Origin of the sequence: Kitasatospora sp. NPDC056800 (genome assembly GCF_042789775.1) — a bacterium.
Lineage (GTDB): Bacteria > Actinomycetota > Actinomycetes > Streptomycetales > Streptomycetaceae > Kitasatospora.
In genome coordinates, this window is the sequence record NZ_JBHUAL010000059.1 from 1 (window position 1) to 41,503 (window position 41,503).

Annotated in this window: 12 protein-coding genes; 9 read left to right on the forward strand and 3 right to left on the reverse strand. The window is 76.4% G+C overall.

Annotated elements, in window-relative coordinates; all coding sequences use genetic code 11:
• Window positions 1–55 precede the first annotated feature (55 nt).
• The 9 genes from ACFRQN_RS15795 (at window position 56) to ACFRQN_RS15835 (ending at window position 37,611) form a co-directional block, all read left to right on the forward strand.
• Window positions 56–9,523: a type I polyketide synthase gene (locus tag ACFRQN_RS15795; RefSeq protein ID WP_380740871.1), complete on the forward strand. Its 9,468-nt coding sequence runs from the start codon at window positions 56–58 to the stop codon at window positions 9,521–9,523.
• A 29-nt stretch (window positions 9,524–9,552) separates the two neighbouring features.
• Entirely contained in the window at window positions 9,553–21,069 is an 11,517-nt protein-coding gene (locus ACFRQN_RS15800; protein WP_380740872.1) for an SDR family NAD(P)-dependent oxidoreductase, read from the forward strand.
• A gap of 228 nt (window positions 21,070–21,297) precedes the next feature.
• Entirely contained in the window at window positions 21,298–26,691 is a 5,394-nt protein-coding gene (locus ACFRQN_RS15805) for a type I polyketide synthase (protein WP_380740873.1), read from the forward strand.
• A 13-nt stretch (window positions 26,692–26,704) separates the two neighbouring features.
• Entirely contained in the window at window positions 26,705–31,999 is a 5,295-nt protein-coding gene (locus ACFRQN_RS15810) for an SDR family NAD(P)-dependent oxidoreductase (protein ID WP_380740874.1), read from the forward strand.
• A 46-nt stretch (window positions 32,000–32,045) separates the two neighbouring features.
• Window positions 32,046–33,251, forward strand: coding sequence for an FAD-dependent oxidoreductase (locus ACFRQN_RS15815; RefSeq protein ID WP_380740875.1), 1,206 nt, complete (start codon window positions 32,046–32,048; stop codon window positions 33,249–33,251).
• 50 nt (window positions 33,252–33,301) lie between these two features.
• The gene (locus ACFRQN_RS15820) at window positions 33,302–34,297 is read left to right on the forward strand and encodes a quinone oxidoreductase family protein (protein WP_380740876.1); all 996 of its coding nucleotides are present in this window, start codon (window positions 33,302–33,304) and stop codon (window positions 34,295–34,297) included.
• Window positions 34,298–34,390: 93 nt separating this feature from the next.
• Window positions 34,391–35,896 (forward strand): class I SAM-dependent methyltransferase, encoded by a 1,506-nt coding sequence (locus ACFRQN_RS15825; protein ID WP_380740877.1) that lies wholly within the window; start codon window positions 34,391–34,393, stop codon window positions 35,894–35,896.
• Window positions 35,897–35,915: 19 nt separating this feature from the next.
• Window positions 35,916–36,572, forward strand: coding sequence for a CatB-related O-acetyltransferase (locus tag ACFRQN_RS15830; protein WP_074004757.1), 657 nt, complete (start codon window positions 35,916–35,918; stop codon window positions 36,570–36,572).
• 79 nt (window positions 36,573–36,651) lie between these two features.
• Entirely contained in the window at window positions 36,652–37,611 is a 960-nt protein-coding gene (locus ACFRQN_RS15835) for a zinc-binding alcohol dehydrogenase family protein (RefSeq protein WP_380740878.1), read from the forward strand.
• A gap of 78 nt (window positions 37,612–37,689) precedes the next feature.
• Here ACFRQN_RS15835 and dpgD read toward each other — a convergent pair whose 3' ends face one another.
• The 3 genes from dpgD to ACFRQN_RS15850 form a co-directional block, all read right to left on the reverse strand.
• Window positions 37,690–38,490, reverse strand: a complete 801-nt coding sequence (dpgD, locus tag ACFRQN_RS15840) for an enoyl-CoA-hydratase DpgD (protein ID WP_380740879.1) — start codon at window positions 38,488–38,490, stop codon at window positions 37,690–37,692.
• Window positions 38,490–39,929, reverse strand: a complete 1,440-nt coding sequence (locus tag ACFRQN_RS15845; protein WP_049652975.1) for a benzaldehyde dehydrogenase — start codon at window positions 39,927–39,929, stop codon at window positions 38,490–38,492. The genes dpgD and ACFRQN_RS15845 overlap by 1 nt, the downstream gene beginning before the upstream one ends.
• Before the next feature lie 77 nt (window positions 39,930–40,006).
• A partial coding sequence (locus tag ACFRQN_RS15850; protein ID WP_380740880.1) for a thiamine pyrophosphate-dependent enzyme occupies window positions 40,007–41,503 on the reverse strand: 1,497 nt, incomplete at its 5' end.

A 41,503-nucleotide genomic window follows, 5' to 3' on the forward strand; every position in this document is an offset into this window, starting at 1 on the left:
GCGCGGATCACCGCCCCCCTAGCCCCGACCTGAGCTTGATGTACGGAGATTTGTGATGAACGCAGCACCCCAGGAAGTCGTCGCGGCACTCCGGGATTCCCTCAAGGAGATCCAGCGGCTGCGCCGGGAGAACCGGCAGCTGGTGGACGCCGGCCGCGAGCCGATCGCGATCGTCGGCATGGCCTGCCGTTACCCGGGCGAGGTGACCTCGCCCGAGGAGCTGTGGCAGCTGGTCGACGGGGGTGTGGACGCGATCTCCGGCTTCCCGGTCAACCGGGGCTGGGACGTCGAGGCGCTGTACGACCCCGACCCGGAGACGCCGGGCACCAGCTACGTCCGCGAGGGCGGCTTCCTGCACCGGGCCGACGAGTTCGACCCGGCGTTCTTCGGGATCAGCCCGCGTGAGGCGCTGGCCATGGACCCGCAGCAGCGGCTGCTGCTGGAGACCTCCTGGGAGGCCTTCGAGCGGGCCGGGATCGCGCCGACCTCGGTGCGCGGCAGCCGGGTCGGGGTGTTCGCCGGTATCGCCACCGCCGACTACGCGGCCCGCTTCCAGTCCGTCCCCGAGGAGGTGGAGGGCTACCTGGGCAACGGCAGCGCCGGCAGCGTGGCCTCCGGCCGGGTGGCGTACGCGCTGGGCCTGGAGGGCCCGGCCGTCACCGTGGACACCGCCTGCTCCTCCTCGCTGGTGGCGCTGCACCTGGCGAGCCAGGCCCTGCGCTCCGGCGAGTGCTCGCTGGCCCTGGCCGGCGGCGTCACGGTGCTCTCGACCCCGGCCGGCTTCGTGGAGTTCAGCCGCCAGCGCGGGCTGGCGCCGGACGGCCGCTGCAAGTCCTTCGCCGCCGCCGCGGACGGCACAGCCTGGGGCGAGGGCGTCGGCATGCTGCTGCTGGAGCGGCTCTCCGACGCCCGGCGCAACGGCCACCCGGTGCTGGCGCTGGTCCGCGGCTCGGGCATCAACCAGGACGGTGCGAGCAGCGGGCTGACCGCGCCGAACGGTCCCGCCCAGCAGCGGGTGATCCGGCAGGCGCTGGAGAGCGCCGGGCTGGCGGCCGGCGAGGTGGACGTGGTGGAGGCGCACGGCACCGGCACCACCCTCGGCGACCCGATCGAGGCCCAGGCGCTGCTCGCCGCCTACGGCCAGGACCGCGAACGGCCGCTGCTGCTGGGCTCGTTGAAGTCCAACATCGGCCACACCCAGGCCGCCGCCGGGGTCGGCGGCATCATCAAGATGGTCGAGGCGATGCGCCGGGGCACCGTCCCGCGCACCCTGCACGTGGACGAGCCGACGCCCGAGGTGGACTGGACGGCCGGGTCGGTCGAGCTGGTCACCGAGGCCCGGGACTGGCCGGAGACCGGCCGCCCGCGCCGGGCCGGGGTCTCCTCCTTCGGCGTCAGCGGCACCAACGCCCACGTCATCGTCGAGCAGGCGCCGGAGGCCCCGGCCGACCCGGAGGCCGAGGCGCCGGCCGGGACGGCGCCCGCACTCGCCCCGCACCTGCTGTCGGCGAAGACCGTCCCCGCGCTGCGGGAGCAGGCCGCCCGGCTGCGCGCCCGGCTGGACGCGGACCCCGGGCTGGACCTCACCGACCTGGCCTACTCGCTGGCCACCGGCCGCGCGCGGTTCGCCCACCGGGCCGCCGTGGTCGCCGCGGACCGCGCCGAACTCACCGCCGGGCTGGCCGCGGTGGCCGAGGGCGACGGGATCACCGCGACGACGACCGGCAAGACCGCGTTCCTGTTCACCGGCCAGGGCGCCCAACGCACCGGCATGGGCAGCGAGTTGTACGCGGCGTTCCCCGTGTTCGCGGCGGCGTTCGACGAGGTCTGCGCCGAGCTGGACCGCCACCTGGAGCGCCCGCTGCGCGAGGTGATCGCCGAGGGCGGCGAACCCCTGGACCGTACGGGCTGGACCCAGCCCGCGCTGTTCGCCGTCGAGGTGGCGCTCTACCGCCTGGTCGAATCCTGGGGCGTCCGGCCGCACTTCCTGGCCGGGCACTCGATCGGAGAGGTCGCGGCCTTCCATGTGGCCGGGGTGCTGTCTCTCCCGGACGCCGCCCGCCTCATCACCGCCCGTGCCCGTCTGATGGAGCACCTCCCCACCGGCGGCGCCATGGTGGCGCTCCGGGCCACCGAGGAGGAGGTCCTGCCCCTGCTCACCGAGCGGGTCTCGATCGCCGCCGTCAACGGCCCCCGCTCCCTGGTCATCGCCGGTGACGCCACCGAAGTCCGGGCCGTCGCCGCACAGTTCGACAAGGCCCGCGAACTGCGCGTCAGCCACGCCTTCCACTCCCCGCTCATGGAACCGATGCTCGACGAGTTCCGCGACGTCCTCACCGAGCTCACCTACCACGCCCCCGCCATCCCGATCGTCTCCACCCTCACCGGCGAACCCGCCACCACCGAGCAACTCACCGACCCCGACTACTGGATCCGCCACGCCCGCCACACCGTCCGCTTCCACGACGCCGTGGAGACGCTCCGGGCGAAGGGCGTCACCACCTTCCTGGAGCTCGGCCCCGACGCCGTGCTCACCGCCATGGGCCGGGACCACGGCGACGACGCCGACGAGGCCTTCGTGCCGGTGCTGCGGCGCGACCGGGCCGAGGTGCGGACCGCCGTGTCCGCCGTGGCGGCGCTGCACGGGCGCGGGGTGCGGGCCGACTGGGCGGCGTTCTTCGCCGGTTCCGGCGCGCGCCGGGTCGACCTGCCCACCTACGCCTTCCAGCGCCGCCGCTTCTGGCTGGACGCCGCGCCCGTCGCGGGCGCCGCCGACCCGGCGGACGCCTCCTTCTGGGCCGCCGTCGAGCAGCAGGACCTGGCCGCCCTCGGTTCGAGCCTCCGGCTGGCCGAGGAGGAGCAGCGCTCGCTGGGCGACCTGCTGCCCGCGCTCTCCTCCTGGCGGCGCGAGCGCCAGGACCGTTCGCTGCTGGACTCCTGGCGCTACCGCGTCGAGTGGCAGCGGCTCGCCGACCCGGCCGCCCCGCCCGGGCTCTCCGGCGACTGGCTGGCCGTCCTGCCGGCCGGCTGGACGGAGGAGGGCACCGGCGGCGCGCTGTCCGCGCTGCGGGCCCGCGGCGCGCGGGCGCTGACCGTCGCGGCGGCCGAGGGCGAGGACCGTGCCGGGCTGGCCGCCCGGCTGCGGGCCGCCGCCAAGGAGCGGCAGCCGGACGGCGTGCTCTCCCTGCTGGCCCTGGACGAGCGGGAGGCGCGGCCCGGGGTGCCGGCCGCGCTGCCCGACACCGTGCTGCTGCTGAACGCCCTGGACGAGGCCGGGCTGGACGCGCCGCTGTGGTGCGCGACCCGGGGCGCGGTGGCGGCCGGGACGGGCGACCGGGTCAGCCCCGCGCAGGCGCAGCTGTGGGGCCTGGGCCGGGTGGCGGCGCTGGAGTGCCCGGTGCGCTGGGGCGGCCTGGTCGATCTGCCGGAGGCGGTGGACGGGAAGGCGGCCGACCGGCTGGCCGCGGTGCTGGCGGGCGGGTCCGGCGAGGACCAGGCCGCCGTCCGGGCGGACGGGCTGTACGCGCGCCGCCTGGTCCGGGCGGCCGGTGGCGCGGCGGGCCGCGAGTGGCGGCCGCGCGGCACCGTGCTGGTGACCGGCGGTACCGGCGCGCTGGGGGCCCGGATCGGGCGCTGGCTGGCCGCGAACGGCGCGGAGCACGTGGTGCTGACCGGCCGTCGGGGCGGTGCGGCCGCCGGGGCCGCCGCGCTGGAGGCCGAGCTGTCCGCGCTGGGCGCCCGGGTCACGGTGGCGGCCTGCGACGTCGCGGACCGCGCGGCGCTGGCCGGGCTGCTGGACGGGCTCGGCCCGCTGAGCGCCGTGGTGCACGCGGCCGGCTCGGGGGCGATGGGGCCGCTGCGCGAGCTCGACGCGGACGCGCTGGCCGCGTCCGGCGCCGCCAAGGTGACCGGAGCGGCGCACCTGGACGAGCTGCTGGACGGGCAGGAACTGGACGCCTTCGTGCTGATGTCCTCCGTCGCCGGGGTCTGGGGCGGCGGCGGCCAGGCCGCGTACGGCGCGGCGAACGCGTTCCTGGACGCGCTGGCCGAGCAGCGCCGGGCGCGCGGCCTGACGGCCACCTCGGTGGCCTGGGGCCCGTGGGCCGGGGAGGGCATGTCGGCCGGTCAGGAGGGGCCGCTGCGGCGGATGGGCCTCGGCGCGCTGGCGCCGGACCTCGCGGTCGCGGCCCTGCGGCAGGCGCTGGACCTGGACGACACGGCCGTGACCGTGACCGAGGTCGACTGGTCGCGCTTCCACCCCGGTTTCACCGCCGTCCGGCCGAGCCCGCTGCTGGGCGCGCTGGCCGAGGTGCGGGAGTTGGAGCGCGCCGAGGAGCGGCCCGCGCCCGCCGACGACGCCGCCTCGGCGCTGCGCTCCGCCCTCGCGGGCCTGCCGGTCGCCGAGCGCTCCCGTTCCCTGGTGGAGCTGGTGAGCGGTCTGGCGGCGGAGGTCCTGGGCCACCCCACGGCCGACGGGATCGAGGTGGTCCGCCCGTTCCAGGAGCAGGGCTTCGACTCGCTGACGGCGGTGGAGCTGCGCGACCGGCTCGCCCGGTCGACCGGGGTGCGGCTGCCGAGCACCCTGCTGTTCGACCACCCGACCCCGGAGGCGGTGGCCGCCCGGCTGCTCGGCGAACTGCTCGGCGAGGACGGCTCGGCGGCCGCCCCCACCGCCGGCCCGGTGGACGCCGGGGAGCCGATCGCGATCATCGGGATGAGCTGCCGCTACCCCGGCGGGGTCGGCTCGCCCGAGGAACTGTGGCAGCTGGTCGCCCAGGGCCGGGACGCCGTCGGCGGCTTCCCCCAGGACCGCGGCTGGGACACCGCCGCGCTGTTCAGCGACGACCTCGAGCAGCCCGGCACCTGCTACGCCTCCGAGGGCGGGTTCCTGTACGACGCGGCCGGGTTCGACGCGGCGTTCTTCGGGATCAACCCGCGCGAGGCGCTGGCGACGGACCCGCAGCAGCGTCTGCTGCTGGAGACCTCCTGGGAGGCCTTCGAGCACGCGGGCGTGGACCCGGTGTCGGCGCGGGGCAGCCGGACGGGCGTCTTCACCGGCATCTCGTACCACGACTACGCGGCCCGCTTCAGCACCGTCCCGGAGGAGGTGGAGGGCTACCTGGGCAACGGCAGTTCGGCCAGCGTCGCCTCCGGCCGGATCGCCTACACCCTCGGCCTGGAGGGCCCGGCGGTGTCCGTGGACACGGCCTGCTCCTCCTCGCTGGTCGCCCTGCACCTGGCGGGCCAGGCGCTGCGCTCCGGCGAGTGCTCGCTGGCCCTGGCCGGCGGCGTCGCGGTGATGTCGACGCCGGGTTCGTTCATCGAGTTCAGCCGCCAGCGCGGGCTGGCGCCGGACGGGCGCTGCAAGGCGTTCGCCGAGGCGGCGGACGGCACCGGCTGGGGCGAGGGCGTCGGCATGCTGCTGCTGGAGCGGCTCTCCGACGCCCGGCGCAACGGCCACCCGGTGCTGGCGGTGCTGCGCGGCAGCGCCGTCAACCAGGACGGCGCCTCCAACGGGCTGACGGCCCCCAACGGCCCCTCCCAGGAGCGGGTGATCCGCCAGGCCCTCGACCGGGCCGGGCTGGCCGCCACCGAGGTCGACGTGGTGGAGGCGCACGGCACGGGCACGAAGCTGGGCGACCCGATCGAGGCGCAGGCGCTGCTGGCCACCTACGGCCAGGACCGTGAACGGCCGCTGCTGCTGGGCTCGTTGAAGTCCAATATCGGCCACACCCAGGCCGCGGCCGGGGTCGGCGGCGTGATCAAGATGGTCGAGGCGATGCGCCGGGGCACCGTCCCGCGCACCCTGCACGTGGACGCGCCGTCCTCGCAGGTGGACTGGTCGGCGGGCGCGGTGGAGCTGCTGACCGAGGAGCGGGAGTGGCCGGAGACCGGCCGCCCGCGCCGGGCCGGCGTCTCCTCCTTCGGCGTCAGCGGCACCAACGCCCACGTCATCCTCGAACAGGCCCCCGAGGAGCAGCCCGCCGATGAGGTGCCCGCCGAGGAGGCTCCCGCACCGGGCGCGCTCCCCTTCCTCCTCTCCGCCAAGACCGACCAGGCGCTGCGCGACCAGGCCCGCCGCCTGCGCGACCACCTGGACACCGAGGCCGCCTCGGCCGACCTCGGCCTCTCCCTCGCCGTCTCCCGCACACAGTTCGCCCACCGCGCGGCCCTGGTGGCCGCCGACCCGGACGGCCTGCGGGCCGGACTGGAGGCGCTCGCGGCCGGCGAAGCGGCGCCCGAGCTGGTGCGCGGCACGGCCTCCCCCGGCCGCACGGCCTTCCTCTTCACCGGCCAGGGCGCCCAACGCGTGGGCATGGGCAGCGAGTTGTACGCGGCGTACCCGGTGTTCGCGGCGGCGTTCGACGAGGTCTGCGCCGAGCTGGACCGCCACCTGGAGCGCCCGCTGCGCGAGGTGATCGCCGAGGGCGGCGAACTCCTGGACCGTACGGGCTGGACCCAGCCGGCGCTGTTCGCCGTCGAGGTCGCCCTCTACCGCCTGGTCGAATCCTGGGGCGTCCGGCCGCACTTCCTGGCCGGGCACTCCGTCGGCGAGCTGGCCGCAGCGCACGCGGCCGGGGTGCTGTCGCTGGCCGACGCCGCCACGCTGGTCGCCGCCCGAGGCCGGCTGATGGAGCGACTGCCCGTCGGCGGCGCGATGGTGGCCGTGGCGGCCGCCGAGGCCGAGGTGCTGCCGCTGCTCGGCGACGAGGTGGCCGTGGCCGTGGCCGCCGTCAACGGCCCGCGCGCCACCGTGCTGGCGGGCCCGGAGGAGGCCGTCCTGCGGATCGCCGGGCAGCTCGCCGACGCCGGGCACCGCACCCGGCGGCTGCGGGTCAGCCACGCCTTCCACTCCCCGCTGATGGACCCGATGCTGGCGGAGTTCCGCGAGGTCGCGGCGGCGCTGACGTACCACGAGCCGCGGATCCCGGTGGTCTCCGGCACCGGCCGCCCGGTGGCCGCCGAGGAGCTGTGCACGGCGGAGTACTGGGTCGGCCAGATCCGTGCCGCCGTCCGCTTCGACGACGTGTTCCGGCGGCTGGCCGCCGACGGGGTGAGCCGGTACCTGGAGCTGGGCCCGGACGGCGTGCTGACCGCGATGGGCCAGGACTGCCTGGCCGGGACGGCGCCCGAGGGCGGCTTCGCCCTGCTGCCCGCGCTGCGCCGGGACCGGCCGGAGGCCGCGGCCCTGGTCCGGGCGGTCGGCGCGCTGCACACGCTCGGCGCGGAGGTGGACTGGCCGGCCTTCTTCGCCGCGGCCGGAGCCGCCGCTTCCCGCCGTGTGGAGCTGCCCACCTACGCCTTCCAGCGCGAGCGGTTCTGGCTGGACGGCCCCGCGCCGGCGGCCGACCCGGTGGACACCGCCTTCTGGGCGGCCGTCGAGCAGCAGGACCTGGCCGCGCTCGGCGCGAGCCTCCGGCTGGCCGAGGAGGAGCAGCGCTCGCTGGGCGAGGTGCTGCCCGCGCTGTCCTCCTGGCGCCACCGCAAGCGGGACGGCTCCCGGCTCGACTCCTGGCGCTACCGGGCGGGTTGGCAGCGGCTCCCGGAGCCGGCGGCCGTCCTGCCGCGGGCCGACCGCCCGATGGGCACCTGGCTGGCCGTGCTGCCCGCCGGGGGCGCCCCGGCGGCCGTCGAGGGCGCCCTGGCGGCACTGGAACGGCACGGCGCGGACCTGCTGCGGGTGACCGTCGGCCCGGACGGCCTCGACCGGAGCACCCTGGCGGGCCCGCTCCGGCAGGCCCTGGACGGCACGGCCCCGACCGGGGTGCTCTCGCTGCTGGCCCTCGCGGACGGCGCCGACGAGCACACCGTCACCTCCGGCGCCGTGGCGCTGCTCCAGGCCCTCGGCGACCTCGCCCCGGATGCCCCGCTCTGGTGCGCGACCCGGGCCGGCGTGACGGTCGGCGGGCAGGTCGCGAGCCCGGCGCAGGCCGCGCTGTGGGGCCTGGGACGGGCCGCCGCGCTGGAGCACCCCGACCGCTGGGGCGGCCTGGTGGACCTGCCGGAGGAGTTCGACGGCCCGGCCGGGGACCGGCTGGCCGCGCTGCTGACGGGCGCGTCCGGCGAGGACCAGGTCGCGGTGCGGCCCGACGGCCTGTACGGGCGGCGGCTGCTGCCCGCGCCGTCGGCCCGGCGCGGCGACGCGCCCGGGTGGGACCCGGAGGGCACGGTGCTGATCACCGGCGGCACCGGCGCGCTCGGCGCCCGGCTGGCCCGCCACCTGGTCGCCGAGCAGGGCGTCCGCCACCTGCTGCTCACCAGCCGCAGCGGGCCCGGCGCCCCGGGCGCGGCCGACCTGACCGCCGAACTCCGCGCCCTCGGCGCCACCGTGACCGTCACGGCCTGCGACGCCGCCGACCGCGACCGGCTCGCCGCGCTCCTCGCGGACATCCCGGCCGAGCACCCGCTCACCGCGGTGGTGCACGCCGCCGGGGTGCTCGACGACGGCGTGATCGACGCGCTGACCCCGGAGCGGCTGGCGACCGTCCTGCGGGCCAAGGCCGCCTCGGCCCGCCACCTGCACGAGCTGACCCTGGACCTGGAGCCGGCGGCCTTCGTGCTGTTCTCCTCCTTCAGCGGCACGCTCGGCGCCCCCGGGCAGGCCAACTACGCCGCCGCCAACGCCTACCTGGACGCCCTGGCCGAGCGGCGCGCGGCCCTCGGCCTGCCCGCCACCGCGGTGGCCTGGGGGCCGTGGGACGAGGGCGGCATGGCCGCCGGGGGCGAGGTGCTGGAGCGCGCCCGGCGCACCGGGGTGACCCCGCTGGCGCCGGAGTCGGGGCTGGCCGCCCTGGACGCCGCGCTGGCCCAGGGCGACACCGCGGTCGCCGTGGTGGACGTGGACTGGTCCCGGTTCGCGCCGGGGTTCGTCGCGGCCAGGCCCAGCCGGCTGCTCGCCGAGCTCCCGGCCGTCCGGGCACTGGCCCCGGAGCGGGACGGCCCGGCCGCCGCGGCCGAGGACGGGAACGCGCTGGCGGCCAGGCTGGCCGGCGTCTCCGGGGCGGAGCGCGAACGCGTCCTGCTGGAGCTGGTCCGCCGGCTCACCGCGGAGGTGCTCGGGCACCGCGGGCCGGAGGCGGTGGAGCCCCGGAAGGGGTTCCTGGAGCTGGGGTTCGACTCGCTGACGGCGGTCGAGCTGCGCAACCGCCTGGGCGGCGCCACCGGCCTCCCGCTGCCCGCCACGCTGCTCTTCGACCACCCGGACCCGGTGGCGCTGGCCGCCCTGCTGGCGGGCCGGCTGGCCCCGGTGGAGGACACCGCCGGGGAACCGGACGTGTTCGCCGGGCTGGACGCGCTGGAGGCGGCGCTCACGGACGCCGGGCTGGACGACGAGGACGGCCGCCGGGTCACCGTCAGGCTGGAGACCCTGCTGGCCAAGTGGCGCGAGTTCAGGGGTGCAGGGGTGGCGGTCAGGGGTGTCCCGGCCCCGGGTGCGGCTGCCACTGTCGAGGCGGACCTCGAACTGCAAGCCGCATCGGTGGATGAGGTGCTCTCCCTGATAGATGCGGAATTCGGCCTCTGAGCGGACAACCGCTGCCTGGAAGGTGTGCAATGCCGACGGATGACAAGGTCGTCGATTACCTCAAGAAGGTGACCGCAGACCTGCGGCGGACGCGTCAGCGGGTCCGCGAGCTGGAGGCCGCGGAGCACGAGCCGATCGCGATCGTCGCGATGAGCTGCCGCTTCCCCGGCGACGTCGGGACACCCGAGGAGCTGTGGCGGCTGCTCGCCGACGGCCGTGACGCGGTCGGCGGGTTCCCCGCCGACCGCGGCTGGGACACCGACCGGCTGCTCGGCGGCAACGCCGACGGCACCGGCGCCTCGTACGTCCGCGAGGGCGCGTTCCTGTACGGGGCCTCGCGGTTCGACGCGGGGTTCTTCGGGATCAGCCCGCGCGAGGCGCTGGTCATGGACCCGCAGCAGCGGCTGCTGCTGGAGACCTCCTGGGAGGCCTTCGAGCGGGCCGGCATCGACCCGCGGTCGCTGCGCGGCAGCCGGACCGGCGTCTTCGCCGGCACCAACGGGCAGGACTACGCGGCGCTGGTGACCAGGGCGCCGGAGGCGGCCGAGGGGTACCTGGCGACCGGCATCGGCGCCAGCGTGGTCTCCGGCCGCATCTCCTACACCTTCGGCCTCGAGGGCCCGGCGGTCACCGTGGACACCGCCTGCTCCGCCTCGCTGGTCTCCCTCCACCTCGCCGTCCAGGCGCTCCGCCAGGGCGAGTGCTCGCTCGCCCTGGCGGGCGGGGTCACGGTGATGTCGACCCCGCTGTCCTTCGTGGAGTTCTCCAAGCAGCGCGGGCTCGCCTCGGACGGGCGCTGCAAGGCGTTCGCCGAGGCCGCGGACGGCACCGGCTGGGGCGAGGGCGCCGGCATGCTGCTGCTGGAGCGGCTCTCCGACGCCCGCCGCAACGGGCACCCGGTGCTCGCGGTGGTCCGCGGCAGCGCCGTCAACCAGGACGGCGCGTCCAGCGGTCTGACCGCCCCCAACGGCCCCTCCCAGCAGCGGGTCGTCCGCCAGGCCCTGGAGAACGCCCGGCTCTCCACCACCGACGTGGACGCCGTCGAGGCGCACGGCACCGGCACCCGGCTCGGCGACCCGATCGAGGCCCAGGCGCTGCTGGCCACCTACGGGCAGGACCGCGAACGGCCGCTGCTGCTCGGCTCGGTGAAGTCCAACATCGGCCACACCCAGGCCGCCGCCGGCGTGGCCGGCGTGATGAAGATGGTGCTGGCCATGCGGCACGGTCTGCTGCCGCGGACCCTGCACGTGGACGCGCCGTCCTCGCAGGTGGACTGGACGGCCGGGTCGGTGGAGCTGCTCACCGAGGCCCGGGAGTGGCCGGAGACCGGCCGCCCGCGCCGGGCCGGCGTCTCCTCCTTCGGCGTCAGCGGCACCAACGCCCACGTCATCCTCGAACAGGCCCCCGAGGAGCAGCCCGCGCCGGCCGCACCGACCGGGCACGGCGCCCTGCCCTTCCTCCTCTCCGCCAAGACCGACCAGGCGCTGCGCGACCAGGCCCGCCGCCTGCGCGACCACCTGGACACCGAGGCAGCCTCGGCCGACCTCGGCCTCTCCCTCGCCGTCTCCCGCACACAGTTCGCCCACCGCGCGGCCGTGGTCGCCGCGGACGGCGCCGAACTCGCCGCCGCCCTGGAGGCGTTCGCGGCCGGCGAGGAGCCCGCCCGACTGGTCTCCGGCACGGCCGACGTGACCGGCAAGACCGTCTTCGTCTTCCCCGGCCAGGGCTCGCAGTGGGTCGGGATGGCCGTCGAACTCCTCGACAGCGAGCCGGTGTTCGCCGCCCGGATCACCGAATGCGCCGACGCCCTCGCCGAGTTCACCGACTGGAAGCTCCTCGACGTCCTGCGCGGCGCCGAGGGCGCCCCCGGCTACGACCGGGTGGACGTCGTCCAGCCCGCCCTCTGGGCCGTCATGGTCTCCCTCGCCACCCTCTGGCAGGCGTACGGCGTCCAGCCCGACGCCGTCATCGGCCACTCCCAGGGCGAGATCGCCGCCGCCACCGTCGCCGGCGCCCTCACCCTCCAGGACGGCGCACGCGTCGTCGCCCTGCGCTCCCAGGCCATCACCGCCATCGCCGGAAACGGCGGCATGGTCTCCGTCGCCCAGCCCGCCGGGGAGCTCGACCTCACCCCCTGGCAGGACCGGATCTCCGTCGCCGCCGTCAACGGCCCCTCGTCCACGGTCGTGGCCGGGGACGCCGACGCCCTGGACGAGCTCCAGGCCGCCCTCGACGCCCGGGGCGTCCACGCCCGCCGCGTCCCCGTCGACTACGCCTCCCACTCCGCCCACGTCGAGCGGATCCAGGACGAGCTGCTCACCCTGCTCGCCCCGGTCGCCCCCCGGACCTCCGAGGTGCCGTTCTACTCGACCGTGGACGACGCCTGGCTGGGCACCGTCCGGCTGGACGCCGCGTACTGGTACCGCAACCTGCGCCGGACCGTCCGGCTGGAGGAGGCCGTCCGCGCCCTCGCCGCCGACGGCCACGCCTTCTTCGTCGAGGTCAGCCCGCACCCGGTGCTCGCCTCCGCCGTGCAGGACACCCTGGACGCCGCCGAGGCCACCGCCGTCGCGGCCGGCACCCTGCGCCGCGACCACGGCGGCCCCGCCCGGTTCCGTTCGGCGCTCGCCGCCCTGCACGTCCGGGGGCGCACGGTCGACTGGCCGGCCGTCTTCCCCGGCGCGCGGCGGACCGACCTGCCCACCTACCCCTTCCAGCACGAGCGGTACTGGCTGGAGGCCACCGCCTCCAACGGGGACGCCGTCGACCTCGGCCTCGGCTCCGCCGACCACCCGCTGCTCGGCGCCTCGCTCACCCTCGCCGACGACGACGGCCTGCTGCTCACCGGCCGGCTCTCGCTGCGCACCCACCCCTGGCTGGCCGACCACGCCGTGCTCGGCTCGGTCCTGCTGCCGGGCACCGCCTTCCTCGACCTGCTCGTCCACGCGGGCGACCAGGCCGGCTGCGACCGGGTCGACGAACTCGCCCTGGAGAGCCCGCTGGTGCTCCCGGAGACCGGCGGGATCGCCCTCCAGGTGCGGGTCGGCCCGGCCGACGAGAGCGGCCGGCGCGAGGTCACCGTCCACTCCCTCCGGGAGGACGCGCCGCTGGACGCGCCCTGGGTCCGGCACGCCAGCGGCTGGCTCGCCCAGGCCGCCGCACCGGCCGCCGCCGAGGACCTGACGGCCTGGCCCCCGGCCGGCGCCACCGCCGTCGACCTGGACGGCTACTACGAGCGGCTGGCCGCGGGCGGTCTCGGCTACGGCCCGGCCTTCCGCGGTCTGCGGGCCGCCTGGCTGGACGGCGACGACATCTACGCCGAGGTCCGGCTGCCCGAGGAGCAGCGCTCCCGGGCCGAGCGCTTCGGGCTGCACCCGGCGCTGCTGGACGCCGCCCTGCACGCGCTGGGCTGCGCCGTGGACGGCGGCGAGGGCCTGAACCTGCTGCCGTTCGCCTGGAGCGGGGTGACCCTGCACGCCTCCGGCGCGGCCGAGCTGCGCGTGCGGCTCAGCCGCACCGGCCGGGACAGCGTCTCGCTGCTGGTCGCCGACCGGTCCGGCGCCCCGGTGGCCACCGCCGACTCCTTCGTGCTGCGCCCGATCGGCGCCGTCGGCACGGCCGCCCGGCCCGCCACCCCCGACTCGCTGTTCCGGATCGACTGGACCGCCGTCCCGCTGCCCGAGGACACCGTCGAGCCGTACCGGACCGACGGCCTGGACGCGCTGCCCGCCGAGGTGCCGGCCACCGTCCTGGTGCCGGTCGACGCACCGGCCGACGGCGGCACCGCCGAGCAGGCCCGCGCCGTCACCCACCGGGTGCTGGAGCTGCTCCAGGCCTGGCTGGCCGAGGACCGCTTCGCGGGGTCCCGGCTGGTCCTGGCCACCAGCGGCGCGGTCGCCGCCCACCCCGGCGAGGCCGTCACCGCCCTGGCCTGCGCCCCGCTGTGGGGCCTGGTCCGCTCCGCGCAGTCCGAGAACCCGGACCGGATCGTCCTGGTCGACCTGGACGGCACCGCCGCCTCGGCCGCCGCGCTGCCCGCCGCCCTCGCCACCGGAGAGCCCCAACTCGCCCTGCGCGAGGGCACGGTGCTGGCCGCGCGGCTGGCCCGCGCGGCCACCTCCGGCGCGCTCACCCCGCCCGCCGGCGAGCCCTGGCGGCTGGACACCACCGGGCGCGGCACCCTGGACAACCTCGTCCTGACCGCCTGCCCGGACACCCTGGAGCCGCTCGCCCCCGGCCACGTCCGGGTCGCCCTGCGGGCCGGCGGCCTCAACTTCCGCGACGTGCTCAACGCGCTCGGCATGTACCCCGGCCAGGCCGGCCTGCTCGGCAACGAGGGCGCCGGCGTCGTCCTGGAGGTCGCCGGGGACGTCACCGCACTCGCCCCCGGCGACCGGGTGATGGGCATGTTCGCCGGCTCCTTCGGCACCACCGCCGTCACCGACCACCGGCTGCTGGTCCGGATCCCCCGGGGCTGGGACTTCACCGAGGCCGCGTCCACCCCGATCGTCTTCCTCACCGCCTACTACGCGCTGAAGGACCTGGCCGGGCTGCGCCCCGGCGAGTCCGTCCTGGTGCACGCCGCCGCCGGCGGCGTGGGCATGGCCGCCGTCCAGCTCGCCCGCCACCTGGGCGCCGAGGTGTACGGCACGGCCAGCGCCGGCAAGTGGGACGCGCTGCGGCCGCTCGGCCTGGACGACGCCCACCTGGCCGGCTCCCGCACGCTGGACTTCGGCCGCGAGTTCCTGGCGGCCACCGGCGGCCGCGGCGTGGACGTCGTGCTCAACGCCCTGGCCGGGGAGTTCGTCGACACCTCGCTCGGCCTGCTGCCCCGCGGCGGCCGGTTCGTCGAGATGGGCAAGACCGACATCCGGGACGCCGAGGAGGTCGCCGCCTGGCACCCCGGCGTCGCCTACCGCGCCTTCGAGCTGTTCGAGGCCGGCCCGGAGCGGATCGCCGCGATGCTCGCCGAGCTGGTCGACCTGTTCGAGGCCGGCGTGCTGCGGCCGCTGCCGATCACCACCTGGGACGTCCGCCGCTCGGTCGACGCCTTCCGGTACGTCAGCCAGGCCCGGCACACCGGCAAGGTCGTGCTGACCGTGCCGCCCGCCCCCGACCCGGACGGCACCCTGCTGATCACCGGCGGCACCGGCACCCTCGGCTCCCTGCTCGCCCGCCACCTGGTCACCGAGCACGGCGTCCGCCACCTGCTGCTCACCAGCCGGACCGGCGCCGAGGCCCCCGGCGCCGCCGAGCTCACCGCCGAACTCACCGCCCTCGGCGCCACCGTGACCGTCGCCGCCTGCGACGCCGCCGACCGCGACCGGCTCGCCGCCGTCCTCGCGGACATCCCCGCCGCGCACCCGCTCACCGGCGTGGTGCACACCGCCGGGGTGCTCGACGACGGCGTGATCGGCTCGCTCACCCCGGAGCGGATCGACGCGGTGCTGCGGCCCAAGGTCGACGGCGCGCTCAACCTGCACGAGCTGACGCTCGACCGGGACCTGGCCTGCTTCGTCCTGTTCTCCTCCGCCGCCGGTGTGCTCGGCGGCGCGGGCCAGGGCGGCTACGCCGCCGCCAACACCTTCCTGGACGCCCTCGCCCAGCACCGCCGGGCCTGCGGCCTGGCCGGCTCCGCGCTCGCCTGGGGCCTGTGGGAGCAGCGCAGCAGCATGACCGGGCACCTGGACGCCCGGGACGTCGAGCGGATGAGCGAGGGCGGCATGACCCCGCTCGGCTCGGAGCTCGGCATGGCCCTGTACGACGCGGCCGCCCTGCTGGACGAGCCGCTGCTGCTGCCCGCCGACCTCGACCTGTCCGCCCGGCGCGGCCGGGGCCCCGTCCCGGCGCTGCTGCGCGGCCTGCTCCGGGCCCCGGCCCGGCGCAAGGCCGAGGCGGTGTCCGGGCCGAGCGGCTCGGCGCTGACCCGCAGGCTGGCCGCCCTCCCCGAGGCGGACCGTACGGAGCTGCTGCTGGACCTGGTCCGCGGCCACGCGGCCTCGGTGCTCGGGCACGGCTCGGCGGAGGCCATCGACGCGGACCGCGCGTTCAAGGACCTCGGCTTCGACTCGCTGACGGCGGTGGAGCTGCGCAACCGGCTCGGCACCGCGACCGGACTGCGCCTGCCCGCCACCCTGGTCTTCGACCACCCGAGCCCGACCGCGCTCGGCCGCCACCTGCGCGCCCGGCTGCTCGACGAGCAGGCCCCGGCGACCGCGGGACCGGCCGCGGCCACCGGTGCGACGGCCCGGGACGGCGACCAGGACACCATCGCGATCGTCGCGATGGGCTGCCGCTACCCCGGCGGGGTCGGCTCGCCCGAGGACCTGTGGCGGCTGCTGCGGGCCGGCGGCGACGCCCTGACCGGCTTCCCGGCCGACCGCGGCTGGGAGCCCGGCGGCCAGGGCGGGTTCCTGCACGACGCGGCCGAGTTCGACGCGGCCTTCTTCGGGATCAGCCCGCGCGAGGCGCTCGCCATGGACCCGCAGCAGCGGCTGCTGCTGGAGACCTCCTGGGAGGCCGTCGAGCGGTCCGGCATCGACCCGCTCACCCTGCGCGGCAGCCGGACCGGCGTGTTCACCGGCACCAGCGGCCAGGACTACGCCTCGCGGCTGCGCCGCGTCCCCGGCGAGGTCGAGGGCTACCTGGGCAACGGCAGCGCGGCCAGCGTGATCTCCGGCCGGGTGGCGTACACCTTCGGGCTCGAAGGCCCGGCGATCACCGTGGACACCGCCTGCTCCTCCTCGCTGGTGGCGCTGCACCTGGCGGCGGCCGCGCTGCGCCGCGGCGAGTGCGACCTGGCGCTGGCCGGCGGTGTGGCCGTGATGTCGACGCCCGGCCTGTTCGCCGAGTTCGACCGCCAGGGCGGCATGTCGGCGGACGGCCGCTGCAAGGCCTTCGCCGCCTCCGCCGACGGTACGGGCTTCGCCGAGGGCGTCGGCGTGCTGCTGGTCGAGCGGCTGTCGGACGCCCGCCGCAACGGGCACCCGGTGCTGGCGGTCGTCCGGGCCACCGCGATCAACCAGGACGGCGCCTCCAACGGGCTCACCGCGCCCAACGGCCCGGCCCAGGAGCGGGTGATCCGCGAGGCGCTGGCCGCCGCCGGCCTGGCCACCTCCGACGTGGACGCCGTGGAGGCGCACGGCACCGGCACCCGGCTCGGCGACCCGATCGAGGCCAACGCCCTGCTCGCCACCTACGGCCAGGGCCGCGAACTGCCGCTCCAGCTGGGCTCGTTGAAGTCCAACATCGGGCACTCCCAGGCCGCGGCCGGGGTCGGCGGCATCATCAAGATGGTGCTGGCGATGCACCACGGGGTGCTCCCCCGCACCCTGCACGTGGACGAGCCCACCCCGCACGTCGACTGGACGGCCGGATCGGTCGAGCTGCTCACCGATGAGCGGGAGTGGCCGGAGACCGGCCGCCCGCGCCGGGCCGGCGTCTCCTCCTTCGGGATCAGCGGCACCAACGCCCACGTCATCGTCGAGCAGGCCCCCGAGGAGCAGCCCCCGCCGGCCGCGCCGACCGGGCACGGCGCCCTGCCGTTCCTCCTCTCGGCCCGCTCCGAGCAGGCGCTTTCCGCCCAGGCCGAGCGGCTGGCCGCCTTCCTGGCCGAGCGCCCGGAGGCCGTCCTGCCGGACCTCGCCCACTCGCTGACCGCCGCCCGGGCGGCGCTGCCGCACCGCGGCGCGGTGGTCGCCCGGGACCGCGAGGGCCTGCTGGACGGCCTGGCGGCCCTGGCCGCCGGCCGCGGCCCGCGCGGCACCGCCGCGACCGGGAAGACCGCCTTCCTCTTCACCGGCCAGGGCGCCCAACGCCCAGGCATGGGCCGGGAGTTGTACGACACCTACCCGGAGTTCGCGGACGCCTTCGACGCCGTCTGCGCCGAGCTGGACCGGCACCTGGAGCGGCCGCTGCGCGAGGTGGTGTTCCAGCAGGGCGAGCTGCTCGACCGGACCGGCTGGACCCAGCCCGCCCTGTTCGCCGTCGAGGTCGCCCTCTACCGCCTGGTCGAATCCTTCGGCGCGCGGCCGGACTTCGTCACCGGCCACTCGGTCGGCGAACTGGCCGCGGCCCACGTCGCCGGGGTGCTGTCGCTGGCCGACGCGGCCGCGCTGGTCGCCGCCCGCGGCCGGCTGATGGAGCAACTGCCCTCCGGCGGTGCGATGGTGGCGGTCCGCGCCACCGAGGAGGAGGTCCGGCCGCTGCTCACCGGGCAGGTCTCGCTGGCCGCCGTCAACGGCCCCGAGGCCGTGGTGATCGCCGGGCCGGAGGAGCCGGTGCTGGCCGTCGCCGCCGCGCTCGCCGAGCGCGGGCGCAGCACCCGGCGGCTGCGGGTCAGCCACGCCTTCCACTCCCCGCTGATGGACCCGATGCTGGCGGAGTTCCGCGCCGTCGCCGAGTCGCTGACCTACCACCAGCCGCGGATCCCGCTGCCGGCCGAGGCCACCGACCCCGAGTACTGGGTGCGGCACGTCCGCGAGGCCGTCCGCTTCCACGACACGCTGCTCGCGCTCGCCGAGCGGGGCGTCACCACCTTCCTGGAGCTGGGCCCGGACGCGGTGCTCACCGCGGCCGGCCGGGAGAGCCTGCCCGGCTCCGGGTTCGCGCTGATCGCCGCCCAGCGCCGGGACCGGCCCGAGGAGCAGTCCCTGGTCGAGGCGCTGGCCGCGCTGCGGCTTCGCGGCGCCGCGGTCGACTGGTCGCGGCTGCTGCCCGGCGCCCGCCGGACCGAGCTGCCCACGTACGCCTTCCAGCGCGAGCGGTACTGGCTGGAGGACGACGGGGGCCCGGTCGGCCTGGCCGGGGCCGGACTCGGCTCGCCCGAGCACCCGATGCTCGGCGCGATGGCCGAACTGGCCGACGGCACGGGCTTCCTGTTCACCGGTTCGCTCTCCGAGCGGACCCACCCGTGGATCGCCGAGCACGGGGTGATGGGCCGCACCGTCGTCCCCGGCGTCGCCTATGCCGAGCTGGCCCTGCACGCCGCCGAGCAGGTGGGCTGCGACCGGGTCGAGGAGATCACCCACCTCGCGCCGCTGGTCCTGCCGCGCACCGGCAGCGTGCTGCTCCAGCTGCGGGTCGGCCCGGCCGACGCCGCGGGCCGGCGCCCGCTGGCCGTGCACTCGCGGCCGGAGGACGCCCCCGAGGGCGAGTGGACCCACCACGCCGACGCGGTGCTCGGCAGCGGCGCCGGCGCCCCGGACTTCGACCTCCGGGCCTGGCCGCCGGCCGGCGCGGAGCAGGTCGACCTGACCGGCTTCTACCGGCGGGCCACCGACACCGGCTTCGCCTACGGGCCGCTGTTCGCCGGTCTGACGGCGCTCTGGCGGCGCGGGGACGAGGTCTTCGCCGAGGTCGCGCTGCCCGAGGAGGGCCGTACGGCGGCCGCCCGGTTCGGCATCCACCCCGGCATGTTCGACGCGGTGCTCCAGGCGATGGCCGCCTCCACCCTGCTGGAGCGGATCTCCACCGACGAGGCCCCGCACGGCCGGCTGCCCTTCGCCTGGACGGGCGTCGAGCTGTACGCCTCCGGCGCCGCCGCCGTCCGGGCCCGGCTCACCCCGGCCCGCACCGGCGGGGTGGCCTTCGCCATCGCCGACGCCACCGGCGCGCCGGTGGCGTCGGTGGAGTCCCTGGTGATGCGCCCGGTCTCGCCGGAGGCGATCACCGGGGCCGGTACGGGCAGCCGGGACGCGCTCTACCGGGTCGAGCCGGCCGAGCTGCGGCTCCCGGCGGCCCCGGCCACGGCCGACTGGGCGGTACTCGGCGAGCCGGCCTTCGGCCTGCCGGGCCGGCCGGACCTGGCCGCCTTCGACGCGGCCGCCCCGCACACCGTCCTGGTGCCCTGGACGGCCGGGGGCGAGGGCCCGCTCGCCGAGCGGGTGCACGCCGCCACCGGCCGGGCGCTGACCCTCCTCCAGGAGTGGCTCGCCGACCAGCGGTTCGCCGACTCCCGGCTGGTGTTCGTCACCCGGCACGCGGCCGGGGCCGACCTCCGGGACCTCGCGCACGCCCCGCTCTGGGGCCTGGTCCGCTCGGCCCAGGCCGAGCACCCCGGCCGGTTCGTCCTGGTCGACCTGGACGGGGACGAGGCCTCCGCCGCCGTCCTGCCCGCCGCGCTGGCCACCGACGAGCCCCAGCTGGTCGTCCGCCGGGGCACGGTCTCCGCGCCCCGGCTGGCCCGGGCCACCACCGCCGCCGGCGCCGACGCGACCGGCGACGCCACCGCCCCGGCCCTGCGCCCGGACGGCACGGTCCTGGTCACCGGAGCCACCGGTGCGCTCGGCCGGCTGGTCGCCCGCCACCTGGTCACCGCGCACGACGTCCGCCGCCTGCTGCTCACCAGCCGCGGCGGCCCCCGGGCCGAGGGCGCGGACGACCTCACCGCCGAACTCACCGCGCTCGGCGCCGAGGTCACCCTCGCCGCCTGCGACGCTGCCGACCGGACGGCCCTGGCGGCGCTGCTCTCCGCGCACGACGTCACCGCCGTGGTGCACACCGCCGGGGTGCTCGACGACGGCGTGCTCGACGCGCTCACCCCCGAGCGGGTCGCCGCCGTCCTGCGCCCCAAGGTCGACGGCGCGGTCAACCTGCACGAGCTGACGGCCGGCCGGGACCTGGACGCCTTCGTCCTGTTCTCCTCCGTCGCCGGGGTGCTCGGCGCCGCCGGACAGGCCGGCTACGCCGCCGCCAACACCTTCCTGGACGCGCTCGCCCGCAGCCGCCGCGCCGAGGGCCTGCCGGGCACCGCGATCGCCTGGGGCCCGTGGCTGCTCGACGACCCGGCGCACGCCGGCATGGCGGGCGGGCTCGGCAGGGCCGACCTCGGCCGGCTGGCCCGCGGCGGGATGGCGCCGCTCCAGGCGGAGCAGGGCCTGGAGCTGTTCGACGCCGCCCGGACCGGCGCCGACCCGCTGGCCGTCGCGGTCCGGCTGAACCCGGCCGCCTTCCGGGGCGGCGAGGTGCCGCCGATGCTGCGCGGCCTGGTCCGCGCCACCGGCCGGCGGGCCGCCGAGACCGGCGCCGGCCAGGACCCGGCCCGCCGGATCGCCGGCCTCACCGGGGAGCACCGGACCCGGGCCCTGCTCGACCTGGTGCGCACCCAGGTGGCCGACGTGCTCGGACACGCCTCGGCGGAGTCCGTACAGGCCACCCGGGCGTTCAAGGAGATCGGCTTCGACTCGCTGACCGCCGTGGAGCTGCGCAGCCGGCTGCACGAGGCGACCGGGCTGCGGCTGCCGGCCACCCTGGTGTTCGACTACCCGACCCCGGCCGCGCTGGCCGGCTTCCTCGACGGGCGGCTGCCCCGGGAGGGAGCACCGCGGGAGGAGCCCGTCCTCGCCGAGCTGGACCGGCTGGAGGCCGCCCTGGAGCGGCGGCTGGCGGACGGCCACGCGCTCGACGGCCTGTCGCCGCGCCTGCGGGCCCTGCTCGACCGCCTGGACGGCCCGGACGCCTCCGCGGCCGGCCTGGCCGGGGACGACAGCGACCTCGACGCCGCCTCCGACGACGAGCTCTTCGCCCTCGTCGACTCCCTGGACTGATCCAGGAACCCCCCGCGGCGGCCGGGGCGCCCCCCCCCCCCGGGCCCCCCCCCCCGCCCCCCCCCCCCCCCCCCCCCCCCCCCCCCCCCCCCCCCGCCCCGGGGGGCCCCCCCCCCCCCCCGGGGCACGGCCCGGCGGCCCCCCGGACACGCCCGGACGCGGCCGCGCCCCGCCCCGGAGCCGGACGACCCCGGCAGCCACCACTCCGCCGCAGGAAAGTGATCTGAGATGGCCAACGAAGACCAGCTTCGCGAGTACCTCAAGCGGGCGGTGGCCGATACCCGTAAGGCCCACCGGCGGCTCAAGGAGCTCGAGGACGAGCGCCACGAGCCGATCGCGATCATCGGCATGGCCTGCCGCTTCCCCGGCGGCGTGCGCAGCCCCGAGGGGCTGTGGCGGCTCCTGGTCGACGAGGCCGACGCGATCTCCGAGTTCCCGACCGACCGCGGCTGGGACCTCGACTCGGTGTACGACCCCGACCCGGGCGCCGCCGGCACCAGCTACACCCGCCACGGCGGCTTCCTGGACGGCGCGGCCGGCTTCGACGCGGGCTTCTTCGGCATCAGCCCCAACGAGGCGCTGGCGATGGACCCGCAGCAGCGGCTGCTGCTGGAGACCTCCTGGGAGGCCGTGGAACGCGCGGGCATCGACCCGCAGTCGCTGGCCGGCGGCCGGACCGGCGTCTTCGTCGGCACCACCTCGCAGCTGTACGGCACCGGTTCGGACATCCCGGAGGGCGTGGACCTGTACCTGGGCACCGGCACCACCTCCAGCGTCACCTCCGGCCGGATCGCCTACCACTTCGGCCTGGAGGGCCCGGCGGTCTCGGTCGACACCGCCTGCTCCTCCTCGCTGGTCGCGCTGCACTGGGCCGCCCGCTCGCTGCGCCAGGGCGAGTGCACCACCGCACTGGCCGGCGGCGTGACGGTGATGTCCAACCCCGGCATGTTCGTGCTGTTCAGCCAGCAGAAGGGGCTGGCCCCGGACGGCCGCTGCAAGGCCTTCGCGGGCGCCGCCGACGGCACCGCGTGGAGCGAGGGCGTCGGCATGCTGATGCTGGAGCGGCTCTCCGACGCGCGCCGCAACGGGCACCGGGTGCTCGGCGTGATCCGCGGCAGCGCCGTCAACCAGGACGGCGCCAGCAACGGCCTGACCGCCCCCAACGGCCCCTCCCAGCAGCGGGTGATCCGGCACGCGCTGGCCGACGCCCGGCTGGCGGCGGCCGAGGTCGACGTGGTGGAGGCGCACGGCACCGGCACCACCCTCGGCGACCCGATCGAGGCCCAGGCGCTGCTCGCCACCTACGGCCAGGACCGCGAACTCCCGCTGCTGCTCGGCTCGGTGAAGTCCAACATCGGCCACACCCAGTGCGCCGCGGGCGTGGCCGGGGTGATCAAGACGGTGCTGGCCATGCAGCACGGCGTGCTGCCCCGCACCCTGCACGTGGACCAGCCGACCCCGCACGTGGACTGGACGGCCGGGTCGGTCGACCTGCTCACCGAGGCGCGCGCGTGGCCGGAGACCGGCCGCCCGCGCCGGGCCGGCGTCTCCTCCTTCGGCGTCAGCGGCACCAACGCCCACGTCGTACTGGAGCAGGCCCCGCCGGTCGAGGCCCCGTCGGACGAGGCTCCTGAGCCGTCGAGCGCGCCGACCGGCCCGGTTCCGCTGGCGTTCTCCGCCAAGAGCCCGGCCGCGCTCCGGGACCAGGGCGCGCGGCTGCGCGAGCTGCTCGCCGCCGACCCAGCGCTCGTCCCCGCCGACCTCGCCTCCTCGCTGGCCTCGTCCCGCTCCGACTTCGCCCACCGCGCGGCGGTGGTCGGCGCCACCACCGCCGAACTCCACGATGCTCTAGCGGACTTCGCCTCCGGCACGGCGGACGTCACCGGGCGCACGGTCTTCGTTTTTCCCGGCCAGGGCTCCCAGTGGGCCGGGATGGCCGTCGAACTCCTCGACAGCGAGCCGGTGTTCGCCGCGCGGATCACCGAATGCGCCGACGCCCTCGCCGAGTTCACCGACTGGAACCTCATCGACGTCCTGCGCGGCGCCGACGGCGCACCCGGATACGACCGCGTCGACGTCGTCCAGCCCGCCCTCTGGGCCGTCATGGTCTCCCTCGCCGCCCTCTGGCAGGCCCACGGCGTCCAGCCCGACGCCGTCATCGGCCACTCCCAGGGCGAGATCGCCGCCGCCACCGTCGCCGGCGCCCTCACCCTCCAGGACGGCGCCCGGGTCGTCGCCCTGCGCTCCCAGGCCATCACCGCCATCGCCGGAAACGGCGGCATGGTCTCCATCGCCCTCCCGGCCGAGGACATCGACCTCACCCCCTGGCACGACCGCATCTCCGTCGCCGCCGTCAACGGCCCCAGCTCCACCGTCGTCGCCGGAGACGCCGACGCCCTCGACGAACTCCTCGAACACCTCACCACCGACGGCATCCGCGCCCGCCGCGTCCCCGTCGACTACGCCTCCCACTCCGCCCACGTCGAGCGGATCCAGGACGACCTGCTCACCGCCCTGGCCGACCTGCGCCCCCGGCCCCCGAAGGTCCCGTTCTGGTCCACTCTGGACAGCCGCTGGACCGACACCGCCGCCTTCGACGCCGCGTACTGGTACCGCAACCTGCGCCACCCGGTGCAGTTGGAGGCCGCCGTCCGCGCCCTGCTCGCCGAGGGCTTCACCAGCTTCGTCGAGATCAGCCCCCACCCCGTCCTCACCCCCGGGCTCCAGGAGACCCTGGACGAGGCGACCGCCCCCACCGTCGCCTGCGGCACGCTCCGCCGCGACCAGGGCGGGCTCGCCCGCTTCCTGGCCTCCGCCGCCGAACTCTGGGTGCGCGGCGTGGCGGTGGACCTCTCCGGCCGCTCGGCCGGCGCCCGCCCGGTCGACCTGCCCACCTACCCCTTCCAGCACGAGCGCTACTGGCTGGAGCCCTCCTCCGACACCGGGGACGTCACCGCCGCCGGTCTCGGCGCCACCGACCACCCGCTGCTCGGCGCGGCCCTGCCGCTGGCCGAGGGCGACGGGGTGGTGCTCACCGGCCTGCTGTCGCTGCGCAGTCACCCGTGGCTGGCCGACCACGCCGTCTCCGGCACCGTCCTGCTGCCCGGTACGGCCTTCGTGGAGCTGGCCGTCCGCGCCGGTGACGAGGTCGGCTGCGGCCTGGTCGAGGACCTGGCCATCGAGGTCCCGCTGATCCTCCCCGAGCGCGGCGCCGTCGTCCTGCAGGCCGTGGTCGGCGCGGCCGACGAGTCCGGCCTGCGGCCGGTGGCCGTCTACGGCCGCCCCCAGGACGCCCCGCACGGCGAGCCGTGGACCCGGCACGCGGGCGGTCTGCTCGCCGCCGACGACGCCCAGGCCCCCGCCGGGAGCGGGCCCTGGCCGCCGGCCGGCGCCGCCCCCGTCGACCTGGACGGCTTCTACGACCGGCTGGAGCAGGCCGGTTACGGCTACGGCCCGGTGTTCCGGGGCCTGACACGGGCCTGGCGGCTCGGCGAGCAGGTGCACACCGAGGTCCGGCTGCCGCGGCAGGCGCACGCCGACGCGGACCGCTTCGGCCTGCACCCCGCGCTGATGGACGCCGCCCTGCACGGCATGGGGCTGGCCCGCCGGGAGGGCGCGGCCGAGGGCAACGGCCTGCCGTTCGCCTGGAGCAGCGTCCGCCTGCACGGCACCGGCGCCACGGCGCTGCGGGTGACGGTCTCCCCCACCGGGCCGGACTCGGTGTCGCTGGCCCTGTTCGACGAGACCGGCGCCCCCGTCGCCTCGGTGGCCTCGCTGGCCGTCCGGACGATCTCCGCCGGTCAGCTGCGGGCCGCCCGGCGCGGGCAGCGGGACGCGCTCTTCCGGGTCGAGTGGGCCCGGGTCGCGCCGGGCGACGGCGGGCGGGCCGAGCGCTGGGCGGTGCTCGGCGACGACCGGGCCGTCCCCGGGCTCCGGCTGGACGGCCTGGCCGGACTCGACCGCCTGGACTCCCTGGCCGGGGCCGCCTGCGGACCGGAGGTCCTGCTCCTGCCCGCCCCGCCGGCCGACGGCGGGTCCCCGGCGGACGCCCACCGGGTGACCGGTGAAGTCCTCGGCCTGCTCCAGGAGTTCCTCGCCGACGAGCGGTTCGCCGGGACGCGGCTGGCCGTGCTGACCGGGGGCGCGGTCGCCGCCGCCCCCGGCGACCCGGTGCCCGGCCTGGTCCACGCCCCGCTCTGGGGCCTGCTCCGCTCCGCGCAGGCGGAGCACCCCGACCGGTTCGTCCTGGTCGACCTCGACGGCACCGCCGACGCGGCCGCCGCCCTGCCCGCCGCGCTGGCCTGCGGCGAGCCGCAACTGGCCGTCCGGGAGGGCGAGTTGTTCGCCCCCCGGCTGGTCCGGGCCACCCCGACCGCCGACCTCCGTCCACTCGACCCGGCCGGGACGGTGCTGGTCACCGGCGGCACCGGCACCCTCGGGGCCCTGCTCGCCCGCCACCTCGTCACCGAACACGGCGCCCGCCACCTGCTGCTCACCAGCCGCAGCGGCCCCGACGCCCCCGGCGCCGCCGAGCTCACCACCGAACTCACCGAACTCGGCGCCACCGTCACCGTCACCGCCTGCGACACCGCCGACCGCGACCGACTCGCCGCACTGCTCGCCGACATCCCCACCGACCACCCCCTCACCGCCGTCGTCCACACCGCCGGCGTCCTCGACGACGCCGTGGTCGAGACCCTGACGCCCGAGGCCCTCGCCCGGGTGCTGCGGCCCAAGCTCGACGCCGCCGCGCACCTGGACGAGCTGACCGCGGAGCTGGACCTGGCCGCCTTCGTCCTGTTCTCCTCCGCCGCCGCCACCTTCAGCAGCCCCGGCCAGGGCAACTACGCCGCCGCCAACGCCTACCTGGACTCGCTCGCGGCCCGCCGCCGGGCGGCCGGGCGGCCCGCGCAGTCACTGGCCTGGGGCCTGTGGGCGCAGCCCAGCGGCATGACCGGCCACCTGGGCGCGGCCGAGCTGGAGCGGATGAGCCGGGGCGGCACGGTGCCGCTGTCCGAGCGGGACGGGCTCGCCCTGTTCGACGAGGCGCTGGCCGTCCCCGCCCCGCTGGTGGTGCCGGCCGCGCTCGACCTCGCGGTGCTGCGCGGGCGGACCCCAGTGCCGCACCTGCTGCGCGCGCTGGTCCGGCCCGCCGGGCGGCGCGCCGCCCGGTCCCGTACCGGGGAGGACGGCGGCCGGCTGGCCGAACGGCTGGCCGCGCTCTCCGGGGCCGACCGCCGCCGTGCCGCGCTCGACCTGGTCCGGGCGCAGATCGCCGGGGTGCTCGGGCACTCCTCGGCCGAGCAGGTCGACCCCGAACTCCCGTTCAGCAAGCTCGGGTTCGACTCGGTGACGGCCGTGGAGCTGCGCAACCGGCTCTACCAGGCCTCCGGTCTGCGGCTGCCCGCGACGGCGGTCTTCGACTACCCGACGGCCGGCGCGCTGGCCGAGCGGATGCGGGCGCTGCTGCTGCCCGAGGCGGAGGCCGACGGCGACACCGACGGCGGCACCGCCGAGGAGCAGGCCGCCGAGGAGGCCCGGGCGGCCGAGATCGACGGCATGGACATCACGGACCTGGTCGAACTGGCGCTGGGCACCTCGGTGGACCCCGCAGGCGTCTGAGGAAGAGGACAGCATGACTACCCCGCCGGAGCGGATCGTCGAGGCGCTGCGCGCCTCGATCAAGGACAACGAGCGGCTCAGGAAGCAGAACGAGCGGCTGTCGGCGATCGCCGACGAGCCGATCGCCGTCACCGGCATGGCCTGCCGGCTGCCCGGCGGGGTGCGCACGCCCGAGGACTTCTGGCGGCTGCTCACCGAGGGCGGCGACGGCATCGGGCCGTTCCCCGCCGACCGCGGCTGGGACCTCGGCGAGCAGAGCGCCACCGCCCAGGGCGGGTTCCTCTACGACGCCGCCGAGTTCGACCCCGGCTTCTTCGGTATCGGCCCGCGCGAGGCCCTCGCCATGGACCCGCAGCAGCGGCTGCTGCTGGAGACCTCCTGGGAGGCCGTCGAGCGGTCCGGCATCGACCCGATCACCCTGCGCGGCAGCCGGACCGGCGTGTTCGCCGGCGTGATGTACCACGACTACGCCGCCCGGCTGGACGAGGTGCCCGACGAGGTCGCCGCCTACCTGGGCAACGGCAGCGCGGGCAGCGTCGCCACCGGCCGGGTCTCGTACGCGATGGGCCTGGAGGGCCCGGCCGTCACCGTGGACACCGCCTGCTCCTCCTCCCTGGTGACGATCCACCTGGCGGTCCAGGAGCTGCGCCGCCGGGGCTGCGACCTGGCCCTGGCGGGCGGCGTCGCGGTGATGTCCACGCCCGGACTGTTCGTGGAGTTCACCCGGCAGAAGGGCCTGGCGGCGGACGGCCGGTGCAAGGCCTTCGCGGACGCGGCGGACGGCACCGGGTTCTCCGAGGGCGTCGGCATGCTGATGCTGGAGCGGCTCTCCGACGCCCGCCGCAACGGGCACCCGGTACTGGCGGTGCTGCGCGGCAGCGCCGTCAACCAGGACGGCGCCTCCAACGGCCTGACCGCGCCCAACGGCCCGGCGCAGGAGCGGGTGATCCGCCAGGCCCTGCTCTCCGCCGGTCTCACCGCCGCCGACGTGGACGCCGTCGAGGCGCACGGCACCGGCACCACCCTGGGCGACCCGATCGAGGCCCAGGCCCTGCTCGCCGCCTACGGCCAGGAGCGTGAACTCCCGCTGCTGCTGGGGTCGGTGAAGTCCAACATCGGCCACACCCAGAGCGCGGCCGGGGTGGCCGGGGTGATCAAGACGGTGCTGGCGCTGCGGCACGGCGTCCTGCCCCGGACCCTGCACGTGGACCGGCCGTCCTCGCACGTGGACTGGTCGGCGGGCGCGGTGGAGCTGCTCACCGAGGAGCGGGAGTGGCCCGAGACCGGCCGCCCGCGCCGGGCCGGCGTCTCCTCCTTCGGGATCAGCGGCACCAACGCCCACGTCATCGTCGAGCAGGCCCCGGAGGAGCAGCCCACCGAGCAGCCCGGCGAGGAGCCCGGCGAGGAGCAGGCCCCGTCGGCCGGCACCGGCGCCCCGTGGCTGCTGGCCGGCCGCACCGAGGCCGCCGTACGGGCCCAGGCCGGGCGCCTCGCCGAGCACCTGGACACCCACCCCGCGCTCGCGGCCGTCGACATCGCCCACTCGCTGGCCACCGGCCGCTCCGCCTTCCCTCACCGCGCGGTGGTGGTCGGCGCCGACCGGGCCGCGCTCGCCGCCTACGCCGCCGGGCAGGACCCGGCCGCCGTGGTGGCCGGCACGGCGGACGTCACCGGGCGCACGGTGTTCGTGTTCCCCGGGCAGGGCTCCCAGTGGGTCGGGATGGCCGTCGAACTCCTCGACACCGAGCCGGTGTTCGCCGCACGGATCACCGAATGCGCCGACGCCCTCGCCGAGTTCACCGACTGGAACCTGATCGACGTCCTCCGCGGCGCCGACGGCGCCCCCGGCTACGACCGGGTCGACGTCGTCCAGCCCGCCCTCTGGGCCGTCATGGTCTCCCTCGCCGCCCTCTGGCAGGCGTACGGAATCCACCCCGACGCCGTCATCGGCCACTCCCAGGGCGAGATCGCCGCCGCCACCGTCGCCGGCGCCCTCACCCTCCAGGACGGCGCCCGCACCGTCGCCCTCCGCTCCCAGGCCATCACCGCCATCGCCGGAAACGGCGGCATGGTCTCCATCGCCCAACCCGCCCAGGACATCGACCTCACCCCCTGGCACGACCGCATCTCGATCGCCGCCGTCAACGGCCCCAGCTCCACCGTCGTCGCCGGAGACGCCGACGCCCTCGACGAACTCGTCGAACACTTCACCACCGACGGCATCCGCGCCCGCCGCATCCCCGTCGACTACGCCTCCCACTCCGCCCACGTCGAGCGGATCCAGGACGAACTGCTCACCCTGCTCGCCCCCGTCACCCCACGCGGCGCCGACATCCCCTTCCACTCCACCGTCGACAGCCGCTGGCTGGACACCACGACGATGGACGCCGCGTACTGGTACCGCAACCTCCGCCGGACCGTCCGGCTGGAGGAGGCCGTCCGCGCCCTGCTCGCCGAGGGCTTCACCACCTTCGTCGAGATCAGCCCCCACCCCGTCCTCACCCCCGGACTCCAGGAGACCCTGGACGAGACGGCCGCGCCCACCGTCACCTGCGGCACGCTCCGCCGCGACCACGGCGGCCCGACCGCCTTCCTGGCCTCCGCCGCCCGGCTGCACGTCCGGGGCGTCCCGGTCGACTTCTCCCCCGCCCTCGCCGGGGCCCGCCGGGTCGACCTGCCCACCTACCCCTTCCAGCGCGGCCGCTACTGGCTGGAAGGGCCCCGCGAGGACGCCTCGGCCGGCGCCCTGTTCCGGACGGTCTGGCGGCCCGTCGGGGGCGCCCGCACCGGCCGCCCGGACGGCCCGATCGGCGTCCTCAACGCCGGCCCCGGCTCCACCGACGGGCTGGTCCCGTACGCCGACCTGGCCACCCTCGCCGCCGCCGAGGCGGTTCCCGCCACCGTCCTCTACCACCTGCCCGCCGCGGCGGGCCCGGACGCCGGGCTGCCGACGGCCGTCCGCGCCGCCGTCAACGGGACCCTCGACCTGCTCCGCGCCTGGCTCGCCGAACCCCGGCTGGCCGCCTCCCGCCTCGTCCTGGCCACCCGCCGCGCCGCCGGCCCCGGCCTGGACGACCTCGCCCTGGCCCCGGTGTGGGGGCTGGTCCGCTCCGCCCAGGCGGAGTACCCGGGCCAGTTCGCCCTGCTCGACCTGGACGACTCCGCCGCCTCCGCCGCGGCGGTCCCCGCCGCCCTGGCCACCGACGAGCCCCAGCTGGTGATCCGCGACGGCGTTCCGCACGCGGCCCGCCTGCTGCCCGTCCCCCACGAGCCGGCCCGCCCGATCGACCCGGCCGGAACGGTGCTGGTCACCGGCGGCACCGGCACCCTCGGCACCCTGCTCGCCCGCCACCTCGTCACCGACCACGGCGCCCGCCACCTGCTGCTCACCAGCCGCAGCGGCCCCGACGCCCCCGGCGCCGCCGAGCTCACCACCGAACTCACCGAACTCGGCGCCACCGTCACCGTCACCGCCTGCGACACCGCCGACCGCCACCAACTCTCAGCCCTGCTCGCCGACATCCCCACCGACCACCCCCTCACCGCCGTCATCCACACCGCCGGCGTCCTCGACGACGGCATCCTGGACTCGCTCACCCCCGAGCGGGTGGACACCGTGCTCCGCCCGAAGGTCGACGCCGCCGTCCACCTGCACGACCTGACGGCCGGCCACGACCTGGCCGCCTTCGTGCTGTTCTCCTCCGCCGCCGCCACCCTCGGCAGCGCGGGCCAGACCAGCTACGGCGCGGCCAACGCCTTCCTCGACGCGCTCGCCGAGCGCCGCTGCTCCCGGGGCCTGCCCGCGCAGTCGCTCGCCTGGGGCCTGTGGGCGCAGCCCAGCGGCATGACCGGCGGGCTGGCCGAGGCGGAGCTGTCCCGGATGGTCCGCGGCGGGGTGGCCCCGCTCTCCTCCGCCGAGGGCCTGGCCCTGTTCGACGCCGCGCTGGCGGCCGGGGACGCCACCCTGGTGACCGCCCGCCTTGACCTGCCCGCCATCCGCCGCCGGGCCGCTCCCGGGCCGCTGCCCGCGCTGCTGCGCGATCTGGCGGCCGGTGCGCCGGCCCGGCGCCAGGAGCCGGCCGGGGAGTTCCCCGAGGACACCGCGGGCCCGTCCGCCGCCGAGCGGCTGGCCGGCCGGCTGGCGGACGCCGGGGAGGTGGAGCGGGAGCGGATCCTGCTCGACCTGGTGCGCGGCGCGGTGGCCGGGGTGCTCGGCCACGCGGGGCCCGAACAGGTCGACCCGGGGCGGCGGTTCCTCGAACTCGGCTTCGACTCGCTGACGGCGCTGGCGCTGCGCAACCAGCTGGGCGCGGCCACCGGGCTCCGGCTGGCCACCAGCCTGATCTACGACCAGCCCTCCCCGGCGCTGCTCGCCGCCCACCTGCGCGAGCGCCTCGCCGAGCGGGCCGACGCCCGCTCCGACGGGCGGGCCGCTGAGGCGGACGCCGCCGTGGCCGGTACCGAGCCGGACGGCCCGCTGGCGACGCTCTACTGGCAGGCCTGCGAGCAGGGTTCCTCGATGGCCGCGCTCGACCTGCTCAAGGCCGCCGCCGGCTGCCGGCCCGCGTTCCGGACCGCCGAGGAGGCCCCGGCCGCCGAGCCGGTCCGGCTCGCGCAGAGCCCGGACGGCCCGGTGCTGGTCTGCCTGCCGTCCTTCGGCCCGGTCTCCGGCCCGCACGAGTACGCCCGGTTCGCCGCCGCCTGCCGCGGCCGCCGCGAGGTCCTGGTGCTGCCCCAGCCGGGCTTCCTGGCCGGTGAACTGCCGCCCGCCGACCTGGACGCGCTGGCCGGCCTGCACGCCGGGTCGGTGCTCCGGCACACCGGCGGCCGGCCGTTCGTCCTGGTCGGCCGCTCGGCCGGCGGCTGGATCGCGCACGCGGTCGCCGCCTGGCTGGAGCGGCTCGGGAGGGGCCCGGCCGGGCTGGCCCTGGTCGACAGCTACGACCCGGACTACGACCAACTGCCGCTGCTGGAGCCGTCGATGTCCGCCGCGATGAAGGACCGCGAGTCGGCCTTCGCGCTCGCCGACGACACCCGGCTGGCCGCGATGGGCGCGTACCACCGGCTCTTCGCCGGCTGGCGCCCGGAGCGGATCGCCGTACCGACCCTGCTGGTGCGGGCGGCCGACCCGTGGACCGAGGAGATCCGGGAGTCGGCCGGCTGGCAGGCCGTCTGGTCGCTCCCGCACACCGCCCTGGACACCCCCGGCGACCACTTCTCGGTCCTGGAGGACCACTCCGACACCACCGCGCGCACCGTGCTGGCGTGGCTGGCCGACGCCGTCGAGCCCGCCCTCAGACCCCTCTGACGGCCGGCCGCTGATCCACCGTTCTAACCTCCTCAGGAGACAGCTCATGAAGATCGTCATCATCGGTGCAGGGCTCGGCGGCGTCGCCTCCGCCCTGGCGCTCACCCGCTCCGGCCACCAGGTCGAGCTCTACGAGCAGGCGGACGAGCTCCGCAAGGGCGGCTACGGGGTGATCCTGTGGCCGAACGCCACGGGCATCCTGACCCAGCTGGGCATCGACCACACCGACCTCGGCCACCGCCTCGACCGGGTGGACATCACCTCGGAGACCGGCCAGCCGCTGGTCAAGGTCGACCTCGACCGGATCGCGCGCGACTTCGGCTCGCCGAACAAGGTGATCCGCCGCAGCGAGCTGGTCGAGGTGCTGGCCGCCGCGCTGCCGCCGGGCGTGCTGCGGTTCGGCGCCCGCGCCACCGTCATCGACGAGCCCGCGCCGGGGACGGACGGGCCGGTCGCGATCACCTTCGAGGACGGCCGGCGGATCGACGCCGACGTGCTGATCGGCGCGGACGGCCACCGCTCCTTCGTCCGCAAGCACCTCTTCGGCTTCTCGCCGGCCGAGCACACCGGCTGGGCGACCTGGCACGGCACCACCCCGCTGCCGGTGGAGCTGACCAACAGCAACCGGGTGCAGACCATGGCCGGCGAGCACGGCCTGTGCGTGATGCACCCGCTCGGCGAGTCCATGCTCTACTGGGCCTTCGAGACGCCGTGGGCGGACGGCGACGCGGTCCCGCCCGGCGCGCCCGGCTCCCCCGACGGCACCGGCCCGATCGGCGCCGACGGCCGGCCGCAGTCCGCGGTGGCCAACCTGCGGGCCCGGTTCGCCGGCTTCTCCTCCCCGCTGCCCGAGCTGCTGGAGTCGATCAGCGACGAGGACGTCCAGGTCTTCCCGCACATCCTGCACCAGGTCCCCAAGGTGTGGGGGCGCGGCCCGGTGACGCTGCTCGGCGACTCGGTGCACGCCGTCCCGCCGCGCACCGGCATGGGCGCCAACCAGGCGCTGGAGGACGCCTGGGTGATCGGGCGGGCGCTGTCCGGCCAGGGCTCCCCCGCCGAACTGCTGCGCCGCTACGAGAAGATCCGCCGCCGCCGGGTCAAGATGCTCTACCACTACGCCGCGGCGACCGGGAAGCAGGGCCAGTCGGTGCCCGGCCTCTTCAAGCGCTCCAAGGACGGCATCTCCTTCACCGGGTTCCAGCGCTTCCAGATCAAGGCCTTCAGCAACTACCTCAACGCCAAGCCGCGCTGACGATTCATCAGTCCGCACGCCACCCGTTCCCAGAGAGAGTGACACCCGCCATGAAGATCATCCGTCAGCACGCCTACGGCGGCCCCGAGGTGCTGGAGCTGGAGGACCTCGAACTGCCCGAGCCCGGCCCGGGCCAGGTGCTGCTGCGCACCCACGCCGCGGCCGTCACCTTCTTCGACATCCTCAACCGGCGCGGCGACCTCGCCAAGCGCGACTACTACCGGGCCGACGCCGCGCTCCCGCTGGAGCCCGGCTACCAGGGCTCCGGCTACGTCGAGGCGCTCGGCCCGGACGTGACCGGCGTGCGGGTCGGCGACCGGGTCGCCTGGGCCCTGGCGGCCGGCTCGTACGCGAGCCATGTCATCGCCCCCGCCGCGCAGTTGATCCCGGTGCCGGAGGACATCGACCTCGGCGAGGCGGCCGGCCTGCCGGTGCAGGGCCTGCTCGCGTACAAGCTGACCCACGAGGCGTACCCGCTGGCCGAGGGCGACTGGGCCCTGGTGCAGTCGGCGGCCGGCGGCGTGGGCACGCTGATCACCCAGTTCGCCCGGATGCGCGGCGCGCGGGTCATCGGCGTGGTCTCCGCCGAGGAGAAGGCCGTCGTCGCCAAGGAGGCCGGCGCCGAGGCGGTGATCATCTCCGGCGGCACCGAGGACGTGGCCGCCGAGGTCAAGCGGATCACCGGCGGCGAGGGCGTCCGGGTGGTCTACGACGCGGTCGGCAAGGACACCTTCGAGGCGAACCTCGACAGCCTGGCCCCGCGCGGCTACCTGATCAACTTCGGCCAGGCGAGCGGCTTCGTCCCGCCGCTGGACCTGATGACGCTGAACGACAAGGGCTCGCTGTTCGTCACCCGCTTCTGCCTGCCGCACTTCTTCGACGAGTCGTGGCCGCCGCTGAACTTCCTGGAGCGCTGCTTCCAGTGGATGCGCGAGGGGAAGCTGACCGTCCGGATCGACTCCCGCTTCCCGCTCGGCCAGGCCGCTGAGGCGCACGCCGCCGTCGAGGAGCGCCGCACCAGCGGCCGCGTCCTGCTCATCCCCTAACACCCCCCTACACCCCCTGAATTCCCCTCAGAACACGCTTCTCGCACCATATTCGGATCTGCCTCGCAGACCGGGACGGGTAGGCTCCGCACCATGAGTGACACGAGCGCGATTTCGGTCGCGCGCGCCACGATCGACGAATTCACCGGCTCGACCCCCGCCGAAATCGACGGCGTATTCCGCCGGCTCGCCGCGGAATTCCAGGCGGACGGTTCCCTCCGCCCGGACGCGCTCGCCGGAATTCCGGCCCTGCTGGACGCGCTGGACACCGTCCCGCCCGCACACCAGGCCAGGCTCGCCCTGCTGCTCGGGCTGCTGGCCGAGGCCGCCGGCCCGGACGGCGGCTTCCCCGCCCACGAGGCCGTCCGGGCCGGCCTGGACCGCTACCTCCGGCTGCTGTCGGACGGCGGGACGGACGCCGGTCGCGGCGCCGCCCTGTTCTTCCTGCTGGGCCACTTCCCCGAGGACGGCGAGCGGATCCTCGCCGCCGTCCCCGGCACCGGGGTGGACCGGGACGACCTGTCCCGACTGGCCCGCTGCCTCCAGCCGTGGGAGACCGCGGACGCCGCGACCCGGTGGAACCTCGGCCGGGTCTTCCCCTCCCCCGCCGTCTGGGGCCTGACCGAGCAGGAGCGGGCCACCGCCCCCGCGCTCGACCAGTGGCTCGGCCTGCCCGCCGAGCGCACCGCCGAGCTGTGGGCGACCGAGACCCGGGCGCTGCTGGCCTACTCCGGCGCCAAGGCGGTCTGGGCCTGCGAGCACGGCACCACGGTGTCCCCGTTCGTGGTGCCCGCCCCCGAGGAGGAGCGGACCGCCGAGCCGTCCCCGGCCGCGGACGTCCTTCGGGGCCACGCCCGGGCCGTCCGCTGCCCGCGCTGCCGGCAGCCGCTGACCGGCGGCGCCGAGGCCGCCGTCTGCACCGGCTGCGAGGCCGTGTTCCCGTCGGTGGACGGGCTGTTGGACTTCCACGACCAGCCGTCCGGCCCGAGCGACCCGCTGCTGGCCGGCCGGTACGAGCGCGGCCTGCGGGCCGGGTTCGTCCGGATCATGGGCGCCAACTGGGGCGGCTGGGTGTCGCTCGACGACGAGGACGCCTACCTCACCGAGCACGTCCGGCCGGTCGACGGCCCGGTGCTCGACCTGGCGGCCGGCGCCGGCCGCTGGACCAGGGTGCTGGCCCGTTCGCTCGGCGAGGAGCGGGTGATCGCGCTCGACCTCTCCGCCGAGATGCTGGCCCAGCTGCGGGCCAAGCTGGACCGGGTCCTCACCGTCCGCGGCAGCGCCCTGGAGCTGCCGTTCGAGGACGCCTCGCTGGGCGGGGTGAACTGCTGGAACGCGCTGCAGGCCATCCCCGACCCGGAGCGGGCGATCCGCGAGGTCGGCCGCTGCCTGCGCCCGGGCGGCACCTTCACGGTCATGACCTTCCGTCAGGCCGCCGACCCGCTCTACCGACAGTTCCAGAGCCGGCTGGAGCGCCAGGCGCACCGCGGCTCCTTCGACCCGGAGCAGCTCACCGGCTGGCTGGCCGACGCCGGGATGACCGTGCGCGACCTGTCCGGCCCCGGAAACTTCCTGTTCGTCACCGCCGTCAAGGCATAGTCCCGCACGAGGAGAGGCCATGCCCGTCAGCCCCGACCCTTCCCAGACGTACCTTCCGGGAATGGACAACAAGGTGGTGTTCCTGAAGAACCTGATCAGCTCGCCGCTGATCGAGGTGGGGGAATTCACCTACTACGCCGACATCGACGACCCGGCGGCGTTCGAGACCCGGAACGTGCTCTACAACTTCGGGCCCGAGAAGCTGGTGATCGGCAAGTACTGCGCCATCGGCACCGGCACCCAGTTCATCATGCCGGCCGCCAACCACCCGATGATCGGCTCCACCACCTACCCGTTCTTCATGTTCGGCGGGGACTGGACCGCGCGGACGGTGGACGCGCTGGCTACCGTCGCCAGCCGCGGCGACACCGTCATCGGCAACGACGTGTGGATCGGCCGGGAGGCCGTGATCATGCCGGGCGTGACGATCGGCGACGGCGCGATCATCGGCACCCGGGCCGTGGTCACCTCCGACGTGCCGGCCTACGGCGTGGTCGGCGGCAACCCCGGCAAGCTGATCAAGAAGCGCTTCGAGGACGCGGACATCGACCGGCTCGCCCGGATCGCCTGGTGGGACTGGCCGGTCGAGGCCGTCACCGAGCACGTCCGCACCATCTTCACCGGATCCCCCGCCGAGCTCGAACTGGCGGCCAAGGAAGCCGGTCTGATCAACTGATGTTTTCCCCGGTCCCCGGCCGCCCTCGGCCGGGGACCGGCGTACGTTCGGCCCGATCACCTGTGAATGGAGTAGCACCATGGACGCCGCAGTCCTCCACACGCTCGGCAAGCCGCCCCGCTTCGAGCGGTTCCCCGAGCCGACCGCGGGCGAGGGCGAGGTGCTCGTCCAGGTCCTGGCGGCCGCGCTCAACCCCTCCACCAAGGCGGTGGCCGGCGGCGGCCACTTCGCCAGCTCCGACAACCTGCCCGCGGTGGTCGGCCTGGACGGCGTCGGCCGGCTGGAGGACGGCAGCCGGGTGTTCTTCGGCGGGGCCCGCAAGCCGTACGGCTCGATGGCGCAACTGACCGTCGCCCGCGCCCCGTTCACCTGGCCGGTGCCGAACGGCGTGGACGACCTCACCGCCGCCGCGCTGCCCAACCCGGCGCTCTCCTCGTGGATACCGCTGGAGCACGCCGCCAAGCTGCAGCCCGGCGAGACCGTCCTGGTGCTGGGCGCCACCGGCGCCGCCGGCAAGCTCGCCATCCAGATCGCCAAGCACCTGGGCGCCGGACGGGTCGTCGCCGCCGGCCGCAACCAGGAGGTCCTGGACACCCTGGGCGAGTACGGCGCGGACGCCACCGTCCCGCTGAACGGCACCCAGGAGGAGATGGCCGAGGCCTTCGCCGCCGCGGCCGGCGACACCGGGTACGACGTGATCCTGGACTACCTGTGGGGCAAGCCGACCGAGGCGCTGCTGACCGCGATGACCCGCAAGGACTTCCACCTGAAGAGCTCCGGCCCCCGGCTGGTGCAGATCGGCGAGTCGGCGGGCGCCACCATCGAACTGTCGGCCGGCACGATCCGCAGCGCGGGCCTGACCATCGTGGGCGGCGGCTTCCCGCCGCCGCAGGCGTTCCTGGACATGTTCAACCGCCTGATGGCGGGCGCCGCCGCCGGTGAGATCCGGATCGACACCCGGGCCGTGCCGCTCGCGGAGATCGAGCAGGCCTGGCAGGCCGAGGACACCGGGCACAAGCGCCTGGTCATCGTCCCGTAGTCGACGCGGTCGCCGCACGACGACCGAGGCCGCCGCCGGATTCCCGGCGGCGGCCTCGTCGTTGCCGTCACTGTCGCGTCAGGTGCCGGTCCACTCCGGTTCGCGCTTCTCCAGGAAGGCCAGCGGGCCCTCCTCGGCGTCCCGGCTGTGCATCCGGCGCTCCTCCCAGACGTAGCGGGTGGCGAAGGACTGCTCCAGCGGCGTGGTGAGGGCCTTGGCCGCCGCCTCCTTGACCGCGCGGACGGACAGCGGGGCGCAGCGCAGGATGTCGCGCACCCAGCCGTCCACGCAGTCGTCCAGCTCCCCGGCCGGCACCACGTCGTTGACCAGCCCGTACTCCAGCGCGCGCCGGGCGCTCAGCCGACGGCCCGTCATCAGGTGGCCCAGCGCGGCCCGGTAGGGCAGCTGCTGGGCCAGCCGGAACACCCCGCCGGCGCCGGCGATCAGGCCGAGCTTCGCCTCGGGCAGCGCGAAGACGGCGTCCTCGGCGGCGACGATGATGTCGCAGGCCAGCGCCAGCTCGAAGCCGCCGCCCATGGCGAAGCCCTGGACCCGGGCGACGACCGGCTTGGAGAGCGCGAACCGCTCGGTGAGCCGGGGGTAGCCCGGCTTGCCCCGGCTGCCGAAGGTGGAGGTGGCGGTGCCGGCCCTGACCCGTTCGGCCAGCTCCTTGAGGTCCTGGCCGACCGAGAAGGCCCGGTCCCCGGCGCCGGCCACCACCACCACCCAGACCTCGGGGTCGGCCTCGACCTCGTCCCAGATCCCGCACAGCTCCTCGTGCATGCGCAGGTCCATCGCGTTCAGCACCTCGGGCCGGTCGAGGGTGACGTACCCGACCCGGCCCTTCCTCTCGTACCGCACCCGTGTCGGCTCGGCCATCAGAACGGGTACCTCGCCGGGGTCTCGCGGACGGTCAGCCACTGCCACTGGGTGTACTCGTCCCAGCTGTGCTCGGAGCCGTGCCGGGTGCCGTTGCCGGAGGCGCCGCGGCCGCCGTGCGGCACGTGGGCCTCGTCGTTGATGGTCTGGTCGTTGACGTGGACCATGCCGGTGCGCAGCCGGTCGGCGATCGCCCGGCCGCGCCGCACCGAGCCGGTCTGGACGGCGGCGGTGAGCCCGTACGCGGTCCGGTTGGCCAGTTCGACGGCCTCGTCGTCGTCGGCGACCACGGTGACCGGGGCGACCGGCCCGAACACCTCCTCGGTGAAGGCGGGCATGTCGGGGGTGACGCCGGCCAGCACGGTCGGCTCGAAGAACGGGCCGCGCCGGGCGCCGCCGGCCAGCACCACGGCGCCGGCCGCCACCGACTCGCGGACGATCCGCTCGACCCGGTCGAGCTGCCGCTCGCCGATGACCGGGCCGAGGTCGACCTCCTCGCGGAAGGGGTCGCCGAGGCGCAGCTTGCGGGCGCGGTCGGCGAGCAGCTCCAGGTACCGGTCGGCGACGGCGCGGTGCACCAGGTGGCGCCCGGCGGCCATGCAGATCTGGCCCTGGTGGAAGAAGGAGCCCCAGGCCCCGGACGAGGCCGCGGCGTCGAGGTCGGCGTCGTCGAGGACGATCAGGGCGTTGTTGCCGCCGAGTTCGAGCGAGACGCGCTTGAGCATGCCGCCGGCGACCGCGCCGATCCTGGCCCCGACCTCGCTGGAGCCGGTGAAGGCGATCATCGGCACGTCGGGGTGGCGGACCAGGGCCTCGCCGACCTCGGCGTCGCCGGGCAGGACCTGGAGCAGCCCGGCGGGCAGGCCCGCCTCCTCGAAGAGCCGGGTGATCACCCGGCCGCCGGAGACCGGGGTGTGCACGTCGGGCTTGACCACCACGGCGTTGCCGAGGGCCAGCGCGGGGGCGACCGCGCGCATCGCCAGCACCAGCGGGACGTTCCAGGGGCTGATCACGCCGACCACCCCGAGCGGCACCCGGCGGGCGAAGCTCTCCCGGCCCGGCTCGGAGGCCAGCAGGTGGCCGTTGGGGCGGGTGGGCAGCGCGGCGGCGGACCACAGCTCGTCCAGGACGGCGCCGACCTCGAAGTCGGCCTTGCCGCGCACCGATCCGCCCTCGCGGACCAGCAGGTCGACGATCTCCTGGCGGTGGCGCTCCAGCACGGCGGCGGCGCGGCGCATGACGGCGGCGCGCCCGGTCGGCGGGGTCGCCGCCCAGCCGGGCTGGGCCTGCGCGGCGGCGGCCACGGCGGGGTCCACGTCCGCGGCCGCGGCCAGCGAGACCACGGCGATCGGGCGCCCGGTGGCGGGCTCCCGTACCTGGAGCTCGCCACCGGAGAGTGCCGGGTCGAGCCCGGCGTCCAGCTGAATGAGACCGCTCATCGCGGCCACCTCCCTTGTCAGTGGTTCGGCCCCGACGAACGGCGTACCGGGGCGTGTCCGTCGGGCACGCCCCCGGTTCAACGAGGCGGGGTGTGCCCGGTGATGGGCACGTCGACCAGGAGCGGCGCGGTCGCGGACGCCGACTTGGCGACGATCTCGGTGAGTTCGGCGGGGTGGGAGACCCGGACGGCCTCGATGCCGAAGAACTCGGCGGCGGCCCGGAAGTCCAGCCGGTGGCGGCCGCTGTCCGGGCCGAAGGCCAGGTCCAGGCCGAGGTAGCGCCCGTCCCGGGTGGAGCGGCTGTCCCAGGTGTCCAGGGTCTCCTTGAGGGTGCGGTACTCGCCGTTGTTCATCACCACGAAGGTCACCGGCACGCGGTAGTGGCCGGCCGCCCACAGGCCCTGGAGGCCGAACATCGCGCAGCCGTCGCCGAGCACGGCGACCACCGGGCGGCTGTCGTCGCCCATCCGGCGGCCGACGGCGGCGCCGATGCCGTGGCCGAGGCCGCCGCCGACGGTGTGCAGGTACGAGCCCGGGCGGTCCTGGCGGAGCACCTGGCGCAGCCGCAGGCCGGTGGTGATGGCCTCCTCGACCACGACGGCGTCCTCGGGCAGTCCGGCGGCCACGGCGTGGGCGGCGGCCAGCGGGTCGAGCGGGCCCGGTCCGTACGCGGCGAGCGCGGCGCGGTCGGTGGCGGCCCACCCGGCCGCCGCCCGCCGGCCGGCGGCGGCGGTCCGCTCGGCGGCCCGCGGGACGCGTCCGGCGAGCTGCTCCGCGAGGGCGGCCAGGGAGGGCCGCAGCGCGCCGTGCAGGCCCAGCCGGACGCCGAAGTTGCGGCCCAGTTCGGCGGCGTCGGCGTCCAGTTGGAGGACGGTGGTGGTCTCCGGGATCGGCGAGCCGGGGGTGTAGTGGTGGGCCATGAAGGCGTGGGTGCCGACGATCAGGACGGTGTCGTGGGCCGCCAGGGTCTCCCGGATCGCGGCGTGGGTGGCGCCCAGCATGCCGCCGTACAGCGGGTGCGAGGTGGGGAAGTCCAGGTTGTCGTTCATCGGCTGGTGGTACGTCACCGCGCCGAGCGCCTCGGCGAGCGCGGTCAGTTCGGCCACCGCGCCGTCGCGGCCGACGGCGTCCCCGGCCACCAGGGCGGGGCGCTCGGCGGCGGCCAGCAGCCCGGCGGCGGCGGCGAGTTCGGTGGCCGGGCCCTGCGGGGCGAGGGTGGAGCGGCCGGGCACCTCGACGTCGACGTCCTCGGTGAGCAGGTCCATCGGGATGGACAGGAACACCGGCCCGGCGGGGGCGCGCCGGGCGGCGGCGAAGGCCCGGGTGAGCATCAGCGGCAGGTCGTGGGCGTGCTGGACGTCGAAGGTCTGCTTGACCGCCGCGGAGGCCAGGCCGATCAGGTCGCCCGAGAGCATCGGGTCGCAGGCCAGGTGGCGGCGGTCCTGCTGGCCCGCGGTGACGACCATCGGGGTGCGCGAGCGGCTGGCGTTGAGCAGCCCGACCAGGCCGTTGGCGAGGCCGGCCGCGATGTGCAGGCTGACGAAGGCGGTGCGGCCGGTGGCCCGGGCGTAGCC

Bases quoted from the DNA above. Each gene is read 5' to 3' on its own strand.
- ACFRQN_RS15795 (WP_380740871.1), top strand. From the start codon at position 56: ATGAACGCAGCACCCCAGGAAGTCGTCGCGGCACTCCGGGATTCCCTC.
- ACFRQN_RS15800 (WP_380740872.1), top strand. From the start codon at position 9,553: ATGCCGACGGATGACAAGGTCGTCGATTACCTCAAGAAGGTGACCGCA.
- ACFRQN_RS15805 (WP_380740873.1), top strand. From the start codon at position 21,298: ATGGCCAACGAAGACCAGCTTCGCGAGTACCTCAAGCGGGCGGTGGCC.
- ACFRQN_RS15810 (WP_380740874.1), top strand. From the start codon at position 26,705: ATGACTACCCCGCCGGAGCGGATCGTCGAGGCGCTGCGCGCCTCGATC.
- ACFRQN_RS15815 (WP_380740875.1), top strand. From the start codon at position 32,046: ATGAAGATCGTCATCATCGGTGCAGGGCTCGGCGGCGTCGCCTCCGCC.
- ACFRQN_RS15820 (WP_380740876.1), top strand. From the start codon at position 33,302: ATGAAGATCATCCGTCAGCACGCCTACGGCGGCCCCGAGGTGCTGGAG.
- ACFRQN_RS15825 (WP_380740877.1), top strand. From the start codon at position 34,391: ATGAGTGACACGAGCGCGATTTCGGTCGCGCGCGCCACGATCGACGAA.
- ACFRQN_RS15830 (WP_074004757.1), top strand. From the start codon at position 35,916: ATGCCCGTCAGCCCCGACCCTTCCCAGACGTACCTTCCGGGAATGGAC.
- ACFRQN_RS15835 (WP_380740878.1), top strand. From the start codon at position 36,652: ATGGACGCCGCAGTCCTCCACACGCTCGGCAAGCCGCCCCGCTTCGAG.
- dpgD (WP_380740879.1), bottom strand. From the start codon at position 38,490: ATGGCCGAGCCGACACGGGTGCGGTACGAGAGGAAGGGCCGGGTCGGG.
- ACFRQN_RS15845 (WP_049652975.1), bottom strand. From the start codon at position 39,929: ATGAGCGGTCTCATTCAGCTGGACGCCGGGCTCGACCCGGCACTCTCC.